Below are 57,671 nucleotides of genomic sequence, written 5' to 3'. Positions count from 1 at the left end.
TGGTAACGGAGACACTAAAACCGATATTCAATTAAGTTTTCCTGGCAACAGAGTCCAGTGGGATGACTTGCCGCCTCTGGATAACCTCAAAGGAAAGATTCGTATAACCGAGATCAATCCTGAATTCGAAGATATCACCGCTAATTTCCTTGGTGGCGATATCAAGATTTCAAGTGGAACGCCAAATCAAGGCAGCCAGAGCTACAACATCTCAGGTGATATTAGCGCCAGCTTTATTAAAGACTACTTCGCAAAAGATGCATCGGTTCAGGTGGCACCGATTTTGCAAGCAATGAGCGGCGTAGCAAAATATGAGGGTGCCATTCATTTCAATAAAGGCAATAGCGAAACCAATCTCAAGATTGATATGCGTAATTGGGCTAGTTCAGCACCAGCCCCCGCGAAAAAGCAGATGGGGACACCCATGTCAGGCCAATTAACCCTGAAATCCTTTGCGAAATCACCCTCCGTCTCCAGTCGATTTACATGGGATGGAAAAATTGGTGACGCCTACTTTATTCAAGGTGAACTTGGCAGTGATGACACTCTTCGTCATGCAGTAGGAATTGGCACTTCCGCAGTGCCACCGGCTCAAGGATTTCAACTTAATCTTGCAAGTGCAGAGCTCAACATCGATACATGGCAAGATTTTTTAGAAAGCCAAAAGAAAAAAGGCTCCTCTAAACCAGAAGAAAGCAATCCAATCAACATTCAAATTGCTGCCCAAGTAAAAAAAGTAATTTTGTTTGAACGTAATTGGCAGGATCTCAATTTTTCAGCCAGCAATAAAAATGTTGCTTGGCAAATGCGCATTAATTCACCCTCCATCGCCGGTCAACTGCAATATACAGAACCCAATAAGTCACAACCAAGTGGCTTGATTGGTGGTCGCCTAGTGCGACTCAAATTTCCTGAGAAAGTCAGCGCTCCCATTGAGACTAAAAAGCCGGCGCCAAAAAATCTTGCCGGCAAAAATACGATTAAGCCAGACTCTATTCCTAGCATTGACCTAGCTATTGATGACTTCGACTGGGGCAAGGCTCAACTTGGTCAGGTGAAAATTAAAACTAGGACAAATAACAACGTCCTTAATATGGATTCCATTCAATTTAATAACCCCCAAGGCAGCTCTGTTTTGACTGGGCGCTGGGTTGGCGCCACCCAGAATCAAGATGAACACACAACAGTGAATGTTGATTTAGACATTAAGGATGCCGGTCAAATTATTGGACATTGGACCAGCCAAAAATCAGTCGAAGGTGGCCAGGGCAAACTCACAAGTAACGTGGAGTGGGATGGCACTCCTTTCACACCTCAATATGAGACGCTAGCCGGCAAAGTAACTTTGAATCTTGAAAAAGGTCGCCTGTTGGAGGTGAATACCAGCGGCGCCAAGCTACTCGATGTTCTCAGCCTACAAAGTTTATTTAGATTTGCTACTCTGGACCTCCAGGGAAGCTTGGGCAATATTGTGACCAAGGGAACGCCATTTAATTCCATTGATGCTTCTTTTGATATTAGCTCCGGAGTTGCTCAAACAAAGCAATTCACAATGGGTTTAGACCAAGCACGGGTTGCCATGAATGGGCAAATCAATATCCCCAAACAAACGCAAGATTTGCGTGTCACCATATTCCCAACAATTGATGCAACAGCTGGCTCATTAGCTGCATTTGCCATTAATCCTATCGTAGGTCTGGGCGCATTGGTTGGGCAGTACTTAATTACGAGTCAAATCAATCGTAATCTCCAATCAGACTATCTGGTCCAAGGCTCTTGGGATGATCCAGAAGTGATTCCTCTTGATCAAAAAGGTCAGCCAATTGACTCGAAAACTTTAGACACCATTCGCAGTAAAGACTTGTTAAAAGAGCAAAGTAAACCAAACAGCAATAACTCTGGACCACAAAGTAACCCAAGTAATTCAGGCAACTCCAACAAAATTTCTAACTAAATCATCATGAGCCTATCAGCAAGCAGTGCCGATCTCAAGATTGCCTCCATTCAGATGGTCTCTACCCCTGATGTACAGGAGAATCTATCTACAGCAAGCAGACTCATCGCTGCAGCTGCAACTGAAGGCGCACAACTAGCCGTCTTGCCAGAGTATTTTTGCTTAATGGGCCTCAAGGACACCGATAAGGTGCGCGCCCGCGAAAGCCTTGGAAGCGGCCCCATCCAAGAGCAACTTTCGGATATTGCAAAACAAAATAATATTTACCTAGTGGCAGGCACTATTCCACTGGAAGCAAAAGATTCCAATAAAGTACTGAATACAACCCTTGTCTTTAATCCTGCCGGCGAGCAAATTTCTCGTTATGACAAAATTCATTTATTTGGTTTTCAAACAGCAACTGAGCGTTATCAAGAATCGGAAACGATTGAGGCTGGCAATGCGCCGGGCCTCTTAAAAATTTCAATTGGCGGAAATGATTGGACCTTTGGTTTAAGTATTTGCTATGACCTGCGCTTCCCAGAGCTCTATCGCGCCCTTGGACAGGTAGATTGCCATATCATCCCAGCCGCATTTACTTATACAACCGGCAAGGATCACTGGGAGATCCTCTTACGTGCTCGTGCTATCGAAAACCAATGTTACGTATTAGCATCCGCCCAAGGCGGCATTCATCAAAATCAACGTCGCACTTGGGGTAACAGCATGCTGATTGATCCTTGGGGCAGCATCCTAGCCAACCTCCCTGAGGGGGAAGGCTTTATTTCTGGGGTTTTGTGCAAAGATAAATTAAACGAGGTACGCTCTAAGTTACCCGCACTTGCGCATCGCAAGCTTTAAAGAAAGATTTGCTGAATCACATGAATGCACCAGAAGCACTATTCCCCGCCAATTGGACTAAAGCCAAAAAGCAAGCAGACCTCATCAAACTAGCCAAATCTATTTTGCTCGAACCAACCGGCTTATCCGAGCAAGATTTGCACGGCACCTTTGGCAACTTATTTGCCCATCGCCTTGATGATGCAGACCTCTACTTTCAACATACTCGCAGTGAGAGCTGGAGTCTTGAAGAAGGCATTGTTAAGTCCGGCAGCTTTAATATTGATCAAGGCGTTGGTGTGCGCGCTATCTATGGCGATAAGACGGCTTTCGCTTATTCAGATGAGATTAATTTAGAAGCTTTAAATAAAGCAGCCAAAGCTACTCGAGTAATAGGGCCCGAGGGTGGCAAGCAAGCGGTTGCAAGCAAATTATTTAACCCCGTATCCAATAAGCTCTACTCGGATGTCAATCCTTTAGATTCTCTTCAACCCAAAGAAAAAATCGCACTTCTGGAAAGCATAGAACGTCGCGCTAAAGCACGTGACCCACGGATCATCCAGGTTATGGCCAGTCTGGCCGGGGAATTTGATGTCGTATTGGTAGTGCGAGCAGATGGTTTGTTGGCGGCAGATGTACGCCCACTAGTACGCGTTTCAGTACATGTCATTGCAGAACAGAATGGTCGACGTGAATCAGGCTCCTCTGGCGGTGGCGCACGTCATGACTATCTCTACTTCAATACTGATTTGATTAATCGCTATGTTGATGAAGCTGTTGACGGAGCCCTAGTAAATCTGGAATCGCGCCCAGCACCTGCTGGTCCAATGACAGTAGTAATGGGACCAGGCTGGCCAGGCGTTCTATTGCATGAGGCAGTTGGTCATGGTCTCGAGGGCGACTTTAATCGCAAAGGATCCTCTGCTTTTGCTGGTCGCATTGGACAGCGCGTTGCGGCTAAGGGTGTCACCGTTGTGGATGATGGAACTTTATCTGGACGTAGAGGCTCTCTGAATATCGATGACGAAGGTACTCCCACTCAATGCACCACCTTAATTGAAGACGGCATATTGAAAGGTTACATTCAAGATAGTCTAAATGCGCGACTCATGAATATGCCTCTCACCGGTAATGGTCGGCGTGAAAGTTTTGCTTCACTACCAATGCCACGAATGACCAATACCTATATGTTGGCCGGCAAAGATGATCCTCAAGAAATTGTCGCCAGCATCAAGCGCGGTTTATACGCAGTGAACTTTGGTGGTGGTCAGGTTGATATCACTAGTGGCAAATTTGTGTTTTCTGCTTCAGAGGCCTACTGGGTTGAGAACGGCAAAATTCAATATCCCGTCAAAGGCGCGACCATTATTGGTAGCGGGCCAGAATCCCTAAAACAGGTTTCTATGATCGGAAATGACCTGAAATTAGACGGTGGGATTGGGGTTTGTGGCAAGGAAGGGCAAAGTGTTCCAGTCGGGGTTGGGCAGCCTACCCTGAGGATTGATAGCCTGACTGTAGGTGGGACTGCCTAATATTGGCTAATTACGGCTTAAAATAGCCGGATGAGCCAACAAAATACGAATCCCGCTAATTGGTACTCTGCAGTCGACAAGACTTCAGATACTGACGATCAACGCATTGACAACATTTCTGTTCTGCCTCCGCCAGAGCATTTAATTCGCTTCTTTCCGATTTCTGGAACGCCTACTGAAGCGTTGATCAGCAACACTCGCAAAAAAATCCGCGACATTATTCATGGCAAGGATGACCGCTTACTCGTGATCATCGGACCGTGCTCCATTCATGACCCAAAAGCAGCGTTGGAATATTGCCAACGCCTCTTAGCTGAGCGCGAGCGTTTTGCCGGTGAATTAGAAATTGTGATGCGCGTGTATTTTGAAAAGCCACGCACTACTGTTGGCTGGAAGGGTTTGATTAACGACCCGTATCTGGATGAAAGCTATCGCATTGAAGAGGGGCTACGTCTGGCACGCCAAGTATTGATGGAAATTAATCGCCTTGGCATGCCAGCTGGTAGCGAATTCTTGGATGTGATTTCCCCGCAATATATTGCGGATCTGATTTCATGGGGTGCTATTGGTGCACGTACTACTGAGAGCCAAGTTCATCGCGAACTTGCTTCTGGCTTGTCTGCACCTATCGGATTTAAGAACGGCACTGATGGCAACATCAAAATTGCTACTGATGCGATACAAGCTGCAGGTCGTCCACATCATTTCTTATCCGTTCATAAAAATGGTCAAGTATCTGTTGTGGAAACTAAAGGCAATAAAGATTGCCACGTGATTTTGCGTGGTGGCAAAGAGCCAAACTATGAAGCTCAGTTTGTGCAAGCGGCCTGCTCTGAGCTAGAAGCAGCCAAGCTTCCAGCCAGTTTGATGGTTGATTTATCCCACGCCAATTCAAGCAAGAAGCATGAGCGTCAGATTGTGGTTGCTGACGATGTGGCACAGCAAATTGAATCTGGCTCACACCAGATTTTTGGCGTGATGGTTGAGAGTCATTTAAATGATGGAGCTCAGAAATTTACGCCAGGAAAAGATGATCCAAGCAAATTGGAATACGGCAAGAGTATTACCGATGCCTGCATCAACTGGGATGACTCTGTGAAGGTACTGGAGCGTCTAGCTACAGCCGTTAAGAAACGTAGAAGCAAGAAAAAGTAATACTGCAGTATTTTTTAAGTACTACTGATAAAAGAGACTAATTTATTTAGTCTCTTTTTTTTCATGCTTCCACAACACATCCGAACCACCAGCCGCACGATTCAAAATACGTGCAAGCACAAAGAGCAAATCAGATAGGCGGTTGACATATTGACGAGGGGAATCATATAAAGGCTCTTCCCAACCCAAGCGAACAATCGAACGCTCCGCCCTGCGACATACGGTGCGACAAACATGCGCTTGAGCGGCAGCGCGAGTTCCGCCCGGCAAAATGAATTCAGTCAAAGGGGGTAATTGTTTATTGTATTTTTCGAGCCAAACATCTAGCTGCGCTACGTGCTCAGGGTTGAGTAATTTGTAATTGGGAATACAAAGCTCACCACCCAAATCAAATAAATCATGTTGCACCTGCAGAAAAAGCTCCTGTAATTCAGCAGAAATGCTTGCTGGGATCTCCTCGGTCATTAAAACCCCGATTTCTGAGTTCAACTCATCGATATCGCCCATAGCGCAGACCCGTAAGTGATCCTTCTCTACGCGACTTCCGTCACCCAAGCCCGTCATTCCTGCGTCACCGGTTCTAGTGGCGATTTTTGATAGTCGATTTCCCATAAGCTTAATTATAGGTAAATGGCTAAAATGATTCTTATGAATATGGTGACCCCACCCCCCGAATTAGCCGCTATTAGCGCCCTTCAGTCCAAATTGGTTGCAGCCTTGCGCCCAATCCTGCCGGAACATGCCCTTCTATGGGAGCCAGAAGACACCATTCCCTATGAATGTGATGGTCTAGCCGCCTACCGTCGGATGCCTTTGGCAGTAGCTCTGCCAGAAACAGAAGAGCAAGTTGCCCAAATTTTGAAGATTTGCTATGCAATGCAAATCCCCGTAGTGCCTCGCGGATCAGGAACCGGTCTCTCGGGTGGCGCAATGCCTCTTTCTCAGGGATTGGTTCTGTCATTAGCCAAACTCAAGAAAATTATCAGCATTGATCCCTTTACCCGTACTGCAGTCGTTCAACCTGGCGTGCGCAATCTTGCTATTTCTGAAGCAGTTGCCCATCTTGGCTTGTATTACGCTCCGGATCCCTCCTCTCAGATTGCTTGTTCGATTGGTGGCAACGTCAATGAAAACTCGGGTGGCGTGCACTGTCTTAAATACGGACTCACTCTGCATAACGTTCTGCGTGTGCGCGGAATACTCATGAACGGTGAGATTGTTGAATTTGGGGGCTTAGCACCAGATGCGCCTGGACTCGATCTACTCGCCATCATGATGGGTAGTGAAGGCATGCTCGCTGTAGTTACTGAAGTCACGGTCAAGTTAGTAGCGAAACCAAAATTGGCTCGCGTCATCATGGCAAGTTTTGATGACATCGAAAAGGGTGGTAACGCAGTTGCTGCCATCATTGCAGCCGGCATCATTCCTGCTGGCTTGGAGATGATGGACAAAGCTACCACTCGCGCCGTAGAAGAATTTGTGCATGCAGGTTATGACTTAGAAGCTGCAGCTATTTTGCTCTGCGAGTCTGATGGCACTCCAGAAGAAGTTGCCGAAGAAATTGACCGCATGACCAAAGTGCTTGAAGAAGCTGGTGCAAGCGGAATACAGATTTCTAAAGATGAAGGTGAACGCTTACAGTTTTGGAGTGGCCGGAAGAACGCATTCCCAGCCGCAGGCCGCTTGGCCCCAGACTACTATTGCATGGATGGCACCATTCCTCGTCGCCATATTGCTACGCTCCTCAAGCGCATTCAGGGTATGGAAGAAAAGTATGGTCTTGGATGTTTAAACGTATTCCATGCGGGTGACGGCAATATGCATCCTCTGATTTTGTTTAATGGTGCCGACCAAGAAGAATGGCATCGCGCAGAAGAATTCGGCACTGAAATCCTAGAAGCCTGTGTAGAACTCGGTGGCACGATCACTGGTGAGCATGGTGTTGGCATTGAAAAAATTAATTCGATGTGCGTGCAGTTTGGTGAAGGTGAGCGTGAATCTTTCTGGGGTGTGAAGAGTGCTTTTGATCCAGAAAAATTACTCAATCCAGATAAAGCTATTCCGACTTTGAGTCGCTGCGCAGAATATGGTCGTATGCGCATTAGCGGCGGCCAATTGCCTCACCCAGAATTGGAGCGTTTCTGATGATTCACTCCGATCCAAAAATCAATGCATTCCGCGAGCAAATTCTCAATGCAGCTAAGAATAAAACCCCGCTCTCGATTGAGGGCGGCGGTACAAAATCTTGGTACGGCAATCCAAATGGCTATACCAAACTAGACACACGTGGCTACTCAGGAATTTTGGAATACCAACCAGAAGAATTGGTCATCACTGCTTGTGCCGGAACTCCGCTAAAAGAAATTGAATCCGCTCTCAAAGAAAAGAATCAAGTGCTTGCTTTTGAACCCCCGCACTTTGGTGAAAATGCAACCTTTGGCGGGGCAATTGCCGCCGGCCTTGCTGGTCCAGGACGCATCACTGTGGGTAACTTCCGTGACTTTGTATTGGGCGCTCGCATTATTGATGGCAAAGGCCAAGATCTTTCCTTTGGCGGTAAGGTCATGAAGAACGTAGCGGGATATGACGTCTCTCGTTTGTTGCCTGGCTCCTTGGGAACCCTTGCTCTTTTGTTAGAAGCATCAGTCAAGGTGCTACCTAAACCTGCTGCGACCGCAACCTTACGTTGTCAGATCTCTCAAGAGAAAGCCCTCAAGATCTTGAATGAATGGGCGGGACAGCCATTACCTCTATCTGCAAGCTGTTGGATTGGTTCATCTAAAGGTGGAGATGGGGAGTTAACTTTCCGTCTCGCTGGTGCAGCAGCTGCTGTAAAGGCTGCAATTCCCCTGATGAGTTCTGTAGTGATGGCTACTGAGGTCAAAGAAGATATAGCTGAACATTTCTGGAATGATTTGCGTGAGCAAAAACTTTCTGCATTTGCCAATCTAGGTGCTGATCAAACACTTTATCGTTTGGCACTACCTGCAGCCTGCGGGCCAGTTACTATCACTGGCGCCTCAGATGAAATTGTTCTGGAGTGGCATGGTCAACAACGCTGGTTGAAAGCGCCTGGCGATGAGGCCACCTTTAAAGCCATCAAGGCCATTGCTAATTCCCATGGGGGACATGCAACTCGCTTTAGACAGGGTGCAAATGTAGACCCTAGCCACCAGCGTTTTACCTTGCTATCCGAGCAAGCTCACTCCTTTGCCCTTGAGGCAGTGCAAGAACGCCTGAGATCAGCTTTTGATCCTTCAGGTGTATTCGCCACTAAACGTCTTCCATAAGCCTTTCTATGCAAACTCAACTCGCTCCTCAATTTGCCAACACGCCGGAAGGTATCGAGGCAGCCCGCATTCTGGGCAAATGTGTTCACTGTGGTTTTTGTACGGCCACCTGCCCTACCTATCAAATACTAGGCGATGAGTTAGATGGGCCTCGCGGACGCATCTATCTAATTAAGCAGATCGCCGAAGGGCAGGCACCCACTGAAAAGACTCGCTTGCATTTAGATCGCTGTTTAACATGTCGCAATTGCGAGAGTACTTGCCCGAGCGGTGTTCAATACGGCAACTTAATAGACATAGGTCGCAAGTGGGCAGAAGACAATACGCCTGAGCGCCCAATCGGCCAACGCTTGACCCGTTGGGCCCTAAAAGAAGGTTTAACTAAGCCCGCTTTATTTAATACAGCAATGACTCTAGGTCGTTTAGTACGCCCATTGATGCCAAGCGGTATCAAACGCAAGATCCCACTGACTGTAAATAAAGCATTGGCTAATTCCACCGATGCTTATGCAAGACCCACTGCAGCTCATCAGCGCAAAATGGTTTTGCTAGAGGGTTGTGTTCAGCCTGGCATGCTCCCGAATATCAATTCAGCAACAGCGCGTGTGCTTAACGCGTTAAAGATTCAAATGATTAGTGCGCCCAATGCCACTTGCTGCGGAGCACTACGCTATCACCTTAATGATCAAGCTGGCGGTTTAGATAATGCCAAGCAAAATATTGATGCGTGGTGGCCTTTGGTTGAAAGTGGCGTGGAAGCCATTGTCATGACGGCATCTGGTTGTGGTGTGATGGTCAAAGACTACGGCCACCTGTTTGCAAATGATCCCGTCTATGCAGCCAAAGCGAAGAAGATTTCAGAGCTGACCAAAGATATTTCGGAAATACTGCCTTCCTTACAAAATGAGCTGGTGCAGCTGGTAGGTACAGATCCAAAACCAGGCGTCGTATATCACCCACCCTGCACCCTGCAACATGGCCAACAAATTCGCGGCAAGGTTGAGGGATTGCTTTCTAGTATCGGTATTGGCGTGCGTTTATGCGCTGACAGCCATCTTTGCTGCGGATCTGCAGGCACTTACTCCGTTACTCAACCAGAGCTCTCTGAGCAACTTCGTAAAAACAAGTTAACTCACTTAAACGCTGCCTGCGAGGAATCTGGTGCAGAGGTTATTGTTTCTGGAAACATTGGCTGCATCACCCATCTGCAGCAAGAAGATACCCCAGTTGTGCATTGGATTGAAATCGTAGATCAATTACTTAGCAAATCTTCTAAGGCCTCATGAATTCCATTGTTGTTAATCTGATGCAAGTCAGAGCGAGGATTGAACTTGCTGCCCTTGCAGCAAAGCGTGAGCCGGAAGATATTGAACTTTTAGCCGTTAGCAAAACCTTTCCAGCTTCTGCAGTTGAAGAAGCTATGCATGCTGGTCAATCAGCCTTTGGTGAAAACTATGTGCAAGAGGCCGTTGAAAAAATTGAGAAGTTAGCCAAATTGCGCCCTTGGTTGACCTGGCATTTCATTGGCCCTTTGCAGAGCAATAAAACCAGGGAAGTAGCGCAACACTTCGATTGGGTTCATAGTGTGGACCGCCTCAAAATTGCAGAGCGCCTATCCGCTCAACGCGGCGAGTTTCCAGACTTACCGCCATTGATGGTTTGCGTACAAATCAATGTTAGCGAGGAAGAGAGCAAAAGCGGCATTTCCCTGGTTGAAGTTGAAGAGCTCTGTAACGCTATTACCTCCCTGCCAAACGTAGTTCTGCGGGGCTTGATGGCTATTCCCGCACCTAATCCAGACCCCGTCTTGCAACGCCAGGCTTTTGCAGCCGTACAAGATTGTTTCAAGCGCATACAGGCCAGCCATTTCACTGAACTTGGTTACCAGTTCTTTGACACCCTTTCGATGGGTATGTCCGATGATTTAGAGGCCGCTATCGCTGAAGGCAGCACTGTAGTTCGCGTTGGTACAGCCATTTTCGGGAAGCGCGATAAGATTAACAAATGAGCACAAACAAAATCGCACAAAACAATAGCAATGCACACATCACCTTTATTGGTGGTGGCAATATGGGGCGCGCCCTCATTAGCGGCCTTCTTGCTAATGGATTCGAATCCAATCAAATCTCCGTTGTAGAAGCAAATGCTACAACCGCCCTCAAGCTACACGAAGATTTTGGCGTTCAAGGCATTAGCGCTTTAGAACATATCGCTTTTGACTTCTCTAAAAATAATGTGCTTGTCATGGCGATCAAACCCCAAGACTTCAATGTCGTTGCCAAAGGTTTGGCAACTAAACTTAAGCATGCTAGCGCTCCCGGCCCGCTCATTCTGAGCATCGCTGCCGGCATTCGCCTAAAAGATATGAGTCGCTGGCTTGATCACACGCGCTGTGTGCGCGCTATGCCCAATACTCCAGCCTTAATTGGCAAAGGGATTACCGGTCTTTTTGCAGATGCTGCTGTAGATCAATCTGATCGTACCTTAGCTGAAACTATTTGTAATGCGGTAGGCCAAACCGTTTGGGTAAAAGAAGAAAAATTGATGGATGCAGTAACTGCTGTTTCTGGTAGTGGCCCAGCCTATGTCTTTGCATTTTTAGAAGCCATGCAATCTGCTGGAGAGAAGCTCGGTCTTGACTCAGAGACAGCGCGCAAGCTGGCTTATGCCACTCTTGAAGGCGCTACACAGCTCGCCCATAACTCTGATGAGCATGCTGGTGTTCTCCGCGAAAGAGTTACTTCCAAAGGTGGAACCACTGCTGCTGCTCTAGATGTCATGAAACAACAAGGTTGGCATGAAATTTTAGAAAAAGCGATTGATGCAGCCAGTCAGCGTGGCAAGACTATGGGCGATGAACTCGGTCAGAGTTAAGCCATTGCCCATTACGGCCTAGTTAACTGTTAGGCCCAACACAATTCCTAGAAATAAAAATCCGCCTAACCAGTTGTTATGGCGGAATGCTTTAAAGCAATTTTCTCTATTGCGAGTTGAAACCAACTTCAAGTGATAGATCGCACAAGCCAATGCTGCGAACCAACCCACTAAAAAATAATTGCTTAAGTTAGCCAATTGCGCCACCCATAACTGACTCAGAAAAAGCATCCCGTAGCTTATTGCTATAGCGACGACATCGTACTGACCAAAAGTAATGGCCGATGTTCTCAATCCTAGGCGTAGATCATCATCGCGATCAACCATGGCATAGGCGGTGTCATAAGCAATCGCCCAAAAGATGTTCCCAATAAATAAGAACCAAGCCTCTAGGGGAATGAAATCCAAAATAGCCGCATATGCCATCGGAATACCAAAGCCAAAGGCAATGCCTAAGACAGCTTGAGGCATGGCAAAAAAGCGTTTAGTGAAGGGGTAGATAAAGGCCACTAGTAAAGCAAGTACGGACAGCTGCTTTGTAAATACATTCAGAGGCTGAATGAGCAAAAAGGCGAGTAGCGCCAAAACACCAGCTACAGCTACAGCCTCTTTGCCAGAGATTTTTCCACTCGTGATTGGGCGGCCTTGCGTCCGCTTAACATGCCGATCAAAATCTCGATCGGCATAGTCATTAATTGCACAACCCGCACTACGCATCAAAAATGTGCCAACAGTAAAGATCAACAAAATAGATAAATCAGGCAAACCACTGCTTGCCAACCAAAGAGCCCAGAGCGTAGGCCATAAGAGTAATAGCGTGCCAATCGGCTTATCTAGCCTGATTAGGTACCCGTAAGAAATAAAACGATCTTTTAAATTCATAAGGTAATTATCAGGCCTTAAGAAATTCAGCTCGAGATCCGAGCCAGCGTTCTAAATGACGCTCCACCAAATCTGCATGCTCAGCGAGTAAGCGCTCAGCCGCCTGTTGAGCCAACTCAATTAACCAGGCGTCGCGTTGCAAATCAACAAAGCGCAACATCGCATCCCCTGATTGCTTTGCACCCAATAATTCACCTGGACCACGCAGAGATAAATCTCGCTCGGCAATCACAAAACCATCCGAGGTCTCACGTAAAGTTTGTAGGCGCTCTTTGGCCGCCATTGAAAGTGGTTCGGCATACATCAAAATACAAACCGAATCCGCAGACCCCCTACCCACGCGCCCGCGTAATTGATGAATCTGAGCATAACCAAAACGCTCAGCATGCTCAATCACCATTAACGCCGCATTGGGTACATCTACCCCAACCTCAATTACCGTAGTAGCCACTAAAAGCTGAATCTCATTTGCCTTGAAGGCAGCCATGACTGCCGCTTTTTCTTCTGCTTTTAATCTGCCGTGTACCAAGCCAACCTTAAAGTCAGGTAAAGCCTGCGTCAGTTGCTCGAAGCTCTCAACTGCTGTTTGCAATTGCAGCACTTCAGACTCTTCAATGAGAGGGCAAACCCAGTACGCTTGCAACCCCTTAGACAGCCAACTTTGCAAACCACCAATGACCTCATCACGGCGACTGGCCTTAACTACCTTGGTAGCAATCGGTTTTCGGCCAGGAGGTAACTCATCGATGACAGAGACATCTAAGTCGGCATAGTAGGTCATCGCTAAAGTGCGTGGTATTGGTGTTGCTGACATCATCAGTTGATGGCAGTAAAACAATTCTGAGCCAACCCGTTGCTGAATCTCTAAACGCTGCCTCACTCCAAAGCGATGTTGCTCATCAATCACTGCGAGGCCAAGTTTGGCAAAGCTCACATTTTCTTGAATAAGAGCATGCGTACCAATAATGAGTTGGGCTTGCCCATTCTCGATCACTTCTTGCGCCAATCGTTTTTCTTTGGCTTTCAGACTCCCTGACAGCCAAGCGATTTTTACCCCCAAAGGTTCAAACCATTCTTTCATTTTGAGGTAGTGCTGCTCAGCCAAAATCTCCGTAGGCGCCATGATGGCAGCTTGATAGCCATGATCCATTGCCCGCGCTGCAGCCAAGGCGGCTACAACAGTCTTGCCGCTACCCACGTCCCCTTGTAGAAGGCGATTCATTGGGAATGATTTGGAAAGGTCATTACTAATTTCAGACCAAACGCGCTCTTGAGCATTAGTTAACTTAAAAGGCAGTACTTTCAGCAAACCCGCTTCAAGACTTTGTTTCTTTTCCCTCGGAAAGCTTGGTGCATGTCGCTCTCGACGAATGGCATGAGCTCGCTTTAAGGAAATTTGCTGAGCAAGGAGTTCCTCAAACTGCACTCGACGCCAAGCAGGATGAGTGCGCTCTAGCAATGCCTGAGTATTGGCATCAGCAGGCGGTTGATGCAAATAGGTAATCGCCGCTTGCAAGTTTGGCCAATCATGACTTGGTAGCAACTCTGCCATCAGTTTTTTGGGCAAGAACTCAGCCAAACTATCTTGTAGACTTGGTTCACGCAAGGCTTGTATCACTGCCTTACGAATAATTGTTTGCGAAACTCCAACGCTTGCCGGGTAAACCGGAGTCAAGCTAGCAGGCAAAGGCGCATCCAGTGCTACAGCCCTCACAGTAGGATGCACCATCTCTGGACCCTGAAAACCTTCCCGCACTTCACCCCTAACTCGAATATTGACCCCAACAGCCATTTGTTTTTGTTGACTAGGGTAGAAGTTCAGGAAACGGAGGTTTAAGGTTTGAGTTTCATCCTCGATAGTGACCACCATCTGCCTTCTGGGCCTAAATAAGACCTGATTGCGAATAACTACACCCTGGGTCTGGGCTGAGTTAAATCGACCCTGATGTATGGCCTCCTCGATCGTGAGTAGCTCGGTCTCATCCTCATAACGGGATGGCAAGTGCAAAGCAAGGGCCATAGGGCTGTCTAAACCCATCTTTTGGAGTGTGCTTGGCGCTTGTTTAGTAGTCATCGTTAAAATCTAATACCTGATGGTAATGCTATGCAACTCTCCGACTTTAATTACGAACTCCCACCCGAACTAATCGCCCAACATCCCTTGGCGAATAGAACCGATAGCCGCCTCTTAGAGGTCAAGGCTGATGGGCCAAATCACGTCCAATTGGTAGATCGACAGTTTAAGGACATTCTGCGCATTGTTCAGCCCGGGGACTTATTAGTCTTTAATGACACCAAGGTTATTCCTGCGCGCTTACACGGCAAAAAGGAGACTGGCGGGAATGTGGAGCTGCTCATTGAACGCATTAGCGGTGAAAAGCAGGCTTGGGTACAAATTAGAGCGTCCAAGGTACCTAAGACTGGAACCACTGTTCATATTCACAATCAGGCTGGCGAAACCTTTCCTGTAGAGATGATTGGGTATGACGGACGTTTTTACGAGGTGCGCTTTCCGGAGAATGTGTTTTCTTTGCTTGAGCGTTTTGGTGAGCTCCCATTGCCCCCCTATATTGAGCATCAACCGGACGGTGAAGATGCGCAGCGTTATCAAACGGTAGTAGCTAAAAATCCAGGGGCAGTAGCTGCCCCGACAGCAGGCTTACATTTTGATGAATCTATCTTGCAAGAACTTCAGAAATTAGGCATTCAACAAGCAGCCGTCACACTACATGTGGGAGCCGGGACATTCACGCCCGTTCGGGAAGAGGATCTTTCAAAACATAAGATGCATTACGAATGGTTCTCTATTCCCAGTGAGACATTAGAAGCTATTGAGGCCACCAAGAAAAACGGTGGAAGAGTTGTTGCGGTGGGCACTACCAGTCTGCGCGCCCTAGAGAGCCAGGCAGCCAGCGGACAAAGTAGCGGCGAGACCAATCTGTTTATTACCCCAGGCTATCAATTTAAAACGGTAGATTGTTTGTTAACCAACTTTCATCTGCCAAAATCTACCTTATTAATGTTGGTAAGCGCTTTTGCGGGATTGGAAAACATTCGCGCCGCTTATCAACATGCCATTCATCAGAAGTATCGTTTCTTCAGCTATGGAGATGCGATGTTTCTTTGTCGACTCGAGAATCCAAAGTTATGACCAAACCTGTTCACTTCAATATCCTGGCGCGCGACTCGCAAAGCCCAGCTCGTCTTGGTCAGCTTGACCTTCCACATGGCAGCGTGCAAACACCAATCTTCATGCCCGTGGGAACGTATGGCACTGTCAAGGCAATGACACCGCGTGATTTGAATGAAGCCAAGGCACAAATTATTTTGGGCAACACGTTTCATCTCTGGTTAAGACCAGGGTTAGATGTCATTAAAAAACATGGTGGCTTGCATCGTTTTATGGGTTGGGACAAACCGATCCTCACTGACTCTGGCGGCTTTCAGGTATTTAGTTTGGGCGCGCTGCGCAAGATCTCTGAAGAGGGCGTGACCTTTGCATCTCCAATTAATGGCGACAAATTATTTATGTCTCCAGAAGTGTCAATGGAAATTCAGGCGGTGCTCAATAGCGATATCGCGATGCAGTTTGATGAATGCACTCCTTATGAAATCAAAGGTCAACCTACCTCTGAAAAAACAGCGCGTGCATCACTAGAGATGTCTTTGCGCTGGGGCGATCGCTCTCTCAAGCGTTTTCGCGAACTGAATACAGGCAACGGACTCTTTGGCATTGTTCAAGGCGGCATGTTCGAGAATCTGCGTGAATTTTCTTTAGATGCCGTAAGCCAGCAAGGTTTTGATGGGATTGCTATTGGCGGCTTATCAGTTGGAGAGCCTAAACCCGAGTTTGAGCGGATTCTGAATTTCACTGCGCCAAAATTGCCAGAACATATGCCTCATTATTTAATGGGTGTTGGCACTCCAGAAGATCTGATATTGGGCGTTAGCCTAGGTATTGATATGTTCGATTGCGTGATGCCAACCCGTAACGCCCGCAATGGCTGGCTTTTTACCCGCTTTGGCGACCTCAAGCTCCGTAATTCTGGGTACAAGGACGATGATCGACCGGTAGACCCTACCTGTGCCTGCTATACCTGCCAAAACTTCACCAGATCCTACTTAAATCACCTCCAAAAGGCGAATGAGATCCTAGGGTCTCAGCTAAACACCATCCATAACCTGTCCTACTACCTCCAGCTGATGACTGAAGTCCGCGAGGCTCTGAGTAAAGACCGCTTTAGCGCCTATCGTGAGGAATTTCATAGCAATCGCCAGCGTGGTGTTGAGCCTGGACAGGACTAATAGCCCTACAGGGGGCAAAACCCCCTGTAAATCACCTCCAAAGCCCCACACAGTTTAGAATTGCGGGTTACGGCCATCGGTTTAAAGGTCGAAAAATATCGCAGTTTTTAATTGGTAATTAACGGAGGTTTTGTATGTGGATTAGTAACGCTTTTGCCCAAGCTCCTGCAGCGGGCGCAGATTCCAGTGGCTTGATGAGCTTTCTCCCTTTGATTTTGATGTTTGCAGTTTTGTACTTCATCATGATTCGCCCACAAATGAAGCGTCAAAAAGAAACTAAAGCAATGCTCGAGTCATTAGGCGTTGGCGATGAAGTTGTTACTGTTGGCGGCATCATGGGCAAAGTAACAGCATTAAAAGACCAAGTGGTTACCGTTGAAATTTCTGCTGGCACTGAAGTGCACATGCAAAAAGGTGCTATCACTACAGTGTTGCCAAAAGGCACTCTGAAGTCTGCTTAAATTTTTTGATTAAAAGTATCTCTATATGAATCGCTACCCTCTCTGGAAATATCTAGTCATTGCTGTTGCATTACTAATCGGCGGACTATATTCATTACCTAATTTCTATGGTGAGGCTCCAGCGGTTCAAGTCTCGTCTGCCAAACCAACCATCAAGGTTGATTTGGCAACGCAGTCTCGTGTCGAAAAAATTCTGGCAGCAGAAAACATTGGTAATACCGGCATCTTCTTTGAGGCCGCTGGCAATGTAGGCTCTATCAAAGTTCGCTTCAATAACACTGACATTCAGCTGCGTGCTCGCGATCTATTGCAACAAAAATTGAATGTAGATCAAAATGATCCTAACTACACTGTTGCCTTAAATCTACTCTCCAATACACCAGGCTGGTTAAGTGCAATCAACGCATTACCAATGCCACTGGGTCTGGATTTACGTGGCGGCGTTTACTTCCTCCTACAAGTGGATATGAAGGGCGCAGTTCAGAAAAAAGTAACTTCCTTGGCAGGCGATATTCGCAGTCAATTGCGTGACAAGAGCATTCGTCATCAAGGTATCGAGCGTGGCGCTGATTTCATATCAATCAATTTCGCCAATGTCGAAGATGCTGATAAAGCGCGCGCAGTACTGACAACGGGGCAACCTGAGCTCATTTGGTTAATCAAATCCAATGGCTCTTTACCTAAATTAGTGGGTGAATTTAAGCCGACTGCTTTAAAAGAAATTCAAGATAACGCTGTTAAGCAAAACATCATCACCCTGAATAAGCGTGTGAACGAATTAGCGGTTAAAGAGCCAGTGATTCAACAACAAGGTGCTGAGCGCATTGTGGTGCAGTTACCTGGCGTACAGGATACCGCTCGTGCCAAAGACATTATTGGTCGCACAGCAACTCTAGAGTCTCGCTTAGCTGACCCCTTGGTGTCTACCATCGGCTTGGGCGAAACTCCTCCTCCGGGCATGGATACATTCCGCTTTGGTGAAAATCGCTTGGGTGTCTTTAAAAAATCAGTGATCTTCAGTGGCGATCGCATTACCGATGCTAGCGCTGGCTTTGACCAAAACCAACGTCCCGCAGTAAATATCTCCCTAGATGCAGCTGGTGGGCGCGTCATGCAAGAAGTGACTCGCGAAAATATCGGCAAGCCGATGGGCATGATCTTGTTTGAAAAAGGTAAAGGTGAGGTACTCACTATCGCCACTATTCAAAGTGAGTTTGGCTCCAAGTTCCAGATCACTGGTCAGCCAACTACCGAGAGCGCTAATGATTTAGCCCTGCTCTTGCGCGCTGGATCATTAGCAGCGCCAATGGAAATCATTGAAGAACGCACTATCGGACCAAGCCTAGGTGCAGAAAATATTGAGAAGGGCTTTAAATCGCTCTTAATCGGCTTTACTGCGATCGCGATTTTCATGATGGCCTACTACTTATTGTTTGGCACTTTCTCTGTTGTCGCTTTGGCAGTCAACTTGCTCTTGCTCATCTCAGTGCTATCGATGTTGCAAGCCACCCTCACCTTGCCAGGCATCGCAGCGATGGCCTTAGCTTTGGGTATGGCGATTGACTCGAACGTGTTGATTAACGAGCGTATTCGTGAAGAGTTACGTAACGGAGCATCGCCACAAACAGCAATTTCTGTCGGCTTCGACAAAGCCTGGGCAACGATTCTGGACTCTAACGTAACGACTTTGATTGCTGGTCTAGCCTTATTGGCATTTGGATCAGGTCCTATCAAAGGCTTCGCAGTGGTTCACTGTTTAGGTATTCTGACTTCAATGTTCTCGGCTGTCTTCTTCTCACGTGGCCTTGTTAACCTCTGGTACGGCAGACATAAGAAGATTCAAAAACTCGCTATCGGCCAAGTTTGGCGCCCACAGGAGAAATAAGCCATGGAATTTTTCCGGATCAAAAAAGATATTCCTTTTATGCGCCATGCATTGGTGCTCAATGCGATTTCTTTAATTACTTTTTTAGCTGCAGTCTTTTTCCTCTGGCATAACGGCCTCCACCTCTCCATCGAATTTACTGGTGGTACGGTGATGGAAGTCAGCTACCCACAGACTGCGCCACTGGACTCTATTCGCGCTAAGGTTGAGAAGCTTGGCTATGCCGATACTCAGATTCAGAACTTTGGTAGTTCACGTGATGTGATGATTCGTCTGCCATTACAAAAAGATGCTGAAGGTAAGTTGATTTCTTCTGCCGACCAAAGTACAGCAGTCATGCAGGCACTGGAACCAGCAACCACCGGCGTGAAATTGCAACGCGTTGAGTTTGTTGGCCCACAAGTAGGTCAAGAGCTGGCTATTGATGGCTTAAAAGCACTTATCTTTGTGATCATTGGCATCGTGGTGTATCTATCCTTCCGCTTTGAGTGGAAGTTTGCGCTCGCTGGCATCATTGCGAACTTGCATGACGTTGTCATTATCTTGGGCTTCTTTGCCTTCTTCCAGTGGGAGTTTTCCCTTTCAGTGTTGGCAGCCGTTCTCGCAGTTCTAGGGTACTCAGTCAACGAATCCGTGGTGATCTTTGACCGTATTCGCGAGAACTTCCGCAAATACCGCAAGATGAATACCCGTGAAATCATTGATAACGCGATTACCAGCACCATTAGCCGCACGGTAATCACTCACGGCAGTACTGAGATGATGGTCCTAGCGATGCTGGTCTTTGGTGGTCCAACGCTCTTCTACTTTGCTTTAGCGCTGACCATTGGTATATTGTTTGGCATCTACTCTTCAGTCTTCGTGGCTGCAGCATTAGCTATGTGGCTTGGTGTTACACGCGAAGACTTAGTGAAGGGCGATAAAAAGCCTGATGATGATGCCCGCAAAGATGATCCCAACTACGGAGCGCGGGTCTAACTCAGTCTTTTTAGTTCAGCGTAAGTTTTGTTGATCAAGGGCAGCTAAGATTCTGTTAGTTGCACCTTGGTGCTCTGCTGCATAAGACTTAGCAGCTACACTCATCTTTGCCAACTCGGCAGTATTCAGAAGTAATTCTTTCAAAGATTCCATTAAGGCAATTGGCTCCGTTAAAAGCAATTCGCCATGAATGCGTTTAGCCGCACCACTATCAATCGCATCTAAGGCAGCCTGTTGAAAGTTATAGGTATGCTCACCCAAGAGAACAGGGCAGCCAGCTGCACAAGCCTCAATCAAGTTTTGGCCTCCAAAAGGCAGCAAGCTTCCACCCATTAGTACCAAGTCAGAGGCACTGTAATACATGGGCATCTCGCCCATGGAGTCGCCCAAAACAACATCCAACCCAGCACACTCACTCGGAATGTCAGCCCACTCGCTACGACGGCGAAACTTGAAGCTAGCATTGTTAATTTGATCTGCTACTTCTGCGAAGCGCTCGGGATGGCGAGGCACTAAACAAAGCAATGGAGAGGTTGCAAATGCATTGCTTAAGAGCAAATCTTTCCAAGCCTTCAGAATAATGACCTCTTCTCCATCGCGCGTACTCGCCGCACACACCATCAAACGATTTCCGGCATGCAGTTCCCGCTGCCATTCTTTGCCCTTAGCAAGCAATCGAGCATCAAGCGGAACATCAAATTTCAGATTGCCGGTAATGACAACATTTTTAACGCCTAAGCTACGGTAACGCCCTGCATCAAATTCAGTCTGCGCCAGAATCCCCGCAAAGGCTTGAAATAATGCGCGCCCTGCTTTACCAAATCGATCGATGCGACGGGCACTTCGCTCAGATAAACGGGCATTGACTAAAAATAGAGGTAAGCCAATTTCTTTGCAACGAAAGACCACTGTCGGCCAAGCTTCGGTTTCCATAAAGAGGCCAAACTTTGGTTTAAATGTCTTTAAGAAATGCTCTACAGACCAGCAGAGATCGTAGGGTAAATAGACTTGACGAATTTGCCCAGCAGCAATCTCTTTAGCAAATAACTGCTTGCCAGTGCGACGTCCATTCAATGTCATGTGGGTGAGCAAAACGGATTCGCCCTTAGCAAGATAAGCCTCAATCAATGTTTGAGTCGCCCGCGTCTCGCCTACCGATACTGCATGAATCCAAATAGATCCTTGAGCAATAGGCTTGCTGTAGCCAAAGCCTAATCGCTCAGGAATGTGATGAAGGTAGGAGAAGGCATGGCGTGCACGCCAAGCTAGACGAATAAAGGCCAACGGCAATAAAAGATGCCATAGCAATTGGTAAGCAGCAAACCAGATCCGGGGACGCGCCCCGTATTCTGAATTGGTAGTCAAACTCACTTTTTGAGACGTTCGGTCAATTCGACCGCCTTACCTAAGTAAGAAGATGGTGTCATCTCCAACAAACGTGCTTTTGCATCCTCAGGAATCTTCAAACCCCGAATAAAGGTTTGCAGGTCAGCTTGATTAATACCTTTGCCACGAGTCAATTCTTTTAATTGCTCATAAGGATTCTCGATGCCGTAACGACGCATCACCGTTTGCACTGGCTCAGCCAATACTTCCCAGCATGCGTCTAAATCAGCAGCAATGGCAGCATGGTTTACCTCTAATTTACCAAGCCCACGCAAGGCGCTGTCATAAGCCAATACGCTATGGCCAAATGCAGGGCCTAGATTGCGCAATACTGTTGAGTCAGTCAAGTCACGCTGCCAACGAGAGATTGGTAATTTTTCTGCAAGGTGGCGTAGCAATGCATTAGCAACACCCAAGTTACCTTCAGAGTTTTCAAAATCAATCGGGTTCACTTTATGCGGCATCGTCGATGAACCGATCTCGCCTGCTTTAGTGCGCTGCTTAAAGTAACCAACAGAGATGTAGGCCCAGAAGTCGCGATCCATATCCAAAAGAATCGTATTAGCGCGAGCAATCGCATCAAAGAGCTGAGCCATACCATCGTGTGGCTCAATTTGAATGGTGTAAGGATTGAACGTTAAACCTAGACGCCTCTCAACCACACTCTTGGAAAAATTTTCCCAATCAAAATCAGGATAGGCTGACATGTGAGCGTTGTAATTACCTACTGCGCCATTCATCTTGCCTAGCAAAGGGGCTGCAGCAATAGATTCGATCGCACGCTCTAAACGCTTGGCAATATTGGCAATCTCTTTACCCAAAGTGCTTGGGGAAGCTGGCTGGCCATGCGTGCGAGAGAGCAAAGGTACTTTAGCGTTCTTAATCGCGAGATCGGTCAATACTGAAAGTACTTTTCTGAGTTGGGGCAAGAGCACCTCATCGCGGGCACCACGCAACATTAAACCGTGAGAAGTATTGTTAATATCTTCTGATGTGCAGGCAAAGTGAATGAACTCACTTGCTTTCAACAAATCTGGTCGTCCAGCAACTTTTTCTTTTAAGAAGTATTCAACCGCTTTTACGTCGTGATTCGTTACTGCTTCGATATCTTTGATGCGCTGAGCATCTGCATCAGAAAAGTTTTCTGGGAGCGAAAGCAAAAAGGCTTCGTCAGCAGCATTAATTTTTGGGACATCAGGCAAGCCGGCAGCAGCCAAAGCCAAGAGCCAATGAATCTCCACAAAAACACGTTGGCGCATAAAAGCGGCCTCCGAAAGCCAGGGACGTAAAGCATCCAGTTTTCCGGCATAACGGCCATCTAGAGGTGAAAGGGCATTGAGGGTTGAAAGCGGCTGACTCACGAATATTGCCTTTGCATTGAATATGTCAATAAAAGCTGATTTTAATGCGTTCTGGAGTACAGCAAAGCCCAAATAGGATGGCTATACTTGAGCCCATGAAACTTATCGGATCCCTCACCAGCCCCTACGTACGTAAAGTACGCATTGTTTTTAACGAGAAAAAGGTCGATGTCGACCTCGAATTAGAGAATGTTTGGGCTGCAGACACCAAAATAGCCCTTACCAACCCCCTGGGGAAGGTTCCCTGCCTCATGGCTGACGATGGAGAGGCTATTTATGACTCCCGCGTCATTGCCGAATATGCCGATGGCCTCAGCCCAGTAAGCAAGCTCATTCCTGCCGATAACCGTGAGCGTGCCGCAGTAAAAACCTGGGAAGCGCTAGCAGACGGAATTGTCGACGCGAGTATTTTGGCTCGTCTAGAACTTACATGGCGCCCAACTGAACAACAAAGCCAGGCATGGGTAGATCGTCAAATGAGCAAAATTGATGTGGCGCTGCGTCACATGTCCGAGCAACTGGGTGGAAATGCCTGGTGTCATGGCAATCAACTAACTTTGGCAGATATCGCCGTAGGTTGCGCAATCGGATATTTATTATTTCGCTTTCCAGAAGTGAAATGGCAAACTCAATATCCAAATTTGGATCGTCTGTATCAAAAGTTATTGCAGCGACCTTCCTTTATTGAAACCGAACCACCGGCTGCTTAATTAACTTGCCGCTGAATAAAAAATGCCAATCAAAACTGATTGGCATTTTTGTATCGACTACTTGCTAATGAAGATTATGCAGAAATAATTCCACCACCCAAACAAATATCTCCGTCGTACAAGACGGCAGATTGTCCAGGAGTAACAGCCCACTGCGCCTCTGGAAAACTCAAATCAAAACTCAGCGCTTCATCACCAGCACTCAATGTACAAGCAGAGTCTGCCTGTCGATAACGTGTCTTAGCGGAATAATTTCCAGGTGTTGGTGCCGCGCCAGAAACCCAACTGGCATCCATAGCAGCAAGCTTGTGAGCCAATAGCCATGGGTGTTCGTGGCCTTGCGCTACATACAAGGTGTTATTAGGAACGTCCTTGCGCGCCACATACCAAGCGTCACCATTGCCATCTTGACTGCCGCCCAAACCAATACCCTTGCGCTGACCCAAGGTAAAGAAGGCTAAGCCCATATGCTCGCCAACCGTCTTACCTTCGGGAGTTTTAATCGGGCCAGGTACGCGCGGTAAATAGCGATTTAAGAATTCTCTAAAAGGACGTTCACCAATAAAGCAAATCCCGGTGGAGTCTTTCTTTTTAGCATTGTGCAAACCAATTTTCTCTGCAATTTTTCTGACTTCCGTTTTGGGAATCTCACCAAGAGGGAACATTACATTAGCTAATTGCTGCTGCGTTAGACGATGCAAGAAATAACTTTGATCTTTGCTGGCATCGACAGCTTTCAACAACTGCACCCTGCCACCCTCATGACGGACGCGCGCATAGTGACCTGTTGCAATAGCATCCGCACCCAAACTCATGGCGTGATCTAAGAAAGCTTTGAACTTAATTTCGGCGTTACATAAAACATCGGGGTTAGGTGTTCGCCCTGCGGCGTATTCACGCAAGAAATCAGCAAATACACGCTCACGATATTCGGCAGCAAAATTGACTGCTTCGACGTCGATTCCGATCATATCGGCGACTGAAACCACATCGAGCCAGTCCTGACGAGCAGAACAGTACTCATCGTTATCGTCATCTTCCCAATTTTTCATAAAAAGGCCAATAACTTCAAAGCCTTGCTCCTTGAGCATCCAGGCAGCAACCGACGAATCTACCCCTCCAGACATGCCAATAACGACTTTCTTGGGCTGAGAGGACGGGATTAAGGAAGAATTGAGCGGGATCATCAAAAAATGCGAAAATTCAATATAAGCTTACAGTCCATATTGTAGAAGTCTTAGCCTGATTTCACAGAATTTCAGGCAAAAACCAAGCAAGAGGACTTAGGAGTAAGTAAATAGGTGCAATTAGCCCTATTTAACTAAAATAGATTTTTTATAAATTTTGCTTTTGGAGACATGCCATGCGCATAGGAGTGCCACTGGAAACAAGGCCCGGGGAAACTCGAGTAGCCGCCACACCAGAAACCGTTAAAAAATTAATTGGTCAAGGTCATACCGTCGTTATTCAAAAAGACGCCGGAGTAAAAGCCAGTCAACCTGACTCTGCGTTCGAAGCTGTCGGCGCAAGCATTGGTAGCGCTGCAGATGCATTAGGTGCTGAGATTGTGCTCAAAGTACGCGCGCCTGAAGCGGCTGAACTCAAGCAAATTAAATCTGGTGCTGTGCTCTTGGGCATGCTCGATCCGTTTGATAACGACATGATTGCAGCCATGGCTGCGCAAGGCGTTACCGCATTTTCTTTAGAGGCTGCGCCACGCACAACTCGTGCACAAAGCATGGATGTTTTATCTTCACAGGCAAATATTGCTGGTTACAAAGCAGTGTTGGTTGCCGCAAATGAGTATCAACGCTTCATGCCGATGTTGATGACTGCCGCAGGAACTGTGAAAGCAGCTCGCATATTGATCTTGGGTGCTGGTGTTGCAGGCTTGCAAGCAATCGCTACAGCAAAACGCCTTGGCGCTGTAATTGAAGCATCTGATGTGCGTCCAGCCGCTAAAGAACAAATTGAATCATTGGGCGCCAAGTTTGTTGACGTTCCTTATGAAACTGATGAAGAGCGTGAGATCGCCCAAGGAGTTGGTGGCTATGCTCGCCCAATGCCTGAAGCTTGGATGAAGCGTCAAGCAGCCTTGGTTGCAGAGCGCGCTCAACAAGCCGACATCGTAATTACCACTGCATTGATCCCGGGGCGTAAGCCACCTGTTCTTTTGCATAGCGATACTGTTGCCAATATGAAGCCAGGCTCGATCGTAATTGACCTAGCTGCAGGCAAAGGTGATAACGGTTCAGGTAACTGCCCGTTAACGCAAGCAGATAAAGTAATTGATGTGAATGGTGTGAAAATTGTTGGCTACACCAACTTAGCTAGCATGGTTGCAGCAGATGCTTCTGCACTGTACTCACGTAACTTGCTCGATTTCATGAAACTCATTGTGGATAAAGAAGCCAATTTAGTTATCCCAAGTGATGATGACATCGTTACTGCTTGCTTAATGTGTCGTGATGGTCAGGCCATCCGCAAAAACTAATAGTAAAAATACTAAGGAAACACTATGGATCTCGCTGCCTTTCAAAGCATCCTCACCGTTCAAAACATTACTGTGTTTGTATTGGCCATTTTTGTTGGCTATCACGTAGTTTGGAACGTTACGCCAGCATTGCATACGCCTTTAATGGCGGTGACCAATGCCATCTCCGGCATCATCATCGTTGGAGCATTGCTCCAAACTGAAGTTATCGGTGGCGATGAAATCACTCTCACCAGCATTATTGGTGCAGTAGCTGTATTCCTCGCGTCTATCAATATTTTTGGTGGCTTTATGGTCACCCGTCGCATGCTTGAAATGTTCAAGAAAAAAGCTCCTAAAGCTGATGCGGCTGGAACCAAATAAACCTAGAACAAGACCTATATAGAGACCAAAACTATGTCAAACATAACCGCCATTTCTTATCTCATTTCATCGGTGTTGTTCATCCTCGCTTTGCGTGGCTTGTCCTCACCAACTACTTCACGCCAAGGCAATACCTTCGGCATGATTGGCATGTTGTTAGCCGTTGTCACCACTTTCTTCATTCCCGACTTCAAGCCAGTCGTCTCGTTGATTGGTGTTGCGGTTGTGGCTGGCGCCATCATTGGCACGCTCGCTGCTAAGCGCGTGCAAATGACCAAGATGCCTGAGTTGGTTGCTTTGATGCACTCCTTCGTAGGTTTATCGGCCGTATTAATTGCGATTGCTGCTGTATTTAATCCAGCGCATGACCATACTGGCGCACAGAAGATTGAACTTTTCATTGGCGCGTTTATTGGTGCCATTACCTTTACCGCATCTGTCATTGCATTTGGTAAGTTATCCGGCAAAGTCAGTGGTAAGCCAGTTACTTTCGCTGGTCAACATTTGCTGAATTTGATTTTGGCTGTCTCAATGGTTGGTGCTGGTATTGCTTATTACATGGGTGATAGCCACGCAGCTTTCTTGGCAATGTGTGCAGTTGCTTTGGTATTGGGCGTGACATTGATCATCCCTATCGGTGGCGCTGATATGCCAGTGGTTGTATCAATGCTGAACAGTTATTCTGGTTGGGCAGCGGCTGGCATTGGCTTCACCTTAAACAACCCAGTGTTGATTATTGCGGGTGCTTGCGTAGGCTCATCTGGTGCGATTCTGTCTTACATCATGTGTAAGGCGATGAACCGTTCCATTCTGGCTGTTTTGCTCGGCGGCTTTGGCGCCGAAGCTGCTGCCGGCGGTGCTGATGATGGCGGCCCTAAGAATTACAAAACAGGTTCACCAGAAGATGCTGCCTTCCTTATGGAAAATGCTGATACCGTGATCATTGTTCCTGGATATGGCTTAGCAGTGGCTCGCGCTCAACATGCCCTCAAAGAATTGACTGAAAAGTTGACTCATCATGGCGTGACGGTGAAGTACGCGATTCACCCAGTAGCAGGTCGTATGCCTGGTCATATGAACGTACTGTTGGCTGAAGCTGAAGTTCCATACGATCAAGTATTTGAGATGGAAGACATCAACAGCGACTTTGGTCAGGCTGACGTAGTGCTGGTACTTGGCGCTAACGACGTGGTTAACCCAGCGGCACGCACTCCAGGTAGCCCAATTTTTGGTATGCCAATCTTGGAAGCATTTAAAGCCAAAACTATCATCGTGAACAAGCGCTCTATGGCAGCTGGTTATGCCGGCCTAGATAACGAGCTCTTCTATATGGATAAGACCATGATGGTCTTCGGTGATGCGAAGAAGGTGGTTGAAGAGATGGTTAAGGCTGTTGAATAAGCCTGAGTCAAGAATCATCAAATAAAAAACCGCCTTCGGGCGGTTTTTTATTACACTAAACAAACTCCTTAACTTAGCTGCACCACATTACGAGAATTTGCCATGCCAAATTTCATTGGGAATCATCTCAATTTTGTTAAATATGCGCCTTTAATATTTTTTGTCTCTATCCTGACATTCTTATTAATGGGTTGGCTCTTCGGAAAATACCGCCTACGTACCTCAAATCAGGTAATTGTTCGAGATTCTTTGGCAACCGCTATCTTTGGATTATCGGCATTGGTTCTCGGTTTTACATTCTCGGGTGCAAATGATCATTTTGATAAACGCGTCAGCCTCATGCGCGCCCAAGCGGACGCCATTACCCAAATCTACCAATCTAGCAAGTACCTCTCCCTAAAAGATCAAGTTGAAGTACGAAACTCACTTAAAGAAATTCTTGAAGACCGTCTTGAGTTATATCAAGAGGTCAATACATTCACTGACCTGAATGCAAATATAGCTCGTCTAGGCAACAAGTTAAATGAATTTAATGAATTAATGATGTTGAGCATTCCTCGCGCACCAATTGGTAATAGAGAATTAGCGGAAAAAATATTAAGACCTCAAACTGATCGCCTCATGGAAGTTTTACGTGATGGCATGTTAAATGCTAGACATCATCCCCCACCAATTCTTGACCGCTTCTTATTTGCCCTACTATCGATTGGTGCGCTTTTAAGCGGCTATGCCATGGCAGTTAAGAATGAAGAGGATTGGTTTTTAACTGCCCTTTACCTAGGATTGATGGGATTCGCGCTTTATGTGATCTTTGCCCTAGAGTTTCCAAATCAACTATTCCCATACGAATCTTTCAACGCAGACTTATTGCGAACACAAAAACTATTTCAATAATCCGCTGATGAAGGTCTAACGTCTTTGATAGCTATTGGATAAATTGTCTTGCAGTACATAGGCAATACCATTGGCTACCAAAGAAAGATCTTGATCGAGTACCCGGCTTCGGTAAGTCCAGCCAGCAGGCAATTTCAACTGCTCACCCAATACCGGGAGATCTTTCATATTGAGGGCAGGATTGACGATTTGTGAATAAGACTGCATCACATAAACATCACCTCCAGGAGAGGTGAGTTCATATACAGCGCTACCAACTCGATAAATAAAATTAGTAGTACGGGTAATTTCATTGGGGGTGTATTGTTTGCTACCCATCAATTGCTTGAGCAAGCTCAACTGGATAGTTGCCCGTAAATTCATCTCGATGCCACCAAAAGATTCTTTTACGTCATTGACAGTAGTTCCTGCCGCTTGTATTTCATCCATAGTCCAATAGCGAGGGCCATTTAACAAAACAAATGAGGCATCGAAAGTCTTTTCAATAGGCTCTTTGGTTAAAGTCTTCCACTGGGCTTCAGGGCAAAGATTAAGCCCTTGTGTATTAAATACCTTTACTTCCAAATTGAGCCAAGCTCGCTTGCCTACCAGAACTTCGCAATAACGCTGATTACGTAGATTTGAGACGCTTTTCTGAAATACTGGCTGAGAGTCAGCTGATTGAGCGATTGAAGTCCCGCTAAGAAGGGTGGAGCTCAGTAAGAGTAAACCCGCTGAAATGAGGAGAGTTGCTTGATTGCGACCAGTCATCTTGATGCCCGTTCCAGTGGTAATGTTGGGTACAGCTTACTCCTATAAATAAAAAGCGCCTGGTCTTTTGAACCAGGCGCTCTTATTTCTACAGCCAGATGGCTGAGGAAAGTAACGGCTATTACATCATGCCACCCATTCCACCCATACCACCCATGCCGCCCATATCAGGCATACCACCAGCAGATTCATCTTTTGGTGCTTCGGAGATCGCGCAATCGGTTGTCAACAACAAGCCAGCAACAGAAGCAGCATTTACTAATGCAGTTTTTGTTACCTTAGTTGGGTCGATAACACCTTGTGCAACGAGGTCGCCGTATTCACCAGTAGCTGCGTTGTAGCCGTTATTGCCTGTACTTGCTTGTACTGCATTAACAACCACACCAGCGTCTTCACCAGCGTTGCTAACGATCGTACGCAATGGCTCTTGCATAGCGCGCAATACGATGCTGATACCAGCGTCTTGATCGGCGTTATCGCCCTTCAAGCCCTTGATACCTTGCATTGCACGAATCAATGCTACGCCACCACCAGGAACAATGCCTTCTTCAACAGCTGCACGGGTAGCGTGTAATGCGTCGTCAACACGAGCCTTCTTCTCTTTCATCTCTACTTCAGTAGCAGCACCAACACGAATCACTGCAACACCGCCAGCCAGCTTGGCTACACGCTCTTGCAATTTTTCTTTGTCGTAGTCACTAGTCGCTTCTTCGATCTGAACACGAATGTTCTTAACGCGAGCTTCAATCGCTTTAGCATCGCCAGCACCGTCAATAATGATGGTGTTTTCTTTGCCTACTTCGATACGCTTTGCTTGACCTAAGTGCTCAAGAGTTGTTTTCTCGAGTGTGAGGCCGATTTCTTCAGCAATTACTGTGCCGCCAGTCAAGATCGCGATGTCTTCTAACATGGCTTTACGACGGTCACCGAAACCAGGAGCCTTAACAGCGCAAGTCTTGATGATGCCGCGGATGTTGTTCACCACTAAAGTTGCCAAAGCTTCGCCTTCAACATCTTCTGCAATGATCAACAATGGACGACCAGACTTCGCTACTTGCTCAAGAACTGGGAGCAAATCACGGATGTTGGCAATCTTCTTATCAAACAAGAGAACGTATGGGCTTTCCAATACGGCAACTTGTTTTTCTGGTTGATTGATGAAGTATGGAGAGAGGTAACCACGGTCAAACTGCATACCTTCAACTACTTCAAGCTCGTCTTCCAAAGACTTGCCATCTTCAACAGTAATAACACCTTCTTTACCTACTTTTTCCATTGCTTCTGCAATGCGCTGACCAATACTGTGGTCGCTGTTTGCAGAAATAGAACCTACTTGAGCGATTTCTTTAGTAGTGGTGCAAGGCTTGCTGATTTTTGCAAGTTCTTGGATAGCAGCTGCAACAGCTTTGTCGATACCGCGCTTCAAGTCCATTGGGTTGTGGCCTGAAACAACATACTTCATGCCTTCGCGAACGATAGACTGAGCCAATACAGTAGCGGTAGTTGTACCGTCACCAGCGATGTCAGCAGTTTTGGAAGCAACTTCCTTAACCATCTGCGCGCCCATGTTCTGGAGCTTATCTTTGAGTTCGATTTCTTTTGCTACGGATACACCGTCTTTAGTGATAGTTGGTCCACCGAATGAACGCTCAATCACCACATTGCGACCTTTTGGTCCCAAAGTTGTTTTCACTGCATTAGCAAGAATGTTTACGCCTTCGACCATCTTGGTACGGGCGCTATCTCCAAATACAACGTCTTTTGCTGCCATGATTAAATTCCTCTCTTAGATACCGAAATTACTTCTGTACAACAGCCATGATGTCGTCTTCACGCATCACGATGAGTTCTTCGCTGTCAACTTTGACTGTTTGACCTGCATATTTGCCAAACAACACACGGTCGCCTACTTTGACGTCAGGTGCGTTTAATTTGCCGCTGTCATCGCGCTTGCCTGGTCCTACTGCCAATACTTCACCTTGATCAGGCTTTTCTGCAGCAGCGTCAGGAATGATGATTCCGGAAGCAGTTTTTGATTCTTGATCTAAACGCTTGATGATTACGCGATCATGTAAGGGACGCAAATTCATCTCTTCTCCTATGTTAGTAAGTGTTAACTATTTAAATAAACTATATAAATCAATGCTTTATGATCTCTTCACACGGAAGCCAAGGGTTATTTAGGTATAAATCGCCTCTTTAGCACTCGCATGTAGGGAGTGCTGATTATATAGGTCTGATTCCCTGGATTTCAAGGGCGGATCACCATAAATTCTTTAAGGATTTAGCCTATTTTTATAATAGGGACAGGCTGGTAGGTCAATTCCTACAGATAAATCAGCCTAAAGCCCTTACCGCTCCAATCCGTCCTGCCTAGACTGGATAGTCACCGATTGGAGAATGCTGATGAGCCCGAAATCCCGGCTGTACACGCTTGTAAAGGCATGGAAGAACAAACCCTTCCAAGAAGTACGAGACGCCTGTGGCGACCCCTGGCTTGGCCTGAGTAGCCAAGTCCTTGAAGAACACCAATCCTGGTCCAAACGACAAGCGATTAGTCATGAACCCATTTTTAACTGCAAGGGAACCAAACTGACAGGATCTTTATTTAGACCATTGCTAACTGCTTCTGACCTGCAATTGCTTCGCCTTTTTATGGAAGGGCTAGACACCATCGCCTATTGGTATCGCAGTGGTCGCTTTATTCCTGGAGTTTTGCCAATACCAACACATGCCATAGCCTCAAGCGGCTACGTGGATGCCATGAGTGAACTCATTCTGAACTCACGCCTACCAGTGGGCTTAGTCAGTATTGGCATTCAAACCATTCCTGAGCCAGACATCGCCGATGCTTGTAAAGAAGGATTGCTGCGTTTACGACGGCTTGGCATCTTGCTACATTTTCTAAAATTCACCGGCAGCATTGAAGAGTTGCAGTGGATCACGGAGATGCAATTAGAAGGTGTTCATATTGATATGAGCCAGATACGTGAGCGCGAGCTGGCTAGTGATGCACTTTCTCAACTCAGGCAATCGCCCTACTCACCTACACAAATTTATGCCAGCAATATTGGGTTGGTAAAAGATTTAGAAAATGCCTCCACTCTGATTGCCGACCATGCATATGGCGGCCTCATGATGCCCCCTATTAGCCGTCATCAGATGCTTCAGATTAATGATAGCCGTATCGCTAAAGCCATTTTTTCGCTGCACCCTCATCAACACCCAAACCAAAACGGAGACAAGTAATGAGAAAACGCGTGATGTTGGTAGATGACCATCCAGCAATGCTGATGGCTCTTAAAAGTATGTTGCAGGACCAGTTGTTATTTGAAATTGCAGGGCAAGCGCAGAACGGCGAGGAGTGCCTCAGGTCTATGAAAGAGGTGAACCCTAATATGGTGATCCTTGATCTAGATATGCCCAAGACGGATGGCTTTGATGTCATCCGCCGAATTGGGTTGATGTACCCAGATGTGAGGATGCTAGTGCTATCGAGTATGGATGAAGCAGTCTATGGCGGCAGGGTTCGCTCACTTGGTGGGCATGGCTTTGTAAACAAAACTGCCGGTGCGGATGTCATCCTAGCTGCATGCGTTGCCATATCCCAAGGCTATAACTTTTTCACTCATGGCAAGAATGGCAATAGCTCATTAAGTGATAACGATAAGCTCGCACTGATTTCTGATCGTGAGCTACAGGTCATGAAATATTTAGGCAAAGGGAACTCAAACCAACAAATCTCTGAAATGCTGCATATCAGCAATAAGACAGTAGCCACTTATAAGACTAGAGTCTTTGACAAGCTGGGCATTAACAATATTGCAGACTTGATTTTGTTCTGCCGCATGAACAACATCATCGAAAGCTAGAGCGGCATGTATCGATCCATCACCCGTATTGCCCTTTTTATCCTATTGAATGGGATATTAAGCAATAGCTATGCGAACTTACTGAACTCGGCAGAGCAACGGTGGATCGATGCTCATCCTGTAGTGCGTTTTAGTATTCATGAAAAATATGCGCCTTACTTGGATGTTAATGGACAGGGTGAATCTGGAGTTTTCCATAGCTTTCTAAAAAAACTTGGTGAATTTACCCACCAAGAGTTTTTACCGAAGTGGCGTAAGAGCGATCGGGAGGGACTTCAGCAACTAGCCAATGGAGAGGTGGATTTCATCATTGATCCGCCCACCCTGGATGACGAGTATCTGAAATTTGGGTCCTTATCAGAAGCAATCTTTTGGGGGCATGACGCTATTCTGACCAAACGATCAAAAAATGATGCGCCGATTGAGCCAATTAATATCGCCTACTTCGACCGTGGCTTTGAAAACCCACCAATACCCAATCATCCCCAAGCCAGCGTATCCGGCCATGCGGAAAAATTACTATTCGACCTACTCAAAAACGATATTGAAGCGCTTGTCTTACCGCTTCGTCTTGCGCAACAACTCATTCAGAAGTTAAACGCAGACAAGTTACAGATTGACGGGCTTTACAGTAGAGAGCCCTTTGAATATCGCTGGCTTATCTCGAATCAAGATGAAGCTTTGCATGGAGTACTTGGGCAGTTTCTTAATAATCTAGATCCAATCGCTTCACGAGATCTTTTTAACATCAACGTGTCTATTTCTGAAAGAGGCCGCTCATCCCCACCCAACCATTTGCCTTGGCTCTCCACTTTAGCAATCCTACTGATAGGCTCTACCTTACTTTGGCGTATGCATCAGAGACAAACAATTCAAAAACAAGAAGCGAAACACCTTATTTCATCGAAAGAGCAGGCAGAAAATGCAAACGCCGCAAAGTCTGCCTTCCTGGCCACCATGAGCCATGAAATTCGCACGCCCATGAATGCCATTTTGGGCGTGCAAGAGTTATTGCTTAGCAGCTCCCTACCTGCAAATGAAAAAACTTTACTGAAGATCGCACACTCATCAGCAGAATCTCTTCTGGGAATCCTCAACCAGGTTTTAGATCTCTCCAAGATAGAAGCAGGCAAGCTCACGCTCAATATTGAACCCTGCAATCTCAATGCTTTGATTGATGACATCGATTCGGCATTCTCAACGGTTGCCCATAGGCAGAATCTTAAGCTGCATACCTCTAAAGATCCGCGCATTGCAGAAGTCTTGTTGTTGGATTCTTTACGTTTACGCCAAATACTGCAGAACCTGATTAGTAACGCCATTAAGTTCACCGATCATGGTGAAATCTATTTCTCTATCAGCGTGCTCGCAGATGATCATGCGGGACAACTAATTGAATTCAGAGTCATTGATACCGGTGTTGGTATGGGTACAGAAGAAATTACCCTAGCACTGCAAGCTTTTGAGCAAATTCCGGGCAATACCGAACAAGTGAATGGCACTGGTCTTGGCCTTACCATTACTAACCACTTAGTTACCTCCATGAACAGCCAACTTTACTTTGAGAGCGCACCTGGCTTTGGTAGCAATATTCATTTTTGCGCTGCATTCCCACGTACCAGCATTGCTGCAACCAGAGCCTCAAGACCTGAACATAGCAATATATCCAGAAAGCTAGTCTCCAAGCATGCTCAAAATAATGAGCGCCTATTGCAAGCCTTAGTAGTGGAAGATCACCCAGCAAGCCGCCAAATTATCTCGCTTCAACTTCAGGCGCTAGGCATTGAAGTATCAGTTTGCGATAACGCCACCACAGCTCTGGATCTCATCAGTCAACAGCATTTTGATCTTCTGTTAACAGATCAATCTATCCCAGGCATGCAGGGTTCAGAGCTTGCCAAGCACATACGTAATATAGGTAATCAAGACCTCATCATCATCGGAATTACCGCAGATATCTATGCCCTAGATTCACGCCATCAATTCTTGGAGGCTGGTATGAATGGTGTCTTAATCAAGCCTTTAAGTCTCATGACTTTAGAGAATGAGCTTTCTCGCTATTTCCAAGTTGAAAATTCAACCAGTACCTCAACACCCACAACCTATCAGGAGGAATATTCGTTTGTCGCCTTTGGAAATCTCCTCAGAAACAGCCCAGAGTACATTCTGGTGATCTTGGAAGAAATTAAAAAGGTTCATGATGAGACCCTTATCACCCTAAAGAACGAAGAAGTAGATGAAGCTACCTTCAGAAGTATGGTTCATAAAGTCAAAGGGGGAGCTCAACTCCTCCATGCCAAAAACTTTACTAGGGCATGCGAAGCTCTGGAGCAAGAGAAGAATTTAGATGCTCGAATTACCACCTTTATTCAATTACTGGAGGACCAAAATCTAATTATTACTAGGTATCAATCTCAATATGCAAAGCTTTAATCTTTGATGCGGTGGGTTTATCCTATGGGGGATGCGTTTTTCTCCTCTTCGCCCATCCGCTTTTATCGCAATCCTCCTTTGGACGGCTAGTTCTTTAGCCTTTGCCGGCGAGACTGCATCCCCAGTAATTCCACCATCCGTAGCGAGTAGCCTCGAGCGCAATCAAATACCTCTTGATACGGTAAGCATTTCAGTTATCGAGATCGAACCTGGCCACCCCGGAAAGAATGTAGCCAAGAAAGTTTTAGATTGGCGCGGTGGCGATCCAATGAACCCCGCTTCAACGATGAAGTTGTTAACAACGCTTTCTGGTTTAGATATCTTGGGTCCACAGTATCGTTGGCGCACTAATGTCTATACAGATGGAGTGATTCGTCAGGGAATACTGAAGGGTAATCTATATTTGCAGGGAACCGGTGATCCCAAGCTTGTTCCAGAAGAGTTGGCCAAGATGATGAAGGACCTTCAAGGTCTAGGTATCCAGAAGATTGATGGCAATCTGTTCTTTGATCGCAGTGCTTATGCAGCCAGTGTCATGGAGCACAACACTATTGATGGCGAAGCTCTACGTGCATACAACGTTCCGCCAGATCCTTTGCTCTATGCATTTAGAACTTTGTCGTTTCAATTAGGCAAGTCACGCACCGCGGACTTTATTGACATTAGTTACACCCCTCCCCTCTCCCAGCTAAAGGTATCTAACCAAATGCAGTTGGTCGATCGCTCATGCGATAACTGGAAAAGCAATATCCGCTTTAATTTAGATCCCGAAGGTGTCACTAATACCGATCAGCCTTTGACTGCCCAGTTCTCTGGCGCATTCCCAAGCTCCTGCAAGGGGGTGAACTTTAATGTCGTTGCACTTGATGCCAATACCTTTCTAACGCAAGGATTTGCTGCTGCATGGGAATTAGCTGGTGGTAGCTGGGCACAAGCTCCCATCGGCAAAGATGGCTCAGTTCCTTTAGCCGCTCGACTCCTATTGCAATTTGAAGGCAGCAAACTTGCCGATGATGTTGTAGATATCAACAAATACTCCAATAACGTCATGGCTCGCCAAGTTCTTTTGACTATGGCTCTAGATAAAATGGGTAAGCCAGCAACAACTGCCAATGGTGTGTTAGTCATTCAGAGCTGGCTCAAACAAAATAGTCTAGATTTTCAGGGGCTGGTGATTGAAAATGGCTCTGGGCTATCTCGCAACGAAGCAATCTCTGCCAGTCAAATGAATCAACTCTTGCTCACTGCTCGCAATTTACCCGTGGGTGATATTTTTTATAACAGCCTACCGATTGCTGGTACCGATGGCACGATGCGCAATCGCTTGATGGTTCAACTGCGCAAGTTTTTACATCTGAAGAAAAAACCCGAAGCCAGAATTAAAACCGGCTCTCTTGCTGATGTACGAGCGATCTCAGGCTATGTAATGAGTAAATCTGGAAAGATGTATGCGGTAACTTCATTCATCAACCACCCCAATGCTTGGAGAGGTCTAGAGGCGCATGATCAGTTGCTATCGTGGCTACTTGAAGATGGGCCAGAACCAAAGCATGCGCGCTGAAGACGATCTCTAACGCCGTCCCACTCCTCACCTGCTGGCGGCTCAGGGAACAAAATTAAATCCCAACCTTGCTGATCTAGATCTCGTAAGGAACGATATAGGCGACTTGCAAAGGCACCGCTATCGCTTGGCACTTCAACCTCTTCAAAGTGGGCCGAAGGATGCCCATCTTCGCTTAAGGAGGATTCTGAATCCCACACCGCTACAGCAACGCGCGATTTAATATCTGGATATTCAGTCAAGGCATCCAAGACACGACCGGCGGCATATAGGCGCAAAGGCGTAGTTGGTGCGTAATGGGCTTTAAGACTTCCAGATACTCTTGGTAGATCTGCCGTTGCTTCATTGGCCGCTTCATTCCCTTTTACTTCTCCAAGCTGATAAACCTTCACACCTGTCTTAGCAAAGATTTCACTTGGAGTGATTGCACCGGGTCTGAGCAGTACAGCCTTATCGCCAGATGACAAATCAATGATGGTTGACTCGATACCGACTTCACAATCTCCACCATCTAGGACCATTAAATCCAACATACCCTCGAACTCATTACGGACGTCAGCAGCACTCGTCGGCGATACCTTACCAAAGCGATTGGCTGAAGGTGCTACAACTCCGCCTTTAAATTTACGCAACAACTCTTGAGCAATAGGATGGGAAGGAGCCCGAATCGCTACCGTATCTTGGCCGCCAGTCAGTTCATTTAAAACACTTTTATCTTTCTTGAAGACCAGGGTTAATGGCCCTGGCCAAAAAGCATTAATGAGTTTTAAGGCTTCCTCGGACAAGTCTCTTACCCACGACGCCAAGAGCGCAACCCAATCGATTTGAGTTTGATCGAACTTATCTGGCGCAGCTAAGTGAACAATGAGAGGGTGATTTGATGGACGACCCTTAGCAGTAAAGATTTTCTTAATCGCTTCAGGATTTTTAGCATCCGCGCCCAAGCCATAAACGGTCTCCGTGGGGAATGCAACCAAACCACCGTCACGCAAGCTTTGTACTGCCTCATTAATCACTGCAGAAGATTGCAAGTGGGTACTGTCTGCGGACATTTCTAGGGCTCGATCCCTAATTCAGTAGCAACAGCTGCGCAATTTTGGCGCGCTTCATTGAGGGCTTCACCTAAGCAGTTAATGTGGCCCATTTTTCTACCAATACGTGGCGCAGACTTGCCATAGAGATGCAGCTTTGCATCGGGGTGAGTGAGTACTTTATTCCAAGCAGGCTCTTTTGGTTGGTCTTCACTACCCTCAAACCAAAGATCGCCCAATAAGTTCAACATGGATACGGGCGCTAGCTGACGAGTATCACCCAACGGCAGTCTAGCCATGGCTCTCACCTGCTGCTCAAACTGGCTGCTCACACAAGCATCCATGGTGTAGTGCCCAGAGTTGTGTGGACGTGGCGCGATTTCATTAGCGACGATATCGCCGTTCTTCAGTACAAAGAACTCCACACAAAGAACACCCACGTAATCGATCTTCCGAATGAGCGCCTTGGCTGCATCAATGATTTTCTTTTCTTGAGCAGGCTTCAATGAGGGTGCTGGCACAGTAGAGGTATGCAAAATACCATCGCGATGGATGTTTTGGGCTACTGGATAAGCCACTACAGCATCGTCATAACCACGCACTACCAAAGCCGATACTTCAAAATCCAATTCCATGCGCTTTTCTAAAACACAAGGTACGCGCCCGAACTCATTCCACGCAGTAGTCAATTCTTCTGCGCTATAAACAGTGGCCTGACCTTTGCCGTCATAGCCCATGCGTGCAGTCTTTAAGATGCCAGGGAAGAGCTCCTTTGGAGTATGAGCAATATCAGCCTCATGCTCAATTACAAAGTTGGGAGCTGGGCCAATATTGGTTTCTGACTTCCAGGTGGCTAAGAAATTTTTCTCAGCAATACGATTTTGAGCAAGAGAAACGCAGCTACTACGCGGCGCCACAAATACACCCAAGGATTCCAACTCATCTAAGGCTTGTGCTGGAACATTTTCAAATTCAGTGCTCACTGATGAACACAATGCAGCCATCTCTTTTAAAGCAGCGCTGTCAGTGTATTGCGCTTGAATAAATTTTTCGGCAATGGAGCCTGCGGGACTATCAGAACCAGGGTCGAGCACGCAAACCTTGTAGCCCATTGCTTGAGCAGCCTGAGTAAACATCCGACCCAATTGACCGCCACCTAAAATTCCTAAATACGAACCCGGCAAGATGGGCTCCATACGATCTGCCATGTAATTAATATCCCGGCAAATTCATTGAACGTGCGGTATCAGACTGCTTGGCACGGAAATCCTCTAAGCGCTTGGCTAATTCAGCATCATGCAAAGCCAAACCTGCAATCACATGCAAGGCAGCATTCGCTGCACCGGCTTCACCAATCGCAAACGTAGCAACCGGAATACCCTTAGGCATCTGCACAATAGAGAAGAGAGAATCTTCACCACGCAAATATTTACTGGCAACAGGTACGCCATAAACAGGAATAATCGTTTTTGATGCGAGCATGCCTGGTAAATGGGCTGCACCACCTGCTCCAGCAATGATTGCCTGCAAGCCATTGGCTTGGGCTTTTTCTGCATACTGAAACATATCATCTGGCATGCGGTGTGCGGAGAGTACTTTTGCCTCGTGCGCAATGCCAAATAGTTCAAGCATTTGAGCGGCGTGCTGCATGGTGTCCCAATCTGAATTGGATCCCATCACTATTCCGACGATTGGCTTCTTACTCATTTACCTCTCCAAATGCCTTATAACCATTAAGGGCTCTATTATCCCTGACTCAAGAAGTCTCAGTAAGGCGGGTAAGCGCTTCACGATACTTTTGGGCAGTCTTTTCAATCACATCTGCTGGCAATTGCGGTGCAGGGGCTGTTTTAGGCCATAACTTACCATCCACCATAGCGGTTTCAAGCCAATCACGCACAAACTGTTTGTCATAAGAAGGTGGGTTAGAGCCTACATAGTAGGTCTCTGCAGGCCAAAAACGAGAAGAGTCGGCTGTCAGGATCTCATCCATCAACACCAGTTGGTCATTGGCATCTAAGCCAAACTCAAACTTGGTATCAGCAATGATGATTCCGCGAGTAGCTGCGTATTCAGAAGCCTCTTTGTATAAACGAATACTCACTTCACGGATTTGATTGGCTAACTTTTCACCAATGAGTTCAATGACTTTTTCAAATGAGATGTTTTCATCATGCTCGCCGACTTCAGCCTTAGCCGCTGGAGTAAAAATCGGCTCAGGCAATTTCTGGGCGTTTTCTAAACCTTCGGGTAAAGCAATGCCACATACCTTGCCGGTTTCTTTGTAATCTTTCCAACCGCTACCAGCTAAATAGCCACGCACTACCGCTTCAACCAAGATTGGCTTTAAACGCTTAGCGACAACAGCACGACCTTGAACTTGAGCTACCTCATCAGCAGCAACAACAGTAGCCGGATCAATCCCTGTCAAATGATTTGGAATAACAGAAGCCAATTTATCAAACCAAAAATTAGCCATTTGATTAAGGACTACGCCTTTCTCGGGGATAGGCTCGCCCATCACCACATCAAATGCGGAGAGGCGGTCTGTCGTAATCATGAGCAACTTATCGTCATCCAATGCATAGACATCGCGGACCTTACCTTTAGACAATAAAGGCAATGACTTAATGGAGGTAGCGTACAGAGCTGGCATATTTAATTCACTTCACAATTTGAGTTAATTTGCCGCTCTTATAAAGCTCGGCCATCTTCTCTAAAGGAATCGGCTTAATTTTGGAGGCTTGTCCAGCAGAACCAAAAGCCTGGAAACGTGCAATGCAAACCTTCTTAGCAGCTTCACGAGCTGGCTTCAAATAGTCGCGTGGATCAAACTTGGATGGATTTTCAATAAAGTAACGACGGATTGCGCCAGTCATTGCCAAACGGATATCGGTATCGATATTGATCTTACGTACGCCATTCTTGATGCCCTCTTGAATCTCCTCAACCGGAACACCGTATGTCTCTTTCATATCACCGCCGAATTCACGGATCTCAGCAAGCAACTCTTGTGGAACACTAGAAGAACCATGCATTACCAAATGCGTATTAGGTATACGCGCATGAATTTCTTTAATACGATCGATTGCCAAAATATCGCCCGTCGGCTTTTTGGTGAACTTGTATGCCCCATGGCTAGTACCGATCGCAATTGCTAAGGCATCGCACTGAGTAGCCTTTACAAAATCAGCAGCCTGCTCAACGTCAGTCAACAATTGCTCACGAGTCATCTTGCCATCAGCACCATGACCATCTTCTTTATCACCTTGCATGGTCTCTAGTGAGCCCAATACACCTAATTCAGCCTCAACCGTAACCCCAATAGAGTGAGAGAACTTCACTACTTCTTTGGATACGTCTACGTTGTACTCGTAGCTAGCAACACTTTTACCATCGGCCTCTAAGGAGCCATCCATCATCACACTGGTAAAGCCACTCTTAATTGCAGCCATACACACTGCTGGGCTTTGACCGTGGTCTTGGTGCATCACTACCGGAATATGTGGATAAGCCTCAACCGCCGCAGAAATCAGATGGCGCAAGAATGCTTCACCAGCATATTTACGTGCGCCCGCTGAAGCTTGCATGATGACTGGGGAATCAGCCTCATTTGCCGCTTCCATAATCGCCGTTACTTGCTCTAAGTTGTTCACGTTAAATGCTGGCAGGCCGTAACCGTTTTCAGCAGCATGATCCAAGAGTTGTCTTAAAGATACTAAAGCCATGGTGTTCTCTTAATAAATAGTAAGGAGGTTAAAAATAAATCTGTTTTGAATCTTTTTCAATGTGAACTACTTCACATGAATAATTTTGAGCGTATTGGTGCCACCGGGCTCACCCATCGGTTCGCCAGAGGTAAGTACAACGGTATTGCCTGTTTTGACAGCGCCTACTTTTTTCAAGCATGCCTCAACCTCTTGCAGTGCCGTATCACGATCTTTTGTATAGTCCAAGCCGATTGGGGTGACATTACGATAGGTGCTTAATGCCCGCTGCGTAGCGATCTTGGAGGTCAATGCAAAAATCGGGACGTGAATATTATGACGACTCATCCAAATGGCTGTTGAGCCAGAGTCCGTTAAAGCTGCGATAGCATCGGCATTTAAATGATGGGCAGTAAACAAGGCTCCCAGGGCAATCGTTTGATCGATGCGAGTAAAAGTTTGATCTAAGAAGTCGGTGTCGAGTTTCACGCGATCTGACTTTTCTGCTTCAACGCAGATCTCCGCCATCGCTTTAATAGTTTGCACTGGATACATGCCAGCAGCAGACTCAGCAGATAGCATCACTGCATCAGTACCATCCAATACTGCATTAGCAACGTCGCTGACTTCAGCACGTGTTGGCACTGGAGCATTAATCATCGACTCCATCATTTGTGTAGCAGTAATCGTAAATTTATCTGCTTCACGCGCCCAAGCAATCATGCGCTTTTGTAATGCAGGCACTGCTGCATTACCCACTTCAATGGCGAGATCGCCGCGAGCAACCATGATGCCGTCGCTCTCAGCAATAATGCTTTTAAGGGCTTCAGGCTCAATCGCTTCTGCACGCTCTACCTTGGCAATGGTTCTGACCTTGCCAACGCCATACTTAGCGCTAGCAGCATCAGCCAACTGACGGGCATAGGCCATGTCAGCACCATCTTTTGGAAAGCTGATCGCCAAGAAATCTACGCCCATTGAGATTGCAGCGTCTAAGTCAGCAATATCTTTTTCAGTCAGCGCAGGAGCAGTTAAACCACCACCAGCGCGATTAATACCTTTGTTATTGGAGAGTGGTCCTCCCTGCTCAACAATAGTAAATATCTCACCATCCTTAACACTATCAACTGTCAGAACCACTAAACCATCATTTAATAAAAGACGGTCGCCTGGTTTTACATCGCCTGGCAACTCTTTGTAATCAAGACCTACTTTAGTTTGATCACCGAGCTCACAAGCTACGTCCAAGGTAAATTTGTCGCCTTCTTTTAGGAGGATTTTGCTATCAGCAAATTTACCCACACGAATTTTAGGTCCCTGTAAGTCGGCCATGATGCCTACTTCTTTGCCTACTTCAGCGGAGATGGTTCGCAATAAATCATGACGCGCCTTATGGTCGGCAACGGTACCGTGAGAGAAGTTCATGCGCACCACATCTACACCCGCACGAATCATGTCACGCAATACTTCGGGCTTCTCGGAAGCAGGCCCTAAGGTTGCAATGATCTTGGTTGCTCTCAACATATTTAGTCTTTCGCTCTTTCAGCAAGTACCGCAAAGGCTGGCAAAGTTTTGCCTTCTAAGAATTCTAAGAAGGCGCCACCGCCAGTAGAGATGTAATCCACTTGATTCTCAATACCGTACTTCGCAATAGCCGCCAAAGTATCGCCACCACCAGCAATCGAGAATGCAGGTGAGTGCGCAATGGCTGCTGCCAACATCTTGGTGCCGCCACCAAATTGATCAATTTCAAATACGCCCAATGGGCCATTCCAAACAATCGTGCCAGCGTGAGCGAGCATGATGGATAAACGTGCAGCAGTCTTTGGACCAATGTCCAATATCATGTCGTCTTCTGCAACCTGATCCGCAGGTACGCGGTTTGCGCGAGCTAATGGAGACAACTCATTGGCAACCACTACGTCTTCAGGAATCGGCACATGAGCGCCACGCTTTTCCATGATCTCCATGATCTCTCTTGCTTCATCAACTAAATCAGGCTCAGCAAGGGACTTACCAATCGGCAACCCTTTGGCCAGCATGAAAGTATTGGCAATGCCGCCGCCAACGATGAGCTCATCCACTTTCTCAGAGAGCGCTTTCAGAATCGTCAACTTAGAAGAAACTTTAGAGCCAGCAACAATGGCAACCAGAGGACGTTTTGGGCTTGCTAATGCACGACTCAGCGCATCTAATTCAGCAGCCATCAAAGGACCGGCACACGCTACTGGTGCAAACTTCGCTACACCATAGGTAGTGGCTTCAGCGCGATGCGCCGTACCAAATGCATCGTTGACATACACATCACACAATGCAGCAATTTTTTTCGCTAATTCGTCGCTATTCTTTTTCTCACCCACATTAAGACGACAGTTTTCCAGTAAGACTATCTCGCCTGGATTCACTTCAAATCCGCCATCCACCCAATCACTAATTAATGGAACTTTGCGATTCAGCAAAGTGGCAATGCGATCGGCTACAGGAGCCAAACTATCTTCGGGTTTAAATTCCCCTTCGGTTGGACGACCTAAATGCGAAGTCACCATCACTGCTGCCCCAGCATCCAAACACATCTGTACAGCAGGCATCGATGCCCGAATACGAGTGTCTTCTGTAATGTTGCCTGCCTCGTCTTGAGGGACATTCAAATCGGCACGGATAAATACCCGCTTACCCTTTAATTGACCTGATTGGGCTAATTCACTTAAACGCTTAACTTTAAATAAGGATTCCGGCATGAGTTTGGGTAAATAAGTGGTTTATGGGGAATGTTCCATTCTAAAGGCTCTGACCCATCCACTCCCGAGGTTCCGAGCCGACAGACTCCCCTGCCTGCTCTACAATAAGGACTTAAATGCATTCTGGGCCGGAAGACCAAAAACTGCCAGCCTAGTGCCCTGCTTAAACCGCTTTTATAGATACTTAATAGACACAAAAGGTAAAGAAAATGTCGATGTCCGACCGCGATGGCTTTATTTGGACTGATGGGAAGCTAATTCCTTGGCGCGAGGCCAATATTCACGTCTTAACCCATAGTCTCCACTACGGAATGGGCGTATTTGAGGGCATCCGAGCCTATAAAACCCCCCAGGGAACCGCCATTTTCCGCCTCCCAGAGCACGTAAAGCGCCTTTTTAACGGCACTAAGATCTTCCAAATGAATATGCCTTACAGCCCAGAAGAGATCACCAAGGGCATTATTGACGTAGTAAATAGCAATAAGCTCGAAGCCTGCTATATCCGCCCAATTATCTTTATCGGCTCCCAAAAACTGGGAATCTCCCCCAAAGGCAACAGCATTCATACCTCGATTGCCGCTTGGGAATGGGGTGCTTATTTGGGCGAAGATGGCCTAAATAAGGGTATTCGGGTTAAAACCTCCTCATTTACACGTCATTTCGTCAATTCTTCACTCGTTCGTGCCAAGGCATCGGGCTACTACATCAACTCCATTTTGGCTAACCAAGAAGTGACTGCCAATGGATATGACGAAGCTTTACTACTTGATACCGAAGGTTATGTTTCTGAAGGTTCCGGTGAAAACCTCTTTATGGTTCGCAACGGCATTGTGTACACACCAGACTTGGCATCCTGCTTAGATGGCATCACACGTGACTCCGTTATCCAGATCGCCAAAGATCTTGGCTATGAAGTTCGTGAAAAACGTCTGACTCGCGACGAAGTCTATTCCGCTGATGAAGCGTTCTTTACCGGAACTGCTGCTGAAGTAACTCCTATTCGCGAATTAGACGACCGCACTATTGGTGATGGCAAGCGTGGTCCTATCACTGAGAAAATTCAGAAGACATATTTCGATGCGGTGTACGGCAGAAATGACCAATACAAATCTTGGCTCACTTACGTTAAATAATTTCAGCAATTAGGAAACAGCACATGACTCAAGCTCAAGTGGTTATGGTGGATGGCAAAGATTTACCTTTACATTGCCCCACCAATAAAACTCCAGCATGGAACTCACATCCACGTGTTTTTCTAGATATCACTGAGACCGGTGAAGCCAAGTGCCCATACTGTGGCACTGAGTACAAACTCATCCCCGGCACTGAGCCGCACGGTCACTAAGCCTTATCAGCACCTCTTCTTGAGGTGCTGAGTCGGGATACATCAAATGCACGGTATTCTGATCATCGCCCCAAACTGGATTGGGGACGCTGTGATGACTCAGCCATTATTGGCATCCCTCAAAGAGCAATATCCAGAAGCAAACATTGACGTACTCGCCAGCACTTGGGTTGCTCCAATTTATCGTGCATGCTCCGAAGTACATGAAGTCATCGAAGCCAAGTTCGAGCACAAAAAATTGCAGTGGGGCTTACGCAAACAACTTGCAACCAAGCTGGCGACCAAAAAATATCAAGCCTGTTTTGTATTACCCAATAGCCTGAAGTCAGCACTCATTCCTTGGCTCGCTAATATTCCTTTTCGGATTGGCTATCGTGGTGAATTACGCTTTGGCTTAATCAACTTATCACTAGATAACCCTAGCAAGGTGAATCGCCCGCCTATGGTGGAGCACTATCTTGCATTAAGCCAACTTCTGAATGAAGAGCAATCTGCATCAACAGCAAGCAATCTCGTACCCAAGTTAAATGTATCCGCCACCGCTAATCAATCGGTACAGACCAAATTACTCAATGCCAAAGTTGATCCAGCTAACATCTACGTGATGTGCCCTGGCGCCGAGTACGGCCCAACCAAACGTTGGCCCACAAGTCACTTTGCACAATTGGCGCAAAAACTCATTGCCAGCAATCCACATAGTCAGATTATTCTTTTGGGTAGCAAAGGCGACCACGCACTTGCCCAAGAAATTCAATCACAAGCAAAGCAGGATAGTCACATTCATAATTGGTGTGGAGATACTTCACTAGATGAAGCGATTGCCTTGATTGGCATGGGCAAAGCGGTTATCAGCAATGACTCCGGCTTAATGCACATTGCGGCAGCCCTCAGAACCCCTCAAGTTGCCATTTTTGGATCAAGCGACCCAGCCCATACCCCACCTTTATCAGATAAAGCTAAGGTAATTTGGCTCAATCTGCCTTGCAGTCCATGCCATAAAAGAGAATGTCCGCTGGGTCACTTAAAGTGCTTAAACGACATCTTGCCGGAACAAGTATTCGCTACACTCAATACCTTGTAGCCATAACCCAGGAACAGTAAGCCATGACCAAACTTGCCAGACTTTTTCATAGTGCAGATGATGTTGTTGAAGCGTGGCGAGATGCCTTACGTCATCGCGATGTTCAAGGCGCTCTGGATATTTGGCTGGATGATGACTCTATTACCTGCGTTCTGCCCGAAGGTCATCGACTAACAGGTCATGCAGAAATTCGTGAGGGCCTAGAGAGACTGCTCGCCAAGCAACCTTTATTCCTAGAGCCCATTGCCTGTATTAGCCATTCCGTTTTAGGTGCTGCGGTATACGACACTACTGAAGCAGTTCATCTGAGAGCCGATCAAGTTGAAGCAGAATTTTTTCTGAATATCACACTCGTACTTTTACAGGATAGTCAGGGCTGGCGGATTGCCCATTTGCATGCCAGTCACTCCACAGAAGACACCTTCGACGCGCCCTCTACACCGCACGGCTTGCACTAAATATCATGGATGATCAAGTGCTTCGGTCACTCATGAAGTGGCCCAATGTACCTGATTGCTATGGCTGGCTTGCTTTAGATCGCCGCGGCCATTGGCGCATGCGTGACGAGTTCGCACAACAAAATAATCTCCCAGGCCAAGTGATTCAACATGCTGCGCTTAATGATTTCATTGAGCGTAACTATGCTTGCGATGAGAGCGGTAGATACTTTTTCCAGAATGGCCCGCAACGCGTTTTTATTACCTTAGATGCGACCCCTTGGATAGTGCGAATTATTCCAAGTGGCGCCGGAGCGGATCTCACTAATCAATGCCATCAAATCATGGAGCCCACTGCCGCGCTAAGCGATGAAAAAGGCAATATTTATATTGTTGGCACAGTAGATCAAACGATTTATGGCAGCAATAAAAACGACATTACTCAATTTATTAAAAGAGATGGTCAAACAATTGCCCTGTTACATGATCACGATCTTGATCATTTTTCTGAACTAGCCAAACTACGCGAAGAAGCTTGTAGCTTTGGTGGATCCTGGACATGGCACGACAAACAACTACCTCTAGACCCCATTCACTCTGAAGAGCTAGCCTCTCGGTTTAACTATATAGCACAGCCACAGCCTTAGCCAGGCATCTGCTTGCCTTGCTCCTTGAGCTCATCTTGGTATTGACGCTGCATTTCTCGTAAACGGGCATCAATACTTGAGCCTTGATAAAAATCGGCGCCACCTGCTGATCTAGCAATACGGAGTTGCTCAATTGCCGAAGGCCAAGCGCCCTCTAGGGCATATTTTTCACCAAGTGCGTAATGGCGCATAGGGATATTGCCCGCTTGATCATAAGACTTAGATAACAAGTTCCACCACACCACTTCATTAGGCTGCGATCTTGTGCGCGCCTTTAACCAAGCAATCGCATCATTAGTGCGGCCCAGCTTTAAATCCGCGTTGATCATGGCAGCACCAGCAGCATATGACTGAGGATAAGCGCGCAAGGTCGCTTGGGCTATTTGTAATGCCTCCTCTCCCTTGCCTTTTGCTAGAGCAAGTTCAGAGGCGGTGATATCCAGCGATAGGCTCTGTCTTTGAATGGGTGATCCTGGTGCACTTGCCTTCTGAGCTAAATTGCGGGCTTGCTGCAAATCCACCTCTGCTTGGTCTATTTTTCCTTGACGTTGCGCTATCAAGGCTAGTCCATAAAAACCTTCTAACTGTTTACCAATCGGCTGTTGTTTACTCAAACTCTCAAAGGTATTTTTTAAGTCATACATTCCACTAGATGTTCCTGCCTGCTCCATGCGCGCACGAGCCTTAATGAAATAGAACTCGACTGAGGTAGGTACATTACGTGATGCAACAGTGCGCGCCCTATCTTGCATATCTGCAATACGATCAGTTGTTAAAGGATGGGTACGCACGTAAGCAGGTACACCTTTATCCATAATGCCGGTGGCTTTTTGCAAGCGCTGGAAAAATCCTGGCGCACCATTGACGTCATATCCACTGGCGTCCAATATCTGAAAGCCCACACGATCGGCCTCCCGCTCTGCATCTCTCGAATAAGAGAGTTGATTATTTACTGCCACTGCCTGCCCACCCTGCATCAAACCAGCTCCGGCCTGCGGGTTGCGAGACATCGCCAATGCACCGAGCACCATACCGGCAATGGCAATCATCGTATTGGTTGTTTGCTTATCCATCTGACGCGCTAAATGGCGCTGCAATACGTGTCCTGTTTCATGACCCATGACAGAAGCGACTTCAGAATCTGACTCAGCACTCACAATCAAACCCGTATGAAATCCAATAAATCCACCAGGTAACGCAAACGCATTAATACTGCTGTCTTTAACAGCAAATACTTCAAAGTTATACGCACCACTACCCTGCTCATTGGCGCCACCGAGTTGTAGCTTTCTAGCGGCTTGTAATAAGCGGCGTTCCATCTGATTTAAAAAATCGTAGATCGGCAAATCATTTGAATAATCAGGATCCGGACGAATCTGGCGCATGATCATTTCGCCATACTTGCGCTCATCCACTCGACTTAAGGCATCGCCACCTGGATCGCCCATATCCGGCAAAACAATAGTAGGCTGACTTTGCATTGTGTTGCGCGTAGGCGCATTAGCAGGGCGCGCATCAGGCGACTGCATTGCCCTACCGATATTCTGAATAGCGGCTGAATTACCCTCTACCGACACATCACCAGCAGGGGTAGCTGCATATGCAGGAAACCCAGAGCAAGCCATCCCCAACATCAGCTGAACGGCCAAAGCACGGTAAAGAAAAGAGGTTTTTGGAACTGACTTTATGTCTTGCATCTCTATATGGTAAAACTTATCCCATGAACAAACTAACTCATTTTGATGCCAGCGGGCAAGCCCACATGGTAAACGTTGGCGATAAACCCAATACCCATCGTATAGCCATTGCCACCGGTAAGATCACCATGCTTCCTGAAACCTTCAAAATGGTAGAGGCTGGTAGCCACAAAAAGGGTGATGTTTTAGGAATCGCCAGAATTGCAGGTATTCAGGCATCCAAAAGAACATCAGACCTTATTCCTTTATGCCATCCGTTGGCGCTAACCCACGTTAGCCTGGAGTTCCAAACCAATCCAAGTGAAAACAGCATCACCTGCCAAGTCAGAGCAGAAACTACCGGACCAACCGGCGTAGAAATGGAAGCGCTCACCGCAGTCCAAGTTGCCCTCCTCACAATTTATGACATGTGCAAAGCCGTAGACCGTGGCATGGTGATGGGGGATGTCAAACTACTCGAGAAAAGTGGCGGCAAAAGCGGGGAATGGAATGCCGCCTGAATTCTCCAATTCAACAATCAAAAGCCGCTTCTAAAGCGGCTTTTTAATTAGTTCCTTATTTACCGATTCTGCATTCCGAAGGTAGTAACTGAGAAATTAAGTTCGTTTCAGTAGACCTACATGACCAACCACCCGCCCAAGTTGCGCCCTCTGGCTTAGACAAATCAATAGGCTTAGGCGAATTTGCATCAGGCTCGTTAGTTGGCACTAAATGAAGTGTATTTTTACCTTCAGGCGCAACACTGACTTGATAGTCAATCGCAATCGCACCCGAGGGTGCGATCTCAATTAACTTAACGCTGCGTGTTGGCGTAAAAGTAAAAGCACCATTCGTTGCATCATCCATGGGAACAGTGCCACGACTTGCAAAAGCCTCTGTCACCGCGAGCTTAGCGCTTGAGGATAAATTCATACCTTCTACAACCCTGCTTCGAGCAATGTAGTCTTGATACTGAGGAACGGCTACCGCAACCAAAATGCCAATGATGGCCACAACCACCATCACCTCAATCAAGGTAAATCCAACTTCTTCCTTGTTTTCTAGTTTTTGAATATCTTGAATCTGCATATTTTCTAGCTCCCGGGGTCAAATGCCCCATCATCCAGTCTAAACCTTTAATCCTCAAGATATTCAGTTGTAAAAAAAGCCAGCTTTTATCGCTGGCTTTTCTGATTCAGAAGAAGGCTGAAGAAGCTTATGCTTTAGCGCGATTCTTTTTCTTCAAATAGGTGCCTAGCAAAATCACAATAGCGACGCCAATGCCCTCAAAAATCATATGAGCATCTTCCATCGCGCCTTGAATAGAATCTTTGATTGCCGGGTCTTCCACCAACATACCGCCAGCCAATAAGCCCAATAAACCAGCACCCAAAGTAATGATGACTGGGAAGCGATCCATTACTTTAAGAAGCATGGTGCTACCAAAGATGATCAACGGAATAGAAAGACCAAGGCCAATGATTAAAAGGGCTAAACGAGTTTCTTCAGGACCCTTTTGAGCAGCGGCAGCTACAGCAATAACGTTATCCAAACTCATCACTAAGTCCGCTACCAATATTGTGCGTATCGCGCCCCAGATATTGGAGTGGCCATCCATCTCTGCTTCATCATCGCTATCGGCTAATAATTGCACGCCAATGTAGACCAACAAAATAGCCCCAACGATTTTCAGATAAGGAAGGCTGAGAAGTTGTACCGCAGTGATTGTCAAAATCACACGCAAAATAATGGCTGCCGCACTACCCCAAAAGATTGCTTTCTTTTGTTGATTTGCTGGCAGATTGCGCGATGCTAATGCAATCACTACTGCGTTATCACCAGATAACAAGATATTGGCAACAATGATTGACAAAAGTGCAGCCCAAAATGCAGGGCCTGAAAATACTGAAAAATCCATGAGTTGTCTCCCTACCTTATTTTTATGTTTTAACTACCGATACAACAAAAAAGGATGCTGTTTAATCAGCATCCTTTTCCTTATTACTAATTACAACATTGCCTTTAGTAAAGCAGCCATTTCAGAAGGGTTCTTCGTTACTTTGAAGCCACACTCTTCCATTACAGCAAGCTTGGCATCTGCAGTATCCGCACCACCAGAAATCAAGGCACCTGCGTGACCCATACGCTTGCCTGGAGGCGCTGTAACGCCGGCAATAAAGCCAACTACTGGCTTCTTCATATTGTCTTTGCACCAGCGCGCAGCCTCTGCTTCGTCTGGACCGCCGATTTCACCAATCATGATCACTGCATCTGTTTCTGGATCTTCATTGAACATTCTCATGATGTCGATATGCTTCAGGCCATTGATTGGGTCGCCACCAATACCAACCGCTGTGGACTGACCTAAGCCAATAGCTGTCAACTGACCAACTGCTTCATAAGTCAATGTACCGGAACGGCTAACAACACCAATACGGCCTTTCTTATGAATATGGCCAGGCATGATGCCGATTTTCAGTTCATCTGGAGTGATGATGCCTGGGCAGTTAGGGCCAAGCAATAAAGTCTTCTTGCCGCCAGCAGCTTCTTTAGCATGCATCTTATTACGCACTTCAAGCATGTCACGCACTGGAATGCCTTCGGTAATACAGATCACAAAGTCGAGGTCAGCTTCAACAGCTTCCCAAATCGCAGCAGCAGCACCAGGAGGCGGAACATAGATAACGGAAGTCGTTGCACCAGTTTGCTGAGCAGCCTCTTTTACAGTTCCATAAATAGGAATATTGAAAATAGACTCGCCCGCTTTTTTAGGATTCACGCCAGCAACAAAACAGTTTTTACCGTTTGCGTATTCCTGACATTTTTCAGTATGGAACTGACCGGTCTTACCAGTAATACCTTGTGTAATGACTTTGGTGTTTTTATTAATCAAAATAGACATATTGAAATTCCTGGATTATTTGTTTTTGGCAACAGCAGCAACTACCTTGGTAGCAGCTTCAGCCATTGAATCGGCGCTAATGATTGGCAAACCAGAGCCTGCAAGAATCTTCTTGCCTAGCTCTTCGTTTGTACCCTTCATACGCACAACCAAAGGCACTGTGAGATTAACTGCTTTACATGCAGTAACAACGCCGTCAGCAATTACGTCGCAACGCATAATGCCGCCGAAGATGTTTACCAAAATTGCTTCAACACTCTTGTTCTTCAACATGATCTTGAATGCTTCAGTTACTTTTTCTGCTGTAGCACCACCACCAACGTCCAAGAAGTTTGCTGGCTCGCCACCGAACAACTTAATAGTGTCCATAGTAGCCATCGCCAAGCCTGCACCGTTCACTAAACAACCGATATTGCCATCCAATGAGATGTAAGCGAGGTCAAATTTAGAGGCTTCGATTTCAGCAGCATCTTCTTCATCGATATCGCGGTAAGCAACGATTTCTGGATGACGGAACAACGCGTTTGGATCAAAGTTGAACTTCGCGTCCAAAGCCTTGATCTTGCCGTTACCTTCAAGAATCAATGGGTTGATTTCAACCAATGAAGCATCGGTATCCCAGTAAGTCTTGTACAAGTTCTTAAATACATCACGAGCCATTGGGATGGACGCTTCAGGAACGCCAATACCTTTAGCAACGATGTCGCAATCCGCATCTGTCAAACCAACCATTGGATCAACAAATACTTTAATAATTTTTTCTGGGTGAGATTCAGCCACTTCCTCAATATCCATTCCGCCTTCGCTTGAAGCCATGATCACATTCTTCTGCGTTCCGCGGTCTGTAACGATACTGAAGTAGTACTCTTTCTTAATGTCAGCGCCATCTTCAATCAGGAGGCGATTTACTTTTTGACCTTCCGGTCCAGTTTGATGTGTCTTGAGCTGCATGCCCAAAATTTCAGAAGCGTATTTTTTTACTTCATCCATGCTTCTTGCCAACTTCACACCGCCGCCTTTACCGCGACCACCAGCATGAATCTGTGCTTTTACAACCCATACTGGGCCGCCGAGTTTTTCAGCAGCTTTCACCGCCTCATCAACACTGAATGCAGGAATGCCGTTAGGAACTGGCACATTAAATTGGCGAAGAAGTTCTTTGCCTTGGTACTCGTGAATTTTCATAATTACTCCGAAACGGTATCTTTTTTAGCAAGCGATGAGGATTAGTTAAACCGATGTTGCCTTGCTCCCATACTTACTCTAGAAATAGCTAAATTAGCCAAATTTGAATAAATGCGAACGGCTTGACCGACTCCATAAGTCTAGCATGCTGCAATGCCGCAAATAGCCTCTGCGGATCCGTAATTGCCCTAATCCGGGCTTTGACCGCCAATCACTTTCGCCACCACTTCTGAGCCAAAACCCTTCGATGCCAAGAAGCGATACTGTCTAGCTCGCTCCTTTTGGTCCTGAGCGCGTACGCCGTATTTTCTGGTCCAGAGATCAAAGGCACGCTGAAACTCGGTCTCTTTTAAGACCCCAAGGAGTGCGGCTGACTTTTTGGCGTCTACTCCAGCCCTATCGAGCTCATCAGCAATCTTTCTCATCCCGTAGCGCTCACTGCGGCGGCGAATCAGCGCTTCAGCAAAACGCTCATCAGACAACCAACCTCTTGCCTCAAAGTCGTCCAAAACGGCTTCAATCTGAGAATGCCTAGATTCAGGTGTTTGCTCGGCCTGATCACCGCCTAACTTGCCCCATCTCGCTTCTGATTCTGCCAATTTTGCGGCCAAGCCTTTGCGACTGTATTCCCGCTGCGACAAAAGGCGCAAAGCCCGAGCTTTGAGACTCGGGCTTTGTTTAACCTTCTGATTACTACTTAACTCTTGCATCGAATTATTCGACTTCCTCTTCCTCGCTCAGCACGTCGGTTACTACTGCTGAACCAGATTTAACGCCTAATTTCTCGCGAATTCTTGCTTCGATATCTTTGGCAATGGCTGGGTTCTCTTTTAAGAACTCGCGCACATTGTCTTTACCTTGACCAATGCGATCACCGTTATAGCTATACCAAGAACCTGACTTTTCAACGAGGTCAGCTTCAACACCCATATCAATAATTTCGCCTTCTCTAGAAATACCAGCACCGTACATGATGTCAAAAATTGCTTCGCGGAATGGAGGAGAAACTTTGTTCTTCACAACCTTCACACGGGTTTCATTACCAACAACCTCATCGCCTTTTTTAATGCTACCGATACGGCGGATGTCTAAACGCATAGAAGCATAGAACTTCAGCGCATTACCACCAGTAGTGGTTTCTGGAGAACCAAACATCACACCAATCTTCATACGAATTTGGTTAATGAAGATCACGGTAGTGTTAGTACGCTTGATAGCGCCAGTTAACTTACGCAAAGCCTGACTCATCAAACGCGCTTGCAAGCCTGGTAAAGAGTCACCCATATCGCCTTCGATCTCAGCCCTTGGAACCAAAGCGGCAACAGAGTCGATCACGATCAAATCGATAGAACCTGAACGCACCAATGCATCTGCAATTTCTAAAGCTTGCTCACCAGTATCTGGTTGAGAGATCAACAGATTATTTACATCTACACCAAGACGTGATGCGTACTGCACATCTAAAGCGTGCTCTGCGTCAATAAATGCGCAAGTGCCGCCAAGCTTTTGCATTTCTGCAATCGCATGCAATGTCAAAGTCGTTTTGCCAGAAGATTCTGGGCCGTAGATTTCAATCACGCGACCACGTGCAAGACCACCAACTCCAAGAGCGATATCTAATCCGAGTGAACCGCTAGACACCACCTGAATGTCTTGACTAATTTCGGCATCGCCCAATCTCATGATTGAACCTTTGCCAAACTGTTTCTCAATTTGTGCCAGTGCTGCCGTTAATGCTTTTTGCTTGTCTCCGCTCATTCCTTCAAATTCTGAAGAGGCTGATTGCTTTTTGTTATCCAAGGCCATGTTTGATTCCCTTTTCGCTATGTACTGGGCTTTTTCCCGAAGTTTTATCTACTGTGTAACAACTTAGGAGTTACTGTATATAAAAACAGTGGTCTTTGCAAGCGTCTTTTAAACTGAATTTACGGATTTTTGACTAGGCTGCACTTGATTAACTCGGTCCCAATAGAAAAATAGGGGTATAGCGACCGCCCAGACCACTCCTACCAGGATAAATCCAGTGATTTCAGTACCAGGAACCCAGGATCCAGCCCCCATCCGAATACCAGCCTCATAGGACATTGGCCCAGCAATACCTCCTAAAACAGCCCCTAAAACAGGTCTGCCGCGCAACCAAGTCAAGGAGCCATTAATGGTGGTGGCTACCAAAACCCACAAAACCCACATCCAGAGGGGTGACAAATAGGGTGACGGCCAATCATCCCGAAAATCCAGATAGCCCAAATGCATGATGAGGGTATCGGCCGCCAAACCAAAGACAAAGGCTTTCAATAAAAGACTGATTTCTGTTTTGGGAGAAGGTGAACGCCAGGCGTGGAAAGCAATGTAGGCTAGGGTAGCAACCACCGCCCAAAGCACATCCTTATTGGCTGCGCCGAGAACACAGGCAAACCAACCAAGCTGGAAAATAACAAAATTCCAAAATTTAGCCATATACCAAGCAACCTAAGAAAAAGGCCACTGCCGAGGGGCAATGGCCTTTAGATTTGGTGGCGAATCAGGGATTTGAACCCCGGACCTGCGGATTATGATTCCGTCGCTCTAACCAGCTGAGCTAATTCGCCGAACTCGCTATTGTAAATGATCGGAATGCATCTGTCTAAACCAATCCAACCCTATGGCCGCTGGAGGTACTCAAATCCCTATTTAATCTGAAAGGTGCTGACGGCCTCATCTCGGCCATAAAGGACATTAAATTCGATTTTCTTAGCTAAAAAGAGCTTTTTAAGCACTTCATCCTTATTCTCAAACACAATCGCGGTTTGTTCAGGGTAATGCGAAAAAGGGTCGCTATTGACGTCTACCACCACCCCATCAATCTTAATTTGCTTGATTGAGCGCTTATAAAACTTATCGGGACGAATAAAAATCAGGCGCTTTACATATTTATCTAAGACGAGCTTTTGACCCTGCTCATTAGTCTTGAAGTAGTAGACCAACTCCTCTTTGCCATTGGTAGTCATGTCACGCTCTTCATCCCACTTGGCGTATACACCCTGGCTGACCATGGCAGCAAAAACTATTAGAGCCAAGCGACTAAGCGTGGGAATCATTTTCTGTTGAGAGAAATTCATCATGCATTGATATTAGCCCAAGCTGCACACAAAAAGCAGAAGGCGTAATATTCCCAAATGATAAATCCATTCCTCTTGCGTCTTTTCATCTCGCTGGCGCTGAGTCTTGGCATCCCACTTTGTGCCTCGGCAGCGCAGATCTTCGTTACTAATTACCCATCAGAGGCGAATGCCAAAGTCTTTGTCACAAAGTACCAATCAGAAGCAAACTGCATTGTATATGACACCCAATACTCCAGCGATAACGGGCCTGGCGTTTGGTTCTATACGAAATACAAAAGCGATGCCCGTGCGGTGATTTATTACACCCAATATAAGTCTGAAGCTGATCTCATTGTGTATTTCACCAAGTACAAAAGTGACGCACGCTGCCGTTACTAATAAACATCTCTTTAGCCCCCATTCATCTCATGAGACTTCTTTCGATATCCACCGGCAAAGTAGCTCCTTTATTTGGCAATCAC

At 46.5% G+C, this 57,671-nt stretch carries 56 protein-coding genes and 1 tRNA gene (2 of these 57 cut by a window edge); 31 read left to right on the top strand and 26 right to left on the bottom strand.

Annotation, left to right across the window (positions count from 1 at the left end; genetic code table 11):
- The 4 genes in view from VC159_RS02145 to VC159_RS02130 are tightly spaced (at most 30 nt apart) and all read left to right on the top strand, a layout consistent with a single transcriptional unit that may run on beyond the window.
- On the top strand, positions 1 to 1,954 hold the 3' end of the coding sequence (locus VC159_RS02145) for a YhdP family protein (protein ID WP_323472566.1). Its footprint begins 2,198 nt before the window's first position; only the last 1,954 of its 4,152 coding nucleotides appear in the window; its start codon lies off the left edge, out of view; it ends in the stop codon at positions 1,952 to 1,954.
- A 6-nt stretch (positions 1,955 to 1,960) separates the two neighbouring features.
- The gene (locus tag VC159_RS02140) at positions 1,961 to 2,794 is read left to right on the top strand and encodes a carbon-nitrogen hydrolase family protein (protein WP_323472565.1); all 834 of its coding nucleotides are present in this window, start codon (positions 1,961 to 1,963) and stop codon (positions 2,792 to 2,794) included.
- 20 nt (positions 2,795 to 2,814) lie between these two features.
- Positions 2,815 to 4,305 (top strand): metalloprotease TldD, encoded by a 1,491-nt coding sequence (gene tldD, locus VC159_RS02135; protein WP_323472564.1) that lies wholly within the window; start codon positions 2,815 to 2,817, stop codon positions 4,303 to 4,305.
- Positions 4,306 to 4,335: 30 nt separating this feature from the next.
- On the top strand, positions 4,336 to 5,460 hold the full coding sequence (locus tag VC159_RS02130; protein WP_323472563.1) for a 3-deoxy-7-phosphoheptulonate synthase: 1,125 nt from the start codon (positions 4,336 to 4,338) through the stop codon (positions 5,458 to 5,460).
- 42 nt (positions 5,461 to 5,502) lie between these two features.
- On the opposite strand, the gene VC159_RS02125 is transcribed toward VC159_RS02130, so the two are convergent.
- Positions 5,503 to 6,072: a cob(I)yrinic acid a,c-diamide adenosyltransferase gene (locus tag VC159_RS02125; protein WP_072582808.1), complete on the bottom strand. Its 570-nt coding sequence runs from the start codon at positions 6,070 to 6,072 to the stop codon at positions 5,503 to 5,505.
- A 42-nt stretch (positions 6,073 to 6,114) separates the two neighbouring features.
- Here VC159_RS02125 and VC159_RS02120 point away from each other — a divergent pair, with 42 nt between their 5' ends.
- Genes VC159_RS02120 through proC form a run of 5 tightly spaced genes read left to right on the top strand, consistent with a single transcriptional unit; the run spans position 6,115 to position 11,624 of the window.
- Positions 6,115 to 7,605 carry an FAD-linked oxidase C-terminal domain-containing protein gene (locus VC159_RS02120; protein ID WP_323473548.1) on the top strand — a complete coding sequence of 497 codons (1,491 nt, stop codon included), beginning with the start codon at positions 6,115 to 6,117 and terminating at the stop codon, positions 7,603 to 7,605.
- Entirely contained in the window at positions 7,605 to 8,750 is a 1,146-nt protein-coding gene (glcE, locus tag VC159_RS02115; protein ID WP_323472562.1) for a glycolate oxidase subunit GlcE, read from the top strand. Before VC159_RS02120 ends, glcE begins: the two co-directional genes overlap by 1 nt.
- A gap of 8 nt (positions 8,751 to 8,758) precedes the next feature.
- Positions 8,759 to 10,036 carry a glycolate oxidase subunit GlcF gene (glcF, locus tag VC159_RS02110; protein ID WP_323472561.1) on the top strand — a complete coding sequence of 426 codons (1,278 nt, stop codon included), beginning with the start codon at positions 8,759 to 8,761 and terminating at the stop codon, positions 10,034 to 10,036.
- On the top strand, positions 10,033 to 10,758 hold the full coding sequence (locus tag VC159_RS02105; protein ID WP_323472560.1) for a YggS family pyridoxal phosphate-dependent enzyme: 726 nt from the start codon (positions 10,033 to 10,035) through the stop codon (positions 10,756 to 10,758). The genes glcF and VC159_RS02105 overlap by 4 nt, the downstream gene beginning before the upstream one ends.
- Entirely contained in the window at positions 10,755 to 11,624 is an 870-nt protein-coding gene (gene proC, locus VC159_RS02100; RefSeq protein ID WP_323472559.1) for a pyrroline-5-carboxylate reductase, read from the top strand. Before VC159_RS02105 ends, proC begins: the two co-directional genes overlap by 4 nt.
- A gap of 18 nt (positions 11,625 to 11,642) precedes the next feature.
- Here proC and ubiA read toward each other — a convergent pair whose 3' ends face one another.
- Together ubiA and recG are read right to left on the bottom strand one after the other, a co-directional pair.
- Entirely contained in the window at positions 11,643 to 12,506 is an 864-nt protein-coding gene (gene ubiA, locus VC159_RS02095; protein ID WP_323472558.1) for a 4-hydroxybenzoate octaprenyltransferase, read from the bottom strand.
- 10 nt (positions 12,507 to 12,516) lie between these two features.
- Positions 12,517 to 14,580: an ATP-dependent DNA helicase RecG gene (gene recG / locus VC159_RS02090; protein ID WP_323472557.1), complete on the bottom strand. Its 2,064-nt coding sequence runs from the start codon at positions 14,578 to 14,580 to the stop codon at positions 12,517 to 12,519.
- 30 nt (positions 14,581 to 14,610) lie between these two features.
- On the opposite strand from recG, the gene queA reads away from it, so the two are divergent.
- The 5 genes from queA to secF all read left to right on the top strand — a co-directional run bounded on the left by queA (position 14,611) and on the right by secF (position 20,135).
- Positions 14,611 to 15,657, top strand: coding sequence for a tRNA preQ1(34) S-adenosylmethionine ribosyltransferase-isomerase QueA (gene queA, locus VC159_RS02085; protein WP_323472556.1), 1,047 nt, complete (start codon positions 14,611 to 14,613; stop codon positions 15,655 to 15,657).
- On the top strand, positions 15,654 to 16,811 hold the full coding sequence (gene tgt / locus VC159_RS02080) for a tRNA guanosine(34) transglycosylase Tgt (RefSeq protein ID WP_072582910.1): 1,158 nt from the start codon (positions 15,654 to 15,656) through the stop codon (positions 16,809 to 16,811). Before queA ends, tgt begins: the two co-directional genes overlap by 4 nt.
- Before the next feature lie 134 nt (positions 16,812 to 16,945).
- Entirely contained in the window at positions 16,946 to 17,272 is a 327-nt protein-coding gene (gene yajC, locus VC159_RS02075) for a preprotein translocase subunit YajC (protein WP_215320955.1), read from the top strand.
- Positions 17,273 to 17,297: 25 nt separating this feature from the next.
- On the top strand, positions 17,298 to 19,157 hold the full coding sequence (secD, locus tag VC159_RS02070; RefSeq protein ID WP_323472555.1) for a protein translocase subunit SecD: 1,860 nt from the start codon (positions 17,298 to 17,300) through the stop codon (positions 19,155 to 19,157).
- Between the two features lie 3 nt (positions 19,158 to 19,160).
- Complete coding sequence (gene secF / locus VC159_RS02065) at positions 19,161 to 20,135, top strand: protein translocase subunit SecF (RefSeq protein ID WP_323472554.1); 975 nt, start codon at positions 19,161 to 19,163, stop codon at positions 20,133 to 20,135.
- 15 nt (positions 20,136 to 20,150) lie between these two features.
- Here secF and VC159_RS02060 read toward each other — a convergent pair whose 3' ends face one another.
- Together VC159_RS02060 and purB are read right to left on the bottom strand one after the other, a co-directional pair.
- A complete protein-coding gene (locus VC159_RS02060; protein ID WP_323472553.1) occupies positions 20,151 to 21,506 on the bottom strand; it encodes a 3-deoxy-D-manno-octulosonic acid transferase in 1,356 nt (451 codons plus the stop codon).
- Positions 21,503 to 22,882, bottom strand: coding sequence for an adenylosuccinate lyase (purB, locus tag VC159_RS02055; protein WP_323472552.1), 1,380 nt, complete (start codon positions 22,880 to 22,882; stop codon positions 21,503 to 21,505). Before purB ends, VC159_RS02060 begins: the two co-directional genes overlap by 4 nt.
- A 95-nt stretch (positions 22,883 to 22,977) precedes the next feature.
- Here purB and VC159_RS02050 point away from each other — a divergent pair, with 95 nt between their 5' ends.
- Positions 22,978 to 23,592 carry a glutathione S-transferase N-terminal domain-containing protein gene (locus VC159_RS02050; protein ID WP_216243703.1) on the top strand — a complete coding sequence of 205 codons (615 nt, stop codon included), beginning with the start codon at positions 22,978 to 22,980 and terminating at the stop codon, positions 23,590 to 23,592.
- Positions 23,593 to 23,666: 74 nt separating this feature from the next.
- Here the strand turns inward: VC159_RS02050 and mnmA are convergent, their stop codons facing one another.
- Complete coding sequence (mnmA, locus tag VC159_RS02045; protein WP_323472551.1) at positions 23,667 to 24,779, bottom strand: tRNA 2-thiouridine(34) synthase MnmA; 1,113 nt, start codon at positions 24,777 to 24,779, stop codon at positions 23,667 to 23,669.
- Between the two features lie 176 nt (positions 24,780 to 24,955).
- On the opposite strand from mnmA, the gene VC159_RS02040 reads away from it, so the two are divergent.
- From VC159_RS02040 to VC159_RS02025, 4 genes are all read left to right on the top strand, one after another.
- Positions 24,956 to 26,086 (top strand): Re/Si-specific NAD(P)(+) transhydrogenase subunit alpha, encoded by a 1,131-nt coding sequence (locus tag VC159_RS02040; RefSeq protein ID WP_323472550.1) that lies wholly within the window; start codon positions 24,956 to 24,958, stop codon positions 26,084 to 26,086.
- Between the two features lie 24 nt (positions 26,087 to 26,110).
- Positions 26,111 to 26,449, top strand: a complete 339-nt coding sequence (locus VC159_RS02035; protein ID WP_011903634.1) for a proton-translocating transhydrogenase family protein — start codon at positions 26,111 to 26,113, stop codon at positions 26,447 to 26,449.
- A 33-nt stretch (positions 26,450 to 26,482) separates the two neighbouring features.
- Positions 26,483 to 27,850 carry an NAD(P)(+) transhydrogenase (Re/Si-specific) subunit beta gene (locus VC159_RS02030; RefSeq protein ID WP_072582794.1) on the top strand — a complete coding sequence of 456 codons (1,368 nt, stop codon included), beginning with the start codon at positions 26,483 to 26,485 and terminating at the stop codon, positions 27,848 to 27,850.
- Between the two features lie 102 nt (positions 27,851 to 27,952).
- Positions 27,953 to 28,744, top strand: a complete 792-nt coding sequence (locus VC159_RS02025) for a hypothetical protein (protein ID WP_215358586.1) — start codon at positions 27,953 to 27,955, stop codon at positions 28,742 to 28,744.
- 15 nt (positions 28,745 to 28,759) lie between these two features.
- Here the strand turns inward: VC159_RS02025 and VC159_RS02020 are convergent, their stop codons facing one another.
- The 3 genes from VC159_RS02020 to VC159_RS02010 form a co-directional block, all read right to left on the bottom strand.
- Positions 28,760 to 29,494, bottom strand: coding sequence for a hypothetical protein (locus tag VC159_RS02020; protein ID WP_215358587.1), 735 nt, complete (start codon positions 29,492 to 29,494; stop codon positions 28,760 to 28,762).
- Positions 29,495 to 29,615: 121 nt separating this feature from the next.
- Positions 29,616 to 31,265 (bottom strand): chaperonin GroEL, encoded by a 1,650-nt coding sequence (groL, locus tag VC159_RS02015; protein ID WP_072582791.1) that lies wholly within the window; start codon positions 31,263 to 31,265, stop codon positions 29,616 to 29,618.
- 28 nt (positions 31,266 to 31,293) lie between these two features.
- Positions 31,294 to 31,584, bottom strand: a complete 291-nt coding sequence (locus VC159_RS02010) for a co-chaperone GroES (RefSeq protein ID WP_072582790.1) — start codon at positions 31,582 to 31,584, stop codon at positions 31,294 to 31,296.
- A gap of 316 nt (positions 31,585 to 31,900) precedes the next feature.
- On the opposite strand from VC159_RS02010, the gene VC159_RS02005 reads away from it, so the two are divergent.
- Genes VC159_RS02005 through dacB form a run of 4 tightly spaced genes read left to right on the top strand, consistent with a single transcriptional unit; the run spans position 31,901 to position 37,360 of the window.
- A complete protein-coding gene (locus tag VC159_RS02005) occupies positions 31,901 to 32,743 on the top strand; it encodes a diguanylate phosphodiesterase (RefSeq protein ID WP_215358588.1) in 843 nt (280 codons plus the stop codon).
- On the top strand, positions 32,743 to 33,366 hold the full coding sequence (locus VC159_RS02000; protein ID WP_215358589.1) for a response regulator transcription factor: 624 nt from the start codon (positions 32,743 to 32,745) through the stop codon (positions 33,364 to 33,366). Before VC159_RS02005 ends, VC159_RS02000 begins: the two co-directional genes overlap by 1 nt.
- A gap of 6 nt (positions 33,367 to 33,372) precedes the next feature.
- A complete protein-coding gene (locus VC159_RS01995) occupies positions 33,373 to 35,799 on the top strand; it encodes a response regulator (RefSeq protein WP_323472549.1) in 2,427 nt (808 codons plus the stop codon).
- 31 nt (positions 35,800 to 35,830) lie between these two features.
- Complete coding sequence (dacB, locus tag VC159_RS01990) at positions 35,831 to 37,360, top strand: D-alanyl-D-alanine carboxypeptidase/D-alanyl-D-alanine-endopeptidase (protein ID WP_215358591.1); 1,530 nt, start codon at positions 35,831 to 35,833, stop codon at positions 37,358 to 37,360.
- Here dacB and VC159_RS01985 read toward each other — a convergent pair.
- The 7 genes from VC159_RS01985 to VC159_RS01955 all read right to left on the bottom strand — a co-directional run bounded on the left by VC159_RS01985 (position 37,306) and on the right by VC159_RS01955 (position 44,836).
- Complete coding sequence (locus tag VC159_RS01985; RefSeq protein ID WP_215358592.1) at positions 37,306 to 38,412, bottom strand: L-threonylcarbamoyladenylate synthase; 1,107 nt, start codon at positions 38,410 to 38,412, stop codon at positions 37,306 to 37,308. The two genes, dacB and VC159_RS01985, sit on opposite strands and share 55 nt — an antisense overlap.
- 2 nt (positions 38,413 to 38,414) lie before the next feature.
- A complete protein-coding gene (locus tag VC159_RS01980) occupies positions 38,415 to 39,599 on the bottom strand; it encodes a 5-(carboxyamino)imidazole ribonucleotide synthase (RefSeq protein ID WP_215358593.1) in 1,185 nt (394 codons plus the stop codon).
- Positions 39,600 to 39,603: 4 nt separating this feature from the next.
- Positions 39,604 to 40,098: a 5-(carboxyamino)imidazole ribonucleotide mutase gene (gene purE, locus VC159_RS01975; RefSeq protein WP_215358594.1), complete on the bottom strand. Its 495-nt coding sequence runs from the start codon at positions 40,096 to 40,098 to the stop codon at positions 39,604 to 39,606.
- Between the two features lie 49 nt (positions 40,099 to 40,147).
- Positions 40,148 to 41,047, bottom strand: a complete 900-nt coding sequence (locus tag VC159_RS01970; protein WP_215358595.1) for a phosphoribosylaminoimidazolesuccinocarboxamide synthase — start codon at positions 41,045 to 41,047, stop codon at positions 40,148 to 40,150.
- A gap of 7 nt (positions 41,048 to 41,054) precedes the next feature.
- Complete coding sequence (gene fba / locus VC159_RS01965; protein ID WP_215358596.1) at positions 41,055 to 42,119, bottom strand: class II fructose-bisphosphate aldolase; 1,065 nt, start codon at positions 42,117 to 42,119, stop codon at positions 41,055 to 41,057.
- A gap of 66 nt (positions 42,120 to 42,185) precedes the next feature.
- Positions 42,186 to 43,622, bottom strand: a complete 1,437-nt coding sequence (gene pyk, locus VC159_RS01960) for a pyruvate kinase (protein ID WP_323472548.1) — start codon at positions 43,620 to 43,622, stop codon at positions 42,186 to 42,188.
- Between the two features lie 2 nt (positions 43,623 to 43,624).
- Positions 43,625 to 44,836 (bottom strand): phosphoglycerate kinase, encoded by a 1,212-nt coding sequence (locus tag VC159_RS01955; RefSeq protein ID WP_323472547.1) that lies wholly within the window; start codon positions 44,834 to 44,836, stop codon positions 43,625 to 43,627.
- A 209-nt stretch (positions 44,837 to 45,045) separates the two neighbouring features.
- On the opposite strand from VC159_RS01955, the gene VC159_RS01950 reads away from it, so the two are divergent.
- The 5 genes from VC159_RS01950 to VC159_RS01930 are packed head-to-tail and all read left to right on the top strand — an operon-like array spanning position 45,046 to position 48,346.
- Entirely contained in the window at positions 45,046 to 45,969 is a 924-nt protein-coding gene (locus tag VC159_RS01950; RefSeq protein WP_072582778.1) for a branched-chain amino acid transaminase, read from the top strand.
- Positions 45,970 to 45,992: 23 nt separating this feature from the next.
- Entirely contained in the window at positions 45,993 to 46,181 is a 189-nt protein-coding gene (locus VC159_RS01945) for a zinc-finger domain-containing protein (RefSeq protein ID WP_072582777.1), read from the top strand.
- Positions 46,182 to 46,227: 46 nt separating this feature from the next.
- Positions 46,228 to 47,262 (top strand): lipopolysaccharide heptosyltransferase II, encoded by a 1,035-nt coding sequence (gene waaF, locus VC159_RS01940; protein ID WP_323472546.1) that lies wholly within the window; start codon positions 46,228 to 46,230, stop codon positions 47,260 to 47,262.
- A 23-nt stretch (positions 47,263 to 47,285) separates the two neighbouring features.
- Positions 47,286 to 47,720, top strand: a complete 435-nt coding sequence (locus tag VC159_RS01935; protein WP_323472545.1) for a YybH family protein — start codon at positions 47,286 to 47,288, stop codon at positions 47,718 to 47,720.
- 5 nt (positions 47,721 to 47,725) lie between these two features.
- A complete protein-coding gene (locus tag VC159_RS01930) occupies positions 47,726 to 48,346 on the top strand; it encodes a DUF2946 family protein (protein ID WP_323472544.1) in 621 nt (206 codons plus the stop codon).
- On the opposite strand, the gene VC159_RS01925 is transcribed toward VC159_RS01930, so the two are convergent.
- Positions 48,343 to 50,043 (bottom strand): M48 family metalloprotease, encoded by a 1,701-nt coding sequence (locus VC159_RS01925; RefSeq protein WP_323472543.1) that lies wholly within the window; start codon positions 50,041 to 50,043, stop codon positions 48,343 to 48,345. The two genes, VC159_RS01930 and VC159_RS01925, sit on opposite strands and share 4 nt — an antisense overlap.
- 23 nt (positions 50,044 to 50,066) lie before the next feature.
- Here VC159_RS01925 and moaC point away from each other — a divergent pair, with 23 nt between their 5' ends.
- Positions 50,067 to 50,543, top strand: coding sequence for a cyclic pyranopterin monophosphate synthase MoaC (gene moaC / locus VC159_RS01920; RefSeq protein WP_323472542.1), 477 nt, complete (start codon positions 50,067 to 50,069; stop codon positions 50,541 to 50,543).
- Positions 50,544 to 50,598: 55 nt separating this feature from the next.
- Here moaC and VC159_RS01915 read toward each other — a convergent pair whose 3' ends face one another.
- The 9 genes from VC159_RS01915 to VC159_RS01875 all read right to left on the bottom strand — a co-directional run bounded on the left by VC159_RS01915 (position 50,599) and on the right by VC159_RS01875 (position 57,210).
- Positions 50,599 to 51,111 carry a pilin gene (locus VC159_RS01915; RefSeq protein ID WP_323472541.1) on the bottom strand — a complete coding sequence of 171 codons (513 nt, stop codon included), beginning with the start codon at positions 51,109 to 51,111 and terminating at the stop codon, positions 50,599 to 50,601.
- A 127-nt stretch (positions 51,112 to 51,238) separates the two neighbouring features.
- Entirely contained in the window at positions 51,239 to 51,940 is a 702-nt protein-coding gene (locus tag VC159_RS01910; protein WP_215321007.1) for a TerC family protein, read from the bottom strand.
- Between the two features lie 90 nt (positions 51,941 to 52,030).
- Positions 52,031 to 52,924 (bottom strand): succinate--CoA ligase subunit alpha, encoded by an 894-nt coding sequence (gene sucD / locus VC159_RS01905; RefSeq protein ID WP_072582760.1) that lies wholly within the window; start codon positions 52,922 to 52,924, stop codon positions 52,031 to 52,033.
- Between the two features lie 15 nt (positions 52,925 to 52,939).
- Positions 52,940 to 54,109 carry an ADP-forming succinate--CoA ligase subunit beta gene (gene sucC / locus VC159_RS01900; protein WP_323472540.1) on the bottom strand — a complete coding sequence of 390 codons (1,170 nt, stop codon included), beginning with the start codon at positions 54,107 to 54,109 and terminating at the stop codon, positions 52,940 to 52,942.
- A gap of 188 nt (positions 54,110 to 54,297) precedes the next feature.
- Positions 54,298 to 54,819 (bottom strand): recombination regulator RecX, encoded by a 522-nt coding sequence (gene recX, locus VC159_RS01895; protein WP_323472539.1) that lies wholly within the window; start codon positions 54,817 to 54,819, stop codon positions 54,298 to 54,300.
- Positions 54,820 to 54,823: 4 nt separating this feature from the next.
- Positions 54,824 to 55,909 (bottom strand): recombinase RecA, encoded by a 1,086-nt coding sequence (recA, locus tag VC159_RS01890; RefSeq protein ID WP_370623815.1) that lies wholly within the window; start codon positions 55,907 to 55,909, stop codon positions 54,824 to 54,826.
- A gap of 114 nt (positions 55,910 to 56,023) precedes the next feature.
- Positions 56,024 to 56,566: a DUF2878 domain-containing protein gene (locus tag VC159_RS01885; RefSeq protein WP_323472538.1), complete on the bottom strand. Its 543-nt coding sequence runs from the start codon at positions 56,564 to 56,566 to the stop codon at positions 56,024 to 56,026.
- Positions 56,567 to 56,620: 54 nt separating this feature from the next.
- Positions 56,621 to 56,697, bottom strand: a tRNA-Met gene (locus VC159_RS01880).
- 78 nt (positions 56,698 to 56,775) lie between these two features.
- A complete protein-coding gene (locus tag VC159_RS01875) occupies positions 56,776 to 57,210 on the bottom strand; it encodes a hypothetical protein (RefSeq protein WP_323472537.1) in 435 nt (144 codons plus the stop codon).
- A gap of 54 nt (positions 57,211 to 57,264) precedes the next feature.
- On the opposite strand from VC159_RS01875, the gene VC159_RS01870 reads away from it, so the two are divergent.
- Positions 57,265 to 57,588, top strand: coding sequence for a DUF6150 family protein (locus tag VC159_RS01870; RefSeq protein ID WP_323472536.1), 324 nt, complete (start codon positions 57,265 to 57,267; stop codon positions 57,586 to 57,588).
- Positions 57,589 to 57,617: 29 nt separating this feature from the next.
- Positions 57,618 to 57,671, top strand: the 5' portion of a protein-coding gene (locus VC159_RS01865) for an MOSC domain-containing protein (RefSeq protein ID WP_323472535.1). The gene runs 558 nt beyond the window's last position; 54 of the gene's 612 nt are visible here — the first part of the coding sequence; it begins with the start codon at positions 57,618 to 57,620; its stop codon lies off the right edge, out of view.

It is taken from the genome of Polynucleobacter sp. JS-JIR-II-c23 (assembly GCF_035011225.1).
In the GTDB taxonomy this organism is placed as follows: Bacteria; Pseudomonadota; Gammaproteobacteria; order Burkholderiales; family Burkholderiaceae; genus Polynucleobacter.
This window is presented reverse-complemented; position numbering and strand designations above follow the sequence as displayed.

Bases quoted from the DNA above. Each gene is read 5' to 3' on its own strand.
- dacB (WP_215358591.1), top strand. From the start codon at position 35,831: ATGCGTTTTTCTCCTCTTCGCCCATCCGCTTTTATCGCAATCCTCCTT.
- ubiA (WP_323472558.1), bottom strand. From the start codon at position 12,506: ATGAATTTAAAAGATCGTTTTATTTCTTACGGGTACCTAATCAGGCTA.
- VC159_RS02000 (WP_215358589.1), top strand. From the start codon at position 32,743: ATGAGAAAACGCGTGATGTTGGTAGATGACCATCCAGCAATGCTGATG.
- VC159_RS02010 (WP_072582790.1), bottom strand. From the start codon at position 31,584: ATGAATTTGCGTCCCTTACATGATCGCGTAATCATCAAGCGTTTAGAT.
- VC159_RS02005 (WP_215358588.1), top strand. From the start codon at position 31,901: ATGAGCCCGAAATCCCGGCTGTACACGCTTGTAAAGGCATGGAAGAAC.
- VC159_RS02030 (WP_072582794.1), top strand. From the start codon at position 26,483: ATGTCAAACATAACCGCCATTTCTTATCTCATTTCATCGGTGTTGTTC.
- VC159_RS01910 (WP_215321007.1), bottom strand. From the start codon at position 51,940: ATGGATTTTTCAGTATTTTCAGGCCCTGCATTTTGGGCTGCACTTTTG.
- VC159_RS01930 (WP_323472544.1), top strand. From the start codon at position 47,726: ATGGATGATCAAGTGCTTCGGTCACTCATGAAGTGGCCCAATGTACCT.
- glcE (WP_323472562.1), top strand. From the start codon at position 7,605: ATGATTCACTCCGATCCAAAAATCAATGCATTCCGCGAGCAAATTCTC.
- VC159_RS01870 (WP_323472536.1), top strand. From the start codon at position 57,265: ATGATAAATCCATTCCTCTTGCGTCTTTTCATCTCGCTGGCGCTGAGT.
- VC159_RS01945 (WP_072582777.1), top strand. From the start codon at position 45,993: ATGACTCAAGCTCAAGTGGTTATGGTGGATGGCAAAGATTTACCTTTA.
- pyk (WP_323472548.1), bottom strand. From the start codon at position 43,622: ATGTTGAGAGCAACCAAGATCATTGCAACCTTAGGGCCTGCTTCCGAG.
- sucD (WP_072582760.1), bottom strand. From the start codon at position 52,924: ATGTCTATTTTGATTAATAAAAACACCAAAGTCATTACACAAGGTATT.
- tldD (WP_323472564.1), top strand. From the start codon at position 2,815: ATGAATGCACCAGAAGCACTATTCCCCGCCAATTGGACTAAAGCCAAA.
- purE (WP_215358594.1), bottom strand. From the start codon at position 40,098: ATGAGTAAGAAGCCAATCGTCGGAATAGTGATGGGATCCAATTCAGAT.
- mnmA (WP_323472551.1), bottom strand. From the start codon at position 24,779: ATGATCCCGCTCAATTCTTCCTTAATCCCGTCCTCTCAGCCCAAGAAA.
- secD (WP_323472555.1), top strand. From the start codon at position 17,298: ATGAATCGCTACCCTCTCTGGAAATATCTAGTCATTGCTGTTGCATTA.
- fba (WP_215358596.1), bottom strand. From the start codon at position 42,119: ATGGCTTTAGTATCTTTAAGACAACTCTTGGATCATGCTGCTGAAAAC.
- VC159_RS02025 (WP_215358586.1), top strand. From the start codon at position 27,953: ATGCCAAATTTCATTGGGAATCATCTCAATTTTGTTAAATATGCGCCT.
- VC159_RS02020 (WP_215358587.1), bottom strand. From the start codon at position 29,494: ATGACTGGTCGCAATCAAGCAACTCTCCTCATTTCAGCGGGTTTACTC.
- recG (WP_323472557.1), bottom strand. From the start codon at position 14,580: ATGACTACTAAACAAGCGCCAAGCACACTCCAAAAGATGGGTTTAGAC.
- VC159_RS02130 (WP_323472563.1), top strand. From the start codon at position 4,336: ATGAGCCAACAAAATACGAATCCCGCTAATTGGTACTCTGCAGTCGAC.
- VC159_RS02140 (WP_323472565.1), top strand. From the start codon at position 1,961: ATGAGCCTATCAGCAAGCAGTGCCGATCTCAAGATTGCCTCCATTCAG.
- VC159_RS02105 (WP_323472560.1), top strand. From the start codon at position 10,033: ATGAATTCCATTGTTGTTAATCTGATGCAAGTCAGAGCGAGGATTGAA.
- VC159_RS01885 (WP_323472538.1), bottom strand. From the start codon at position 56,566: ATGGCTAAATTTTGGAATTTTGTTATTTTCCAGCTTGGTTGGTTTGCC.
- VC159_RS01875 (WP_323472537.1), bottom strand. From the start codon at position 57,210: ATGATGAATTTCTCTCAACAGAAAATGATTCCCACGCTTAGTCGCTTG.
- VC159_RS01995 (WP_323472549.1), top strand. From the start codon at position 33,373: ATGTATCGATCCATCACCCGTATTGCCCTTTTTATCCTATTGAATGGG.
- VC159_RS02040 (WP_323472550.1), top strand. From the start codon at position 24,956: ATGCGCATAGGAGTGCCACTGGAAACAAGGCCCGGGGAAACTCGAGTA.
- recX (WP_323472539.1), bottom strand. From the start codon at position 54,819: ATGCAAGAGTTAAGTAGTAATCAGAAGGTTAAACAAAGCCCGAGTCTC.
- VC159_RS02120 (WP_323473548.1), top strand. From the start codon at position 6,115: ATGGTGACCCCACCCCCCGAATTAGCCGCTATTAGCGCCCTTCAGTCC.
- tgt (WP_072582910.1), top strand. From the start codon at position 15,654: ATGACCAAACCTGTTCACTTCAATATCCTGGCGCGCGACTCGCAAAGC.
- VC159_RS02050 (WP_216243703.1), top strand. From the start codon at position 22,978: ATGAAACTTATCGGATCCCTCACCAGCCCCTACGTACGTAAAGTACGC.
- secF (WP_323472554.1), top strand. From the start codon at position 19,161: ATGGAATTTTTCCGGATCAAAAAAGATATTCCTTTTATGCGCCATGCA.
- glcF (WP_323472561.1), top strand. From the start codon at position 8,759: ATGCAAACTCAACTCGCTCCTCAATTTGCCAACACGCCGGAAGGTATC.
- VC159_RS01950 (WP_072582778.1), top strand. From the start codon at position 45,046: ATGTCGATGTCCGACCGCGATGGCTTTATTTGGACTGATGGGAAGCTA.
- VC159_RS02125 (WP_072582808.1), bottom strand. From the start codon at position 6,072: ATGGGAAATCGACTATCAAAAATCGCCACTAGAACCGGTGACGCAGGA.
- queA (WP_323472556.1), top strand. From the start codon at position 14,611: ATGCAACTCTCCGACTTTAATTACGAACTCCCACCCGAACTAATCGCC.
- groL (WP_072582791.1), bottom strand. From the start codon at position 31,265: ATGGCAGCAAAAGACGTTGTATTTGGAGATAGCGCCCGTACCAAGATG.
- moaC (WP_323472542.1), top strand. From the start codon at position 50,067: ATGAACAAACTAACTCATTTTGATGCCAGCGGGCAAGCCCACATGGTA.
- sucC (WP_323472540.1), bottom strand. From the start codon at position 54,109: ATGAAAATTCACGAGTACCAAGGCAAAGAACTTCTTCGCCAATTTAAT.
- VC159_RS01955 (WP_323472547.1), bottom strand. From the start codon at position 44,836: ATGCCGGAATCCTTATTTAAAGTTAAGCGTTTAAGTGAATTAGCCCAA.
- proC (WP_323472559.1), top strand. From the start codon at position 10,755: ATGAGCACAAACAAAATCGCACAAAACAATAGCAATGCACACATCACC.
- VC159_RS01915 (WP_323472541.1), bottom strand. From the start codon at position 51,111: ATGCAGATTCAAGATATTCAAAAACTAGAAAACAAGGAAGAAGTTGGA.
- VC159_RS01935 (WP_323472545.1), top strand. From the start codon at position 47,286: ATGACCAAACTTGCCAGACTTTTTCATAGTGCAGATGATGTTGTTGAA.
- VC159_RS01985 (WP_215358592.1), bottom strand. From the start codon at position 38,412: ATGTCCGCAGACAGTACCCACTTGCAATCTTCTGCAGTGATTAATGAG.
- VC159_RS01980 (WP_215358593.1), bottom strand. From the start codon at position 39,599: ATGGCAGATCGTATGGAGCCCATCTTGCCGGGTTCGTATTTAGGAATT.
- VC159_RS01970 (WP_215358595.1), bottom strand. From the start codon at position 41,047: ATGCCAGCTCTGTACGCTACCTCCATTAAGTCATTGCCTTTATTGTCT.
- VC159_RS01925 (WP_323472543.1), bottom strand. From the start codon at position 50,043: ATGCAAGACATAAAGTCAGTTCCAAAAACCTCTTTTCTTTACCGTGCT.
- waaF (WP_323472546.1), top strand. From the start codon at position 46,228: ATGCACGGTATTCTGATCATCGCCCCAAACTGGATTGGGGACGCTGTG.
- VC159_RS02035 (WP_011903634.1), top strand. From the start codon at position 26,111: ATGGATCTCGCTGCCTTTCAAAGCATCCTCACCGTTCAAAACATTACT.
- yajC (WP_215320955.1), top strand. From the start codon at position 16,946: ATGTGGATTAGTAACGCTTTTGCCCAAGCTCCTGCAGCGGGCGCAGAT.